Annotated in this window: 59 protein-coding genes, 1 other RNA gene and 1 pseudogene (2 of these 61 running past the window's edge); 23 read left to right on the top strand and 38 right to left on the bottom strand. The window is 37.1% G+C overall.

The genetic code is table 11. The features are described 5' to 3' along the window. The 5 genes from HME9304_RS13355 to HME9304_RS13335 form a co-directional block, all read right to left on the bottom strand. Positions 1 to 234 carry the 5' portion of a nitrous oxide reductase accessory protein NosL gene (locus HME9304_RS13355; RefSeq protein ID WP_164674843.1) on the bottom strand. The gene continues 192 nt to the left of window position 1, outside the view, so 234 of the gene's 426 nt are visible here — the first part of the coding sequence; it begins with the start codon at positions 232 to 234; the stop codon falls past the left edge of the window. 11 nt (positions 235 to 245) lie between these two features. After that, entirely contained in the window at positions 246 to 875 is a 630-nt protein-coding gene (locus HME9304_RS13350) for a hypothetical protein (protein WP_112379056.1), read from the bottom strand. A 110-nt stretch (positions 876 to 985) separates the two neighbouring features. Continuing rightward, positions 986 to 2950: a Sec-dependent nitrous-oxide reductase gene (gene nosZ / locus HME9304_RS13345; RefSeq protein WP_112379055.1), complete on the bottom strand. Its 1965-nt coding sequence runs from the start codon at positions 2948 to 2950 to the stop codon at positions 986 to 988. A 27-nt stretch (positions 2951 to 2977) separates the two neighbouring features. Continuing rightward, on the bottom strand, positions 2978 to 3565 hold the full coding sequence (locus HME9304_RS13340; RefSeq protein WP_112379054.1) for a fasciclin domain-containing protein: 588 nt from the start codon (positions 3563 to 3565) through the stop codon (positions 2978 to 2980). Positions 3566 to 3580: 15 nt separating this feature from the next. Then, positions 3581 to 4087, bottom strand: coding sequence for a c-type cytochrome (locus HME9304_RS13335; protein ID WP_112379053.1), 507 nt, complete (start codon positions 4085 to 4087; stop codon positions 3581 to 3583). 119 nt (positions 4088 to 4206) lie between these two features. Here HME9304_RS13335 and HME9304_RS13330 point away from each other — a divergent pair, with 119 nt between their 5' ends. After that, a complete protein-coding gene (locus HME9304_RS13330) occupies positions 4207 to 4638 on the top strand; it encodes an RrF2 family transcriptional regulator (protein ID WP_112379052.1) in 432 nt (143 codons plus the stop codon). A 58-nt stretch (positions 4639 to 4696) separates the two neighbouring features. Here the strand turns inward: HME9304_RS13330 and HME9304_RS13325 are convergent, their stop codons facing one another. From HME9304_RS13325 to HME9304_RS13315, 3 genes are read right to left on the bottom strand one after another with little or no spacing between them, the layout of a single operon-like run. Continuing rightward, entirely contained in the window at positions 4697 to 5572 is an 876-nt protein-coding gene (locus HME9304_RS13325) for an MORN repeat-containing protein (RefSeq protein WP_112379051.1), read from the bottom strand. 21 nt (positions 5573 to 5593) lie between these two features. Next, entirely contained in the window at positions 5594 to 6421 is an 828-nt protein-coding gene (locus HME9304_RS13320) for a DUF2490 domain-containing protein (RefSeq protein ID WP_112379050.1), read from the bottom strand. Then, positions 6418 to 8364 (bottom strand): hypothetical protein, encoded by a 1947-nt coding sequence (locus HME9304_RS13315; protein ID WP_112379049.1) that lies wholly within the window; start codon positions 8362 to 8364, stop codon positions 6418 to 6420. Before HME9304_RS13315 ends, HME9304_RS13320 begins: the two co-directional genes overlap by 4 nt. A gap of 235 nt (positions 8365 to 8599) precedes the next feature. Between HME9304_RS13315 and HME9304_RS13310 the strand changes: the two genes are divergently transcribed. Further along, positions 8600 to 9094 (top strand): hypothetical protein, encoded by a 495-nt coding sequence (locus tag HME9304_RS13310; protein WP_112379048.1) that lies wholly within the window; start codon positions 8600 to 8602, stop codon positions 9092 to 9094. Here HME9304_RS13310 and HME9304_RS13305 read toward each other — a convergent pair. Genes HME9304_RS13305 through HME9304_RS13280 form a run of 6 tightly spaced genes read right to left on the bottom strand, consistent with a single transcriptional unit; the run spans position 9091 to position 14253 of the window. Then, on the bottom strand, positions 9091 to 9630 hold the full coding sequence (locus tag HME9304_RS13305) for a 1-acyl-sn-glycerol-3-phosphate acyltransferase (protein WP_112379047.1): 540 nt from the start codon (positions 9628 to 9630) through the stop codon (positions 9091 to 9093). The genes HME9304_RS13310 and HME9304_RS13305 overlap by 4 nt on opposite strands. Positions 9631 to 9670: 40 nt before the next feature. Next, positions 9671 to 10798 (bottom strand): iron-containing alcohol dehydrogenase family protein, encoded by a 1128-nt coding sequence (locus HME9304_RS13300; protein ID WP_112379046.1) that lies wholly within the window; start codon positions 10796 to 10798, stop codon positions 9671 to 9673. Beyond that, positions 10788 to 11501 (bottom strand): HAD family hydrolase, encoded by a 714-nt coding sequence (locus HME9304_RS13295; protein WP_112379045.1) that lies wholly within the window; start codon positions 11499 to 11501, stop codon positions 10788 to 10790. The genes HME9304_RS13300 and HME9304_RS13295 overlap by 11 nt, the downstream gene beginning before the upstream one ends. Continuing rightward, a complete protein-coding gene (gene kdsB / locus HME9304_RS13290; RefSeq protein WP_206170516.1) occupies positions 11492 to 12205 on the bottom strand; it encodes a 3-deoxy-manno-octulosonate cytidylyltransferase in 714 nt (237 codons plus the stop codon). Before kdsB ends, HME9304_RS13295 begins: the two co-directional genes overlap by 10 nt. A gap of 11 nt (positions 12206 to 12216) precedes the next feature. After that, complete coding sequence (locus HME9304_RS13285; protein WP_112379043.1) at positions 12217 to 12789, bottom strand: DUF4126 domain-containing protein; 573 nt, start codon at positions 12787 to 12789, stop codon at positions 12217 to 12219. Between the two features lie 30 nt (positions 12790 to 12819). After that, the gene (locus HME9304_RS13280; RefSeq protein ID WP_112379042.1) at positions 12820 to 14253 is read right to left on the bottom strand and encodes an ATP-dependent DNA helicase; all 1434 of its coding nucleotides are present in this window, start codon (positions 14251 to 14253) and stop codon (positions 12820 to 12822) included. Between the two features lie 107 nt (positions 14254 to 14360). Between HME9304_RS13280 and HME9304_RS13275 the strand changes: the two genes are divergently transcribed. From HME9304_RS13275 to rsmD, 3 genes are read left to right on the top strand one after another with little or no spacing between them, the layout of a single operon-like run. Then, entirely contained in the window at positions 14361 to 15095 is a 735-nt protein-coding gene (locus tag HME9304_RS13275; protein ID WP_239023279.1) for a hypothetical protein, read from the top strand. Further along, entirely contained in the window at positions 15076 to 15909 is an 834-nt protein-coding gene (locus HME9304_RS13270; protein ID WP_112379041.1) for a DUF3822 family protein, read from the top strand. The genes HME9304_RS13275 and HME9304_RS13270 overlap by 20 nt, the downstream gene beginning before the upstream one ends. Next, complete coding sequence (gene rsmD / locus HME9304_RS13265) at positions 15909 to 16448, top strand: 16S rRNA (guanine(966)-N(2))-methyltransferase RsmD (RefSeq protein WP_112379040.1); 540 nt, start codon at positions 15909 to 15911, stop codon at positions 16446 to 16448. The genes HME9304_RS13270 and rsmD overlap by 1 nt, the downstream gene beginning before the upstream one ends. A gap of 68 nt (positions 16449 to 16516) precedes the next feature. Here rsmD and rnpB read toward each other — a convergent pair. Next, positions 16517 to 16853, bottom strand: an RNA gene (gene rnpB / locus HME9304_RS13260) — RNase P RNA component class A. Positions 16854 to 16961: 108 nt separating this feature from the next. On the opposite strand from rnpB, the gene HME9304_RS13255 reads away from it, so the two are divergent. Both HME9304_RS13255 and HME9304_RS13250 read left to right on the top strand, forming a co-directional pair. After that, positions 16962 to 18689, top strand: coding sequence for a DNA polymerase III subunit gamma/tau (locus tag HME9304_RS13255; RefSeq protein WP_112379039.1), 1728 nt, complete (start codon positions 16962 to 16964; stop codon positions 18687 to 18689). Between the two features lie 93 nt (positions 18690 to 18782). Then, complete coding sequence (locus HME9304_RS13250) at positions 18783 to 19364, top strand: MiaE family protein (protein WP_112379038.1); 582 nt, start codon at positions 18783 to 18785, stop codon at positions 19362 to 19364. 2 nt (positions 19365 to 19366) lie between these two features. Here HME9304_RS13250 and HME9304_RS13245 read toward each other — a convergent pair whose 3' ends face one another. The 9 genes from HME9304_RS13245 to rpsA all read right to left on the bottom strand — a co-directional run bounded on the left by HME9304_RS13245 (position 19367) and on the right by rpsA (position 28445). Continuing rightward, complete coding sequence (locus HME9304_RS13245; protein ID WP_112379037.1) at positions 19367 to 20248, bottom strand: Ppx/GppA phosphatase family protein; 882 nt, start codon at positions 20246 to 20248, stop codon at positions 19367 to 19369. 11 nt (positions 20249 to 20259) lie between these two features. Beyond that, positions 20260 to 22341: a polyphosphate kinase 1 gene (gene ppk1, locus HME9304_RS13240; protein ID WP_112379036.1), complete on the bottom strand. Its 2082-nt coding sequence runs from the start codon at positions 22339 to 22341 to the stop codon at positions 20260 to 20262. 3 nt (positions 22342 to 22344) lie between these two features. Continuing rightward, positions 22345 to 22830: a SixA phosphatase family protein gene (locus tag HME9304_RS13235; protein ID WP_112379035.1), complete on the bottom strand. Its 486-nt coding sequence runs from the start codon at positions 22828 to 22830 to the stop codon at positions 22345 to 22347. A 12-nt stretch (positions 22831 to 22842) separates the two neighbouring features. Further along, positions 22843 to 23490, bottom strand: coding sequence for a pyridoxamine 5'-phosphate oxidase (gene pdxH, locus HME9304_RS13230; protein ID WP_112379034.1), 648 nt, complete (start codon positions 23488 to 23490; stop codon positions 22843 to 22845). 81 nt (positions 23491 to 23571) lie between these two features. Then, entirely contained in the window at positions 23572 to 24477 is a 906-nt protein-coding gene (locus HME9304_RS13225; RefSeq protein ID WP_112379033.1) for a ribonuclease Z, read from the bottom strand. 206 nt (positions 24478 to 24683) lie between these two features. Continuing rightward, complete coding sequence (locus tag HME9304_RS13220) at positions 24684 to 25016, bottom strand: ribonuclease Z (RefSeq protein WP_112379032.1); 333 nt, start codon at positions 25014 to 25016, stop codon at positions 24684 to 24686. Between the two features lie 5 nt (positions 25017 to 25021). Then, positions 25022 to 25945: an aspartate carbamoyltransferase catalytic subunit gene (locus HME9304_RS13215; protein WP_112379031.1), complete on the bottom strand. Its 924-nt coding sequence runs from the start codon at positions 25943 to 25945 to the stop codon at positions 25022 to 25024. 6 nt (positions 25946 to 25951) lie between these two features. After that, positions 25952 to 26491: a bifunctional pyr operon transcriptional regulator/uracil phosphoribosyltransferase PyrR gene (pyrR, locus tag HME9304_RS13210; RefSeq protein ID WP_112379030.1), complete on the bottom strand. Its 540-nt coding sequence runs from the start codon at positions 26489 to 26491 to the stop codon at positions 25952 to 25954. Positions 26492 to 26606: 115 nt separating this feature from the next. After that, positions 26607 to 28445, bottom strand: coding sequence for a 30S ribosomal protein S1 (gene rpsA / locus HME9304_RS13205; RefSeq protein WP_112379029.1), 1839 nt, complete (start codon positions 28443 to 28445; stop codon positions 26607 to 26609). A gap of 257 nt (positions 28446 to 28702) precedes the next feature. Here rpsA and HME9304_RS13200 point away from each other — a divergent pair, with 257 nt between their 5' ends. Further along, entirely contained in the window at positions 28703 to 29083 is a 381-nt protein-coding gene (locus HME9304_RS13200; RefSeq protein ID WP_112379028.1) for a LysM peptidoglycan-binding domain-containing protein, read from the top strand. Between the two features lie 234 nt (positions 29084 to 29317). Then, positions 29318 to 30235: a phosphate/phosphite/phosphonate ABC transporter substrate-binding protein gene (locus HME9304_RS13195; RefSeq protein ID WP_112379027.1), complete on the top strand. Its 918-nt coding sequence runs from the start codon at positions 29318 to 29320 to the stop codon at positions 30233 to 30235. A 91-nt stretch (positions 30236 to 30326) separates the two neighbouring features. Here the strand turns inward: HME9304_RS13195 and cmk are convergent, their stop codons facing one another. Together cmk and lon are read right to left on the bottom strand one after the other, a co-directional pair. Beyond that, positions 30327 to 31019, bottom strand: coding sequence for a (d)CMP kinase (cmk, locus tag HME9304_RS13190; RefSeq protein ID WP_112379026.1), 693 nt, complete (start codon positions 31017 to 31019; stop codon positions 30327 to 30329). 44 nt (positions 31020 to 31063) lie between these two features. After that, positions 31064 to 33514, bottom strand: coding sequence for an endopeptidase La (gene lon / locus HME9304_RS13185; protein WP_112379829.1), 2451 nt, complete (start codon positions 33512 to 33514; stop codon positions 31064 to 31066). 217 nt (positions 33515 to 33731) lie between these two features. Here lon and HME9304_RS13180 point away from each other — a divergent pair, with 217 nt between their 5' ends. From HME9304_RS13180 to HME9304_RS13165, 4 genes are read left to right on the top strand one after another with little or no spacing between them, the layout of a single operon-like run. Further along, complete coding sequence (locus HME9304_RS13180; protein ID WP_112379025.1) at positions 33732 to 34295, top strand: RNA polymerase sigma factor; 564 nt, start codon at positions 33732 to 33734, stop codon at positions 34293 to 34295. Further along, a complete protein-coding gene (locus HME9304_RS13175) occupies positions 34292 to 34852 on the top strand; it encodes a hypothetical protein (RefSeq protein WP_112379024.1) in 561 nt (186 codons plus the stop codon). The genes HME9304_RS13180 and HME9304_RS13175 overlap by 4 nt, the downstream gene beginning before the upstream one ends. Then, entirely contained in the window at positions 34833 to 35924 is a 1092-nt protein-coding gene (locus tag HME9304_RS13170; protein WP_112379023.1) for a hypothetical protein, read from the top strand. Before HME9304_RS13175 ends, HME9304_RS13170 begins: the two co-directional genes overlap by 20 nt. Before the next feature lie 32 nt (positions 35925 to 35956). Further along, complete coding sequence (locus HME9304_RS13165; protein ID WP_112379022.1) at positions 35957 to 36682, top strand: head GIN domain-containing protein; 726 nt, start codon at positions 35957 to 35959, stop codon at positions 36680 to 36682. Between the two features lie 137 nt (positions 36683 to 36819). Here the strand turns inward: HME9304_RS13165 and HME9304_RS13160 are convergent. The 4 genes and pseudogenes from HME9304_RS13160 to glgB form a co-directional block, all read right to left on the bottom strand. Next, positions 36820 to 38151, bottom strand: a pseudogene (locus HME9304_RS13160) (MFS transporter). Positions 38152 to 38232: 81 nt separating this feature from the next. Next, positions 38233 to 39042, bottom strand: a complete 810-nt coding sequence (locus tag HME9304_RS13155) for a M48 family metallopeptidase (protein ID WP_112379021.1) — start codon at positions 39040 to 39042, stop codon at positions 38233 to 38235. A gap of 40 nt (positions 39043 to 39082) precedes the next feature. Beyond that, positions 39083 to 41482 carry a glycoside hydrolase family 31 protein gene (locus HME9304_RS13150; RefSeq protein WP_112379020.1) on the bottom strand — a complete coding sequence of 800 codons (2400 nt, stop codon included), beginning with the start codon at positions 41480 to 41482 and terminating at the stop codon, positions 39083 to 39085. 94 nt (positions 41483 to 41576) lie between these two features. Beyond that, a complete protein-coding gene (gene glgB, locus HME9304_RS13145) occupies positions 41577 to 43472 on the bottom strand; it encodes a 1,4-alpha-glucan branching protein GlgB (protein ID WP_112379828.1) in 1896 nt (631 codons plus the stop codon). 159 nt (positions 43473 to 43631) lie between these two features. Between glgB and HME9304_RS13140 the strand changes: the two genes are divergently transcribed. From HME9304_RS13140 to HME9304_RS13115, 6 genes are all read left to right on the top strand, one after another. Continuing rightward, entirely contained in the window at positions 43632 to 44210 is a 579-nt protein-coding gene (locus HME9304_RS13140) for a collagen-like triple helix repeat-containing protein (protein WP_112379827.1), read from the top strand. Positions 44211 to 44335: 125 nt separating this feature from the next. After that, positions 44336 to 44824 carry a peptide-methionine (R)-S-oxide reductase MsrB gene (msrB, locus tag HME9304_RS13135; protein ID WP_112379019.1) on the top strand — a complete coding sequence of 163 codons (489 nt, stop codon included), beginning with the start codon at positions 44336 to 44338 and terminating at the stop codon, positions 44822 to 44824. Between the two features lie 70 nt (positions 44825 to 44894). Continuing rightward, positions 44895 to 45305, top strand: coding sequence for a peptide-methionine (R)-S-oxide reductase MsrB (gene msrB / locus HME9304_RS13130; protein ID WP_112379018.1), 411 nt, complete (start codon positions 44895 to 44897; stop codon positions 45303 to 45305). Further along, positions 45302 to 45826 (top strand): DUF1572 family protein, encoded by a 525-nt coding sequence (locus HME9304_RS13125; protein WP_112379017.1) that lies wholly within the window; start codon positions 45302 to 45304, stop codon positions 45824 to 45826. The genes msrB (HME9304_RS13130) and HME9304_RS13125 overlap by 4 nt, the downstream gene beginning before the upstream one ends. A 112-nt stretch (positions 45827 to 45938) precedes the next feature. Continuing rightward, positions 45939 to 47330 carry a dihydrolipoyl dehydrogenase gene (gene lpdA, locus HME9304_RS13120; RefSeq protein WP_112379016.1) on the top strand — a complete coding sequence of 464 codons (1392 nt, stop codon included), beginning with the start codon at positions 45939 to 45941 and terminating at the stop codon, positions 47328 to 47330. A 3-nt stretch (positions 47331 to 47333) separates the two neighbouring features. Then, positions 47334 to 47615: a DUF3817 domain-containing protein gene (locus HME9304_RS13115; protein WP_112379015.1), complete on the top strand. Its 282-nt coding sequence runs from the start codon at positions 47334 to 47336 to the stop codon at positions 47613 to 47615. Here HME9304_RS13115 and HME9304_RS13110 read toward each other — a convergent pair. Beyond that, complete coding sequence (locus tag HME9304_RS13110; RefSeq protein WP_112379014.1) at positions 47607 to 48023, bottom strand: type II 3-dehydroquinate dehydratase; 417 nt, start codon at positions 48021 to 48023, stop codon at positions 47607 to 47609. The two genes, HME9304_RS13115 and HME9304_RS13110, sit on opposite strands and share 9 nt — an antisense overlap. Before the next feature lie 49 nt (positions 48024 to 48072). Beyond that, on the bottom strand, positions 48073 to 48951 hold the full coding sequence (locus HME9304_RS13105; protein ID WP_112379013.1) for a hypothetical protein: 879 nt from the start codon (positions 48949 to 48951) through the stop codon (positions 48073 to 48075). Between the two features lie 38 nt (positions 48952 to 48989). Here HME9304_RS13105 and HME9304_RS17105 point away from each other — a divergent pair, with 38 nt between their 5' ends. Beyond that, positions 48990 to 49328, top strand: a complete 339-nt coding sequence (locus HME9304_RS17105; protein ID WP_206170476.1) for a TM2 domain-containing protein — start codon at positions 48990 to 48992, stop codon at positions 49326 to 49328. Positions 49329 to 49406: 78 nt separating this feature from the next. Here the strand turns inward: HME9304_RS17105 and HME9304_RS13095 are convergent, their stop codons facing one another. The 4 genes from HME9304_RS13095 to HME9304_RS13080 form a co-directional block, all read right to left on the bottom strand. Beyond that, on the bottom strand, positions 49407 to 49880 hold the full coding sequence (locus HME9304_RS13095; RefSeq protein ID WP_112379012.1) for a hypothetical protein: 474 nt from the start codon (positions 49878 to 49880) through the stop codon (positions 49407 to 49409). A gap of 335 nt (positions 49881 to 50215) precedes the next feature. Continuing rightward, a complete protein-coding gene (locus HME9304_RS13090; protein WP_112379011.1) occupies positions 50216 to 50677 on the bottom strand; it encodes a hypothetical protein in 462 nt (153 codons plus the stop codon). 188 nt (positions 50678 to 50865) lie between these two features. After that, positions 50866 to 51378, bottom strand: coding sequence for a hypothetical protein (locus HME9304_RS13085; RefSeq protein WP_112379010.1), 513 nt, complete (start codon positions 51376 to 51378; stop codon positions 50866 to 50868). Positions 51379 to 51545: 167 nt separating this feature from the next. Continuing rightward, a complete protein-coding gene (locus tag HME9304_RS13080) occupies positions 51546 to 52061 on the bottom strand; it encodes a porin family protein (RefSeq protein ID WP_112379009.1) in 516 nt (171 codons plus the stop codon). Positions 52062 to 52205: 144 nt separating this feature from the next. Between HME9304_RS13080 and xerD the strand changes: the two genes are divergently transcribed. Then, positions 52206 to 53102 carry a site-specific tyrosine recombinase XerD gene (xerD, locus tag HME9304_RS13075; protein ID WP_112379008.1) on the top strand — a complete coding sequence of 299 codons (897 nt, stop codon included), beginning with the start codon at positions 52206 to 52208 and terminating at the stop codon, positions 53100 to 53102. Positions 53103 to 53107: 5 nt separating this feature from the next. Here xerD and HME9304_RS13070 read toward each other — a convergent pair whose 3' ends face one another. Continuing rightward, positions 53108 to 53623 (bottom strand): hypothetical protein, encoded by a 516-nt coding sequence (locus tag HME9304_RS13070; protein WP_112379007.1) that lies wholly within the window; start codon positions 53621 to 53623, stop codon positions 53108 to 53110. A gap of 174 nt (positions 53624 to 53797) precedes the next feature. Between HME9304_RS13070 and HME9304_RS13065 the strand changes: the two genes are divergently transcribed. Then, entirely contained in the window at positions 53798 to 55486 is a 1689-nt protein-coding gene (locus HME9304_RS13065; RefSeq protein WP_112379006.1) for a glycoside hydrolase family 13 protein, read from the top strand. A 784-nt stretch (positions 55487 to 56270) separates the two neighbouring features. Here the strand turns inward: HME9304_RS13065 and HME9304_RS13060 are convergent. Next, positions 56271 to 57551 carry an NAD(P)/FAD-dependent oxidoreductase gene (locus tag HME9304_RS13060; RefSeq protein WP_112379825.1) on the bottom strand — a complete coding sequence of 427 codons (1281 nt, stop codon included), beginning with the start codon at positions 57549 to 57551 and terminating at the stop codon, positions 56271 to 56273. A 101-nt stretch (positions 57552 to 57652) separates the two neighbouring features. On the opposite strand from HME9304_RS13060, the gene HME9304_RS13055 reads away from it, so the two are divergent. Then, positions 57653 to 57671, top strand: partial view of an amidohydrolase gene (locus HME9304_RS13055; RefSeq protein WP_112379005.1) — the start only. It continues 1409 nt past the right edge of the window; the window shows 19 of its 1428 coding nt (coding positions 1-19); the start codon lies at positions 57653 to 57655; its stop codon lies beyond the right edge, outside the window.

The raw sequence follows: 57671 nt of genomic DNA, 5'->3' as shown, positions 1-57671 counted from the left end.
AGTGAGCATTAACTTAACGATTTCTTGATCGATCTCCTTAAGATGGTTGAGCATGCATTCCGTAGCATCAAAATTGAATACCTTTCCTTTTTTGGTTACCATTTGTGCTGCGTGCTGTTTGTCCACAATTGTCATCTTGCAATAATGACACCCTGCATCACCGTAGGCTATTGGTTTTGGACCAACAGAACAGGCTGCTACTAACATCAGTGATAAAGACATGATTTTTTTCATATAAACCGTAATCAGTTTTGTTGTTTTGTACCGTTTATTTTTTTATACCTCCACCCTAAATAACCAGCTATCAGTGTTAGGCACATTCCAACAAACATGAGATAGGCTCCTAGCCTTGGATAGGAATACGCATCAAAATTCAACATTTTTTGATGTCCCAACAATGGTGGTTTATAGCTCATGGGCGTTCCATCCGGATTGGCTAATTTCAGAATTGCCTTTGGGTCGAGGTTTGTTCCATAATCTACCAACCATGCGTTGAAATCATACATCCCCAAAACACCAAGAGCGGACATTAAAATAAACCACCCGAAAAACCATTTATAGGATATTTTATTGGTGTATCCCAAAACCCCAAGGAGTACGCCCAAAAATACCATTACCCCAATAACCAAGGGAAACACGGTGAATTCCCACATATCCTCTGGTTTGGGCAACGTCTTCATTCCTATATAATGGTTGAGTCCATCAATATTTTGGATATCGAATTCATTTTGTCCTTGTAGGCCGTTAATGTAAATATCGATTCCCAAAGGTTCTGGATATTGCGGTGCCCCTAACTCGATGTTCCATAATGGAAAAACAAAGAGTCCCAATAACAAAACAGAGCCTAAAATCATTAATAAACTAGCCTTCTTCATTATATAAGGTTTCAGGTAGAATAAATTTTATGTATGCATGAATCTAGATTTAAAAAAGCGGGCAGGTCATCTGACACTGCCCGTTTTTTCAATATTAGTTAAGGATAGTGTCAATCTTCACCCAATGACCAAGAAAGTTCAAGATTCGAATTGGCTGGAGAAACTCTTACATATCCCTGCATTTCTTGGTGCAATGCCGAACAGAAATCAGTACAGTAAAAGGGCCATACTCCCACTTTTTTAGGCTTCCATATAGACGTTTTTGTCTGTCCTGGCATGACAAGTAGTTCCGATGTATTCTGACCGATTATGGAGAACCCGTGCGGTACATCAAAATCTTGCTCATGATTGGTAATGTGAAAATAGACCTCGTCACCAACTTTTATACCTTCTATATTGTCCGGTGTAAAGTGGCTACGAATGGTACTCATATAAATATGAACCTCTTTGCCGTTCCGTTCCACCCTTGCCTCTGAAGGATTTGCAACTGCATACGGGTGTTTGTTGTCATCCAATCTATATATTTTCTTGGAATTTGGTGCCAATAGTTCTGCTGGACATCCTGCTGCATAATGCGGTTCACCATGTGTTGGAAAATCATAGATGAGTTCCATTTTTTCACCGGATATATCATAAATCTGTGCAGAATGCTCCATTTCCGGTCCCGTTGGCAAATAACGATCTTTAGTAATCTTGTTCATCGCTACCACGTACTTACCGAAAGGTTTACGGGAATTGCCTCCAGGAATCATCAAGTGACCCACCGAGTAGAACGTTGGTTTACGATCTACAACTTCCCAAGTTCCCAGTTTCCATTTTACGACTTCGGATGAGATAAAAAATGTTGTATAAGCATTTCCTTGGCCATCAAATTCTGTATGCAACGGTCCTAGTCCACCACTTTTTACTGTTCCGGCCAGAACATCCTCAAATTTTAAAATAGGGATTCCATACGCTTCCCCATCAAACTTTTTGCCATCTATTGCAGCAATCATTTTATCAAATGAATGTACGGTCAAGTCAGCAGAAAGCTTGCCGTTACCGATGATGTATTGTCCGCTCGGATCAACATCACAACCGTGGGGAGACTTTGGAGTGGGCAAGAAAAATACCGCTCCAGGCACTTTTGTGGGATCAACGGTCAAAACCTCTTTCTTCATTGTGGTAGTCCCTGTGTGAGTACCCTCATCATAAACGTTATGTGCATAGTCAGCAGCCATTTTGGTGCCACCACCGCTATTTACGTATTCTTCAATCTTTTTCCAATTTACGGCCGCTATAAAATCCTTATCATTTTGAGATGAATTGACCTCCATTAGAGAATTTGCTTCTTCGGTGTTATAAGTAGTAAAGAAAAACCAACCATGACTGTCGCCACGTCCAGGATGTGATAGGTCATAATTGAAGCCTGGCATCAATAATTGAAATTTGATATCCAATTGACCGTGTTCAGGTTCTACGCTTATAAAGGTCAATGCTCCTTTAAAATTACTTTTATATTCATTAATGGGCATATCCCTTTGCGGTACGGGTACTGAAAAACGTGTGCCCGCAACTACGTATTCGGTATTCTCGGTAATGAAGGATGAGCTATGGTTACCGGCACTGTTGGGAATTTCAATGATTTCCTCTGTTTCAAAAGTGCTTAGACTTATCCTTGCGATACGCGGAGTGTTATTTCCATTGATAAAAATCCATCTTCCGTCCAATTCACCATTTGTTTGCGAGATGTCTGGGTGATGTGCATCATCCCAAGGAACAAAACCAAAAGATGTATTCAACATGGGTTTGGTCTCTTCTGAATACCCATAACCCGATGTTGGAAATTGGGAAAAAACAGGAATTTCCTTGAACATTCTACCAGAAGGAAGGCCATACACAGTAAGATTTCCACTATATCCTCCAGAAAGGAAAGCATAAAACTCATCTTGTTGGCCAGGTGCTACATAAACTTTCTCTGCAGCACTGGATCCCAAAGCTCCGTTAGAGGAACCTTTAGTGCCACCATTACCGCAACCAGAGAAAACTAAAGCAACTCCGATAATCGCCATTAAATAATACTTATACTTTTTCATTCTTATAATTTGTTAGTTGTTTATATTTTATTCTTTTGAAGGTGGGAGTATGACTTTGTCCACAACATGTACAATACCATTGCCAGCTGACACGCTCGCCAGTATTTTTGCACCACCAACGTAAACATCATCACCTTTTACTTCTACATTAGTGTTCTGATCGTTTGCTTGTCCCAACTTTTTAAACTTTTTCAAAAACTCCTTGTCATATTTACCTGGAGTGACATGATGCTTCAAAATATTGGCAAGTGCATCTTTATTTTCAGGTTTCAATAAATTTTCGACGGTGCCTTCCGGTAGGACATCAAAAGCTTCGTTCGTTGGGGCAAATACCATCAAAGGTCCAGCATTGACCAATGCATTCTCCAAGTCTGCTGCCTGTACCGCTGCAACCAAAGTGGTATGGTCAGGTGAGTTTATTGCAATGCTCAAAACCGTTGGAGTGGATTCATCATTCTCTATAAAAGCCTGACCTTGCTCTTTACTGGTTTCAATACCATCTGTTACTGCATTGGAATTGGTAGAATCGTTTTCTTTTTTAGTATTGCAAGCCATCAATAAGAACAAGATTAAAAAGGGCAATAATAGCTTTCTTGTGGGTACGCTTGATTTCATATTAGTAAAGTTTAGTTAGAGGGTTCTAAAATATTCCAGCAATGCACGCGACTCTTCTACGGTCAGATTCTGGTTTGCCATCGCAGCGCCATTAAACTCTACCAAAAGATCTTTGGCACAACGGTCTTCTTCGGTCATTAATTTTGGATCTAGGATCATGTTCATCACCCACTCTGGGCTTCTTCTATCAAGTATCCCCTGCATTTTTGGACCTATAAAACGCTTATCGGTTTTATGACAGGCCGTACAATTGGTCTTGAACAATTCAGACCCGGCTATTGCCATATCTTCATCAATTTCTGCACCTAAAGTAATTTCCTTTATTTGACCTACTCCTTTATTATCCAAAGTGATGCGTTGCGAGGCAGGCACCTCATTTGTCTCAGGAGCTATTTTTTCAACTTTTTCATTGGATTTGGTTCTATCCACGCTAAATCCATCTTTCTTCTTTTCTTCTTTTCCACCACAACCAACAAGAAATAAAATGCTTAACATAGCGTAAATTGTGATATTGATTTTCATGTAGAGTAGTTTTTAATAATTCCTCAAAAATACTAGCACATGATTATTAAAAACATGATATTTATCATATAAAAGATAAAAAACTCTTTTAATCTTTATATTTATCTAAAAAAAAGTTCATGCTCTCCACTTCTACCAAATATGCCTTGAGGGCAGTACTTTATCTTGCAGTCAATTCTTCTGAAAACAAGAAGGTTTTGGCAAAGGATATCAGTGGTCCCACCAATATTCCAAAAGCCTATCTGTCCAAATTGTTGCAAGAATTATCAAAGCACCGAATCGTATCTTCAATAAGGGGGCCTGGCGGAGGATTCTATCTAACGCCGGAGAATAAAAAAGTTCCTTTAATACATATTGTACAGGTTATAGATGGCGATAGCCGATTGAACTCGTGTATGCTCAGCGTAAGGGATTGTGATGAAGATCATCCTTGTCCCATTCATCATTTGGTAGGTGATGCCAAAACAAATTTCATCAAGAATCTCAAGGAAAATTCTTTGGAAGATTTAGTTAAAAGTATACAGAATGGAGATTCTGTTTTACCACTTTAGCAGCGACAATCGTATTTTTTGATTCGATACTTATTTCAGACTGATACTATATAAATACTTACTTTTTATCTTCTTCAACCAATTTGTCATCTTTCCAAACCCCTTGGGTAACTACCTCATCATCCTTTCCATAAAAAACACCTACCCCGTTTCGCTTGTCGTCTTTCCACTGACCAATATATTTTTCACCGTTTGGCCAAAAATAAGTGCCCTTTCCATTGCGTTGATCGTTTAAGTAGCTCCCTGAATAATGTTCGCCATCAATCCAATAAAAATTGCCTTGGCCATGACGCTGGTTATCCCTCCACTCCCCTTCGTAACGACTACCAGTATTTAACAGGGCTATTCCATAGCCGTTGGCTTTGTTTTTCTTTACTTCCCCCACATAGTGAAACTGACTTCCCTTTTTATTGGTGAAGGTAATATACTCCCCAAAGGATTTCCGCTGTAATTGTCGTTTGGTACTGGCCAACTGTACCTTAACCTTTTCCAGAACAAAGTTCAATGAATCATATTGTTTGATTTCTTTGGGAATTCTGGAGAGCCGTGCATTTTGAATGGAATCCAAGGAATCTTGTTCCATTAAGGAAACTTCAGAAAGTTGCTCACCGTTTCTTAATTTTGATAACTTTTTGGCAATGTCGATACGCAACTGCACTCCTGAAGCTTCTTTTATATCATTATCTGACCACCGAGAATTATAAGCATTTATCGCAGCATCGTATTCTCCTTTCACCAATAATGAATCTATTTGGAGCAATTCATCATACTCGGCCACTTTTTTGGACATATCGGAAGTAATACGCTTCTCATCTTCTATTTGTTTTTTTAGGATATTGACCTTAAAAAGACCGTAAACCGCTATTAATATTAATGTGATGATAACGGTTACAGTTATAATTTTTCTCCTTTTCGTATTTGTGTCCTTGTTCATAATCCATAAAATTATACAAGCTTAATCGTCCAAATGGATGGCTGGAAGTTTATTTTTAACTTTTCTGATATCCGGAGAGAAATAAACATGAAAACGCATGGTCCAACCTTGCTTAAAGATGCCTGCATTCTCTAAACTCTGTCCCTGTGAATACATTAATCCCGCTGCCACTGTTAGCCTGGGAGTTAGGATATAGCCTAAAGTAGTTGTCAAACGCAAATCTTCCATTACACTCCCAACAACCTCTTTACCGCTTTGCATAATTAATTCGGCTTCGGGTGAAACATAGAGTGTTTCTGGGACCAATTTGTTGTTGTTCAAAGGTATTTTGGCCCTGAACATGTATCGCCACCTATTTCTAAAGATATATTCACTGTTTTCTTCAAACCCCTGGGTCCATCTATGTTCTATTCTAATTCTGTGATATATCATGGCACTGTACAATGGCTGTGCAAATTGATATTGATGCCAAATACGCCACTCGGGAACAACGTTGCGATCTATTGAATCTTCATCGGTATTGAAATTTATCCGCACTACCCCACCCAGGCTAAAATTGATTTTTTTTGAATAGATATATCCGATAGCATGCCGATTGTAAATCTGTCCTATTTGACCAATAAAAGGCGTGTCCTCCGTCTCTTGAAATCGAAAATGGGTTTGTGCATCCCAGAACAATCGTTTGGATATACGGATATTGCCGTATGTATTGAACCAAACTCTGGTGTTAGGATCTTTAAATTCTGATTTCTCAGGGAGCATCTCTCCTTCTTGTGCCGACAAAGAAGATAGGAAACACGATAAAATCAAGACCGATAAATAGACCGGGATATGGTAAAGTTGCTTCATTGCTCTGTTTGGCCAAGGGGTTCTAAATTGAACAATTGTATTATTACCAATGGATCTTGTTCCCTTTTAAGTTTCCGTTCCAATCTTGAGGTATCTTCATCACGCATTTCCAACATACGTAGATGGGCATTATTGAGCAGTAAAACCATTTTATCAACGTTGTCGCAACCAAGATCTTTTTTTATGCTGTTCAATATATGTGGGACAAGAATTTTCTGGTATGCTGTGGTTATACGTTTTTTGATTTCTTCGTTCATTATGGTCGCCATGAAAGGATTCCAAATTGCGTCTTGGTATTTGTCTTCAATGTCTTTTGCCCTACTGGGTTGTTGTGCCAAGGCCTTGGTGAGAGCATCCATCGACTTAAAACAGTTGACAAGCTGTGTTCCAAGTTCCCTCTTCGCAGGGGTTTCATTCATTTTAGAGTATTCTGAAAGATTTTCGTTGGCAATGGATTTTATCTTGTCAAAAACTTGTAAGTAACGCTGGGGCAGCCCTTCCACCAATGAATCCAAATCTTTGTTGAGCTGGTTTACTTGAGCTATAATTTGTTCCTCCAAAGCAATAAACTCCTGTTGCCTTTTATCTTTTGTCAGTCTCTCATTTAAAATTCCATGAATGGAATCTATATTGGTAAAAGCATAGCTTGCCATTTCGTGTATAGCTGTTGCACTATTTTCATTGATGTTGAAATTCGTCGCACGGAATCCTCTAAAAGTCCTACTTCCTTTCTCTTTTACATTTATAATTATTTGATCGGAAGGTTTGCCATCTGGCCAAACATGTGAAACCAATTCATCGAGCGAAACATATTGAAGAATATTTGATTCATGATACTCAAGAATTTCCGCTAACGGGTCCAAAAACCTTTTGGATATCTCATCTACAACTGAATGAAAAAAAAGTGCATTATCATCAGCCATCTTAAGAATATTCAATTGCGTATTGCCGAGTAAAGATTCACTTACCTGCCTGGATTTTTTATAAAGTACTTTGGCCGAATCCAACAGAACGGATTGCATAGAATCCAATGGATAGTAAGGTACTTTAACCTTAAACTTTGGATAAAAAGCTGATTTTCCCAGTTTGGATAAGATTTCATCTATCTTTCTGTAATAAGCAGAATTTTCTTTTAATGTTGTGTTTATCGGACTTTGTGATAAATTAAAAGTATCCTTGGTTTTTTTTATGATGTTGAGGATTTTTAGATAGTTTTCATCTAAAATGATGGTTTTTGGGTCAAGTATTTCCTTGGTATAAAAATCAACCGTGTTTAATTCTCCCTCTACATTTGTTTCAACCTTTCGAAGACGACCATTTGTAAAGAACCAACTCTCAACTAAGCCAATATCGTTTTCGGAATATAGCGTCCACTCGTCATGAGCCAATCCATTCCTTAAAAATCTACCTACGAGCGTGCTACCGTCATTTTCGATACGAAAGCTTTTTTGTGGCACTCCATCCTTAAAATCGATAGTGCTCTTAAAAAGAGTCCTGTTGATTTTAGAGTCTTCTATTTCATTCTTTTCTATGGACCATATTCCATTGGGTCTACCATTGATTAATTCTCCCCTGGCGCTTTCTTGTGTTCCCGTAATATTGAGCAGGTATTGGTAATCCAGGACTTTGGTGATACTATCTGATTGGAATTTGCCAAATTCAAAATCCCAATATCCACTTGGGTAATTGTCCTTAAAATTTCCTTTGAACAGAAAAGAATAGTCTCCGTTTTTCAATAAGGCGCCAAGGCTTGAACGCCGCATTAAAAAAGGGCCATCCAACAAAGTATCACTTTCTATTATTTTATATTCAAATTTAGCTACTCCCTTGTATTTTCCTATTTGGAGGCTATCATTAAAAGTGATGTTTTGTTGGCAATGCGCCAAAAAAGAAAAGGAAGTGAGAAGTACTACCGCTATATTTCTAAAATCGAGGTTATTCAATGTTCGGTATTATATTGGTTCAATGTAAACTAAATTGAAGGTATTGGCAAAAACCGTAGCAAAATATCTTTTCATTTATACGAAGAATATGAGAAAAAAGATTATGCTTAACCGTCTTTATAGTATTTTCAACAATTTAAACTTCATTAATGGTTTTTTTTAATTTCAAAGAAATATAATCCTCCCCATTGTAATATGTGTAATGGATCACCGACCAAAAACAAAATAACTTTCCATGCGCAATTTGTTTCTCTTACTTGCCATATTACTGGTTTTCGATGTTGTTCATTCACAGGAAATGACTTCCAAGATTCTTTATGATATTATTGAAAAAGAGGCTGACACGGTTAAAATAAAGGGGAACTCATATCAGTTTTTGATAAATGATGTTGGTTTCATTTGTGTTTTTGATGAAAATGCAAACCGCATGCGAATCATCTCACCTATTGTAAAACGAGAAGAAATTGGAGAAGAGGAGTTATTGAACGCCATGGTGGCAAATTTTCACTCTGTCTTGGACGTAAAGTATGCACTGAGCGATGAAGTTATCTGGTCTGTTTTTATACATCCTTTAAGGGAACTGTCCGAACATCAAATTCAAGATGCAATAAAACAAGTGTATGCCGCAGCGCTTACTTTTGGGAGTTCCTATTCAAGCACTGGCATGGTTTTTCCAGGAAATACCAGGAAAAAAGAAAAACAAAAACCAAAGATTTTGAAAAAAATCTAAAAGCTATATTCAGGAACTTTCCCAATAGCACCTTTGTAGAAATCATGGAATACTTTAAAGTCCTCTCTTATATTGCCTGTTGGATGTATAGCATCTGAAAATTTTACCTGTTTTTTTCCAAAATCGAACGCAACGGCAACTATTGGAACTTTTGCTTTTTGCGCTATATGATAGAATCCTGTTTTTAGTTCGGTAACTTTTTTTCGGGTACCTTCAGGAGCCAATGCAAATCTAAAAATCTTTCTTTTCTTAAAAATTTCAACAACGCTCTCAACGGTATTGGAACTTTTGGAACGGTCTATAGGTGCCCCTCCCGTCCATCTAAAGAACCATCCAAAAGGCGGTTTAAAAAGACTTCTCTTGCCTATATAATTGATTTCTTTATCGATTACCTTTCTGACCAAGAGTCCCAGAAAAAAATCAACCCAATGGGTATGGGGAACTACGGCGACCACACATTTATCCACATCTGGAAATGTGCCGACAAGCTTCCACCCTAGAACCTTAAAATATAAAAATTTGGATAGTCTATGCATGTAAGTCCTTTCGAAAATCAATGAAATAATACAATGACATTTAGATTTTCTGATAGATAGCTTGCAAGCGTTCTGGTGTCATTTGACTGCTCCAGTCCTTACCTAAGGCATTTTCCCATAATGCCTCCATACTTAAAGAGACATGGATCATCGTATCAAAATCATTTTGGGTCAGATTGGAACAAATGCCTTGGGGCAATACTATATTATGCTTTTGTAACATTTGTTCAAAGAGTTTGACCCCTTCTGGGTAAAATTCTTCTAGATGTTGAAAAACCAGACAATTACCAATACCGTGTTTTATTCCCAGTAAATAGGAAAGACCATAACTCATAGCGTGTGCAATACCCACTTGAGAATAGGCTATGCTCATACCCCCATGCCAAGAAGCCATCATTAATTTATCCCTTGATTCATGATCGGGAATATCATCCAAAAATACTTCTTTGCAAAGGTCAAGCGCTTTTTCACCATAGCTTTGACTAAATGCGTTTAAATAGGTTCCATTTAAAGATTCGACACAATGGATAAAACAATCCATACCCGTGTAGAACCACTGATCTTTAGGTACCGTTTTAGTTAATTCTGGATCTAAGACTACTTGGTCGTATGTAGTATGGTCTGAGTTAATTCCCAATTTTTTTTCAGGTCCCAAAAGTACTGTGGTTCTGGATACCTCTGCTCCAGTACCGCTTACGGTTGGTATTCCCACATGGTATATAGATGGTTTGTTCACTAGGTCCCAGCCCTGGTAATCTTTTGCTTGTCCTTTGTTATTTAGGAGTATGGCCACGGCCTTTGCCAAATCGAGCAGTGTTCCTCCCCCAATGCCTACGATTCCAGAAGGGAGTTCGTCAAAAGATTCCCTAATTTCTGAAACCAATGCATCTACTTGCCCTGTTTTAGGCTCTTCCTCTGCTGATATAAATATCACCACATCGTTAAACAGTAAAGGGATAGGAAGAATATTTTCACTTTTTTCGAAATAATCGTCAACTAGAAAGATAAATGGTGCATCGGAGTTTCGTCTCTTGGACATTAAAATATCCCCTAGTTGATTGAAACAGCCTTGTCCAAAAACCACTCTTGGTACCATCGGAAAATTACGATAGGTTGTCTTGGACCCTAGATTTATTTCGTTTTTCTTCAAATTGTTTTCAGTCTTCATCAATTTCCAAATATTTCAAAATATCTTTAAGGCTGTTCAGTTTCAAGTGGTTGTTTACTTGTTGGGGATCATTCACCATCTCATGTGCCCAAGTCGTGTGAAAAGGTACATGAACGGCTCTTGCCCCAATATTCAATATAGGCAATACATCTGACTTTAAAGAATTTCCTATCATCAAAAACTCGTCTACATCAATCTCTAAATGTTCCAAAAGATTACTATAATTATTTTCTTTTTTATCGCTGAGAACTTCTACGTGATGAAAATATTTGGAAATGCCCGACTTTTCCAGTTTTCTCTCTTGGTCCAACAAATCTCCTTTAGTGAGTACTATCAATCGATACTTGTTCTCCAATTTACCCAGTACTTCCTCTACTCCGTCCAGTAACTCAACAGGATGGGAAATCATTTTTTTTCCCAATTCCAAAATTTTTGAAATGGTTTCTTGTGGTACTTTATAGTTGGATAAATCCAATGCGGATTCTATCATGGAAAGCATAAAGCCTTTTATGCCGTAACCATAAAGTTCCAGGTTTGCCATTTCCATCTTAAAAAGTTCTTGGTCAATTTTGTTCTTGGTCTCATAACCTTCCAACAACTCTGCAAAACGCTCTTCGGTTTCCCTAAAATAGGTTTCGTTGACCCATAATGTATCGTCCGCATCAAAACCTATGACCTTTATATTTTTAAAATCTATTTCCATGCTTTCTTTGCTCTTTCCAAATCTTCCGGTGTATCAATTTCTATACCCGAAACATCTGTTTCCACCATTTTTATTTTCTTTCCATACTCAAGAAACCGTATTGCCTCTATTTTTTCCTTGGCTTCCAAAGGTAACATTGGTAGATGTTTAAAATCGAGCAAAGCTCTTTTTCTAAAAGCATAGATTCCTTTATGTTTATAATATTTGGCATCAACATTATTATCTCTTGGGTACGGTATGGGGGAACGCGAAAAGTACAATGCAAAATCTTGGTTGTCGACGATAACCTTTACTGTATTTGGATTGGAGATTTCCTCCCAATCGGTAATTGGAGTCATCAAAGAGGCCAAATCTATTTCCTTGGTATGGTCTTTATTGAATACTTGAATGACTTTTTGTAAACTTTTTCCATCTATGAAAGGCTCATCTCCTTGAACATTGATTACAATATCCACGTCCATTTCCATGACCGCTTCCGCAATCCTATCACTTCCGCTTTCATGTTCTTTTTTGCTCATGATTACCTGTCCGCCAATAGCCGATACTGTATCGAAAATAATTTTACTATCCGTTACTACGTAAACCTCATCAAACAACTTGGTTTGTAAAGCAGCTTCATAAGTTCTAACAATAACTGGTTTTCCTCCCAAATCCTGCATAAGTTTTGCAGGAAATCTTGAAGCTTGATATCTGGCCGGTATCATTGCTATTGTCCTCACTTAATTTTTTTTTTGGGTCGCAATTTACGGTATATTCTAAAGGTTATGAATAAAATTATGATTACTAAAATGGCGGCAATTGGCGGTATTAATATCGATGCCGTAGAAACCACAGCTGCTGTTCCCGTTTCTATTGTTGTAACAATGGGATTTGCCAATCCACCTGTAGTTGCCGTGGAGGCCAATCTTCCTGCAGCATTTGCGCCTTTGATAGCAGTAGCTGTTCCCCCACCCGCAATAATTGCCAATGACCATGTAATTACAGGATCTAGGTTGGCGACGGTAGAAACCATTACAGCTGTTCCTGCGATAGCAGCCAATGGAACAGCTAAACTGTCAAGTAGATTATCCACCCAAGGTATGAAGTAAGCGAAAATTTCTACAAGGGTAGCTACTCCCAAAGTAATCAATGCAACCAAACTACCAATCCATTGCCAATTTTCGTTCAACTCCCAAACGCCTAAATATGCCGCAAAGCTTAAGGCAAAAAGTGGTAAAAATACCCTGAAACCTACAGATGCGGCCAGGCCTACTCCTAAAAAAATACTAATAATGGTATCTGGTGACATACCTATGGTTTTGACTAAAATAGGGTATTCCTAGTCAAGAAAAAAATCATCCTTAAACCCTATTAGAAATAGTTTTTCTTTAGCTCTTGTTACTGCCGTATACAGCCATCTTAAATAATCTTTGTCCACACCGTTGGGCAAGTAGGGCTGTTCTACAAAAACAGTGTTCCATTGCCCCCCTTGAGACTTATGACAAGTAATGGCATAAGAGAATTTTACTTGTAGTGCATTAAAGAATTTATTGTTCTTTACTCCTAAAAACTTTTTATACTTGGACTTTTCATGTGCATAATCTTTTAAGACTTCTTGATAAAGGCGATTACCTTCTTCATAAGACAGAGATGGGGTCTCTGCACTTATCGTATCCAATAACAGTACCGTTTCAAAGGGTCTCTGGTTTGGGTAATCCACCATTTTTACTTTCACTTCGGCAAACGAAAATCCGTACAGATTTTTTATGGAAAACAATTCCAATATTTCAATAATGTCCCCGTTTGCAATAAAACCAGCTTCTGAGTTGGGCCTTAACCAAAAGTAGTTATTCTTGACTACCATCATATAATCGCCAACAGCCAATTGATTCTCCAAAAAAAGAATTCGCTCCCTTATATTTAGATTGTAGAGGTTCGCTCTTTTGTTGGACCGAACAATAATCGTAGTTTCTTCCTTTCCGTTTTGATTGTAGGATGTATCTATAGCTTCTTGGATTTCAGTACCATCGATCAATCTTACAATATCTTTAAATGGATTTATTTCAAATTTGAATTCATCAAAAAATTGTGACTGCAATTGTTCACGAAGATTAGTTGCGTTGAAAAGAATACCTGAGTCACTGGTCTGCCTCATCACTTCATCCAGTTCCAAAAATTCAACATCCTTATTATAGTTCAAAGAAAGTCTATGTTCCTCCAAAGCGGGGCTCAAGTCCAGTTTCACAGGTGGTAATTGTGCCGTATCTCCAATCAACAGTAGTTTACAATTATGGCCGGAGTACACGTAGAACATAAGGTCGTCGAGCAAAGACCCATTCTCGAAAAGCTTTGAATCCGCTGGAGTATCAGGAATCATTGAGGCTTCATCAACGATAAAAATAGTGTTCCTGTGTTTGTTTGGGGCCAAAACAAATTGAATACCGCCACTAGACTGCTTTTTGGGAAAATATATTTTTTTGTGGATGGTAAATGCCTTATTACCGGAATATACCGACATAACTTTTGCCGCCCTGCCAGTTGGAGCCATCAAAACAGCGCTCATCTTAACTTTCCAAAGGCTATTGACAATGGTCCCAACAATTGTAGTCTTACCCGTTCCTGCAAATCCAGTTAGCAAAAAAACTTCTTCCTGTTTGGCATTTAATGTAAAAGTAGAAAGTTTTTGTAAGGCAAGAGCCTGTTTTAAAGTAGGTTGATGAGGAAATTTTTCATTTAAAATTTTTAAAAATCCAGATGGTGTAAGATCATTCATAAGCTTCTAAAGATAGCGTGGATTTTTAAAGCAAAAAGTTTCGTGATTAAAAAAAAATTGTAGATTTGTCTGTAACCGCTAAATTAACTCAGAAAGACAATATTAGTATGTTAAACTTAATCATTATCGTTTTAGTTATATGCCTTGTGACCGTAGGCCTCGTATTTTTGATTGATAGATTTTTACCTCAGAAAATAAAGCCTGTTCTTATTATAGTTTTTGGACTTTTAAGTATTTTCCTTGGGTATTTGATTTATCAATCCATCAATGCTCCGATTGAATTCAATAAGGTTAGGGAGGAAAGATTCTCCCAAGTTATTGCAAAGCTCAAGGATATTAGGGATTCCCAAGAAGCTTACAAAACAGTGAACGGTAAATATGCCAAGGATTTCAACAGCCTTATAAAATTTATCGATACTGGAAGCTATACCATTACACAGCAAAGAGATTCGTCCTTTATGCGATTTGACAAAACCTATCAAATTGAGTTACAAAAAGACACCATTATAATCGACACTCTGGGATTCATCAAAGTTAGAGATTCATTGTTCAAAGATGACCTCAGTTACAAAACCATGATGGATGTTCCGTACGCGCAAGAAGACCAGAAATTTGAGATGAAAGCTGATATTATCGACAAACAAGGTTACAAGGCGCCTGTTTTTGAAGCAAAAGTGAAGAAAGACATTATCCTTTACGATCAGCCAAAGGATCTCTTAGCAAGAGAGAATGCACACCAAAGCGTTGAAGAAGTAAATGGTACCGAAATTAAAGTAGGTTCCCTTACCGATGTTAGCTCAAACGGTAATTGGCCACCGATCTATGATAGAAAAATCAATTAAAATAACGCAGACAAAACCAAATAACGCCTTTAAAAAATTGTCCATTCAGGTTGGCCTGAATGGACTTTCTTTTTGCTCCCTAGATACCATTTCAAATAAGATACTGGCTTCAGAAAGAATACATTTTAAAACTTCTTCCACCCCGTACCTGATATTAAAGGAATTAAAATCTATATTAAATCAAGGAAAGAACATCGGTCATGATTTTTCCGAAGTTGTGGTAATCCATAAGAATAGCTTGTTCAGTTTAGTTCCCAAAGCCCTGTTCAACAAAGAAGAACTTCCAAATTATCTAAAATTCAACGCCAAAATAATGGCAAATGATCAAATAGCTTATGACGAGATAGCCAATCATGATATAATAAATGTGTACATCCCATTTACCAATGTGAACAATTATATTTTTGACTTGTTCGGCGAGTTTGAATTTAAACATAGCGGTACTGTTTTAATAGCGACATTATTAAAACAAAGTAGAACGATTAAAGCATCAATTTGCTATGTCCAAGTTTCTGAAAAAGAAATGGAAGTGGTAATCATTTCAGAAAAAAAGTTACTTTTTTACAATCATTTTGAGTACAAGACCAATGAAGATTTTCTTTATTATTTATTGTTCAGCTTAGAGCAATTACAATTGAATTTAGAAAATATACATTTAAAACTATTTGGTCTCGTGGAAGAAGATGATGCCATTTATGGGTTATGCCATAGATATATAAAAAATGTATCTGTTTTTATTCCGACCAATCCATTGTTTCCAATCGAACACTTGGAAAGTCAAGCAATTGATTTTACGGTCCTTAATGCGCTTTAATGAGAATCATTTCAGGTAAATACAAGGGCAAAAGAATTACAGCACCGAAGAAACTTCCCGTTAGACCTACTACGGATATGGCAAAAGAGGCGCTCTTCAATATCCTCAACAATCGTTTCCATTTAAATGATAGTAAGGTAATCGACCTATTTGCAGGGACGGGCAATATAAGTTTTGAATTTGCTTCAAGGGGAAATGTTGAAATTGTTGCTGTAGATAGTGATGCCGGCTGTATTCAATTCATTTCAAAAACCGCAAAGGAGTTGGATTTTCAAATTACTACCGTAAAATCTGACGTTTTTAAGTATCTGCACAGGGTTAAACAAAAATCAGATATTATTTTTGCCGATCCTCCCTATAATTTGGGAGCCGATGATTTTAATACTATTGTTAAATCAGTTTTTGAAAAAGAGCTTTTAGCAGAAGATGGCCTTTTAATTATAGAACATTCCACGCAAACTGATTTATCTCTTTCTCAATACTTTACCGAAAAAAGAAAATACGGAGGAAACGTTTTTAGTTTTTTTGAAAATATATAGACATGATGTATTGGTAATACTTAGCGTTAATCCAGTTATCAAAATTCAATTCAAAATTTTAGATTTCATAAAAAAGCAGGCCATAAGCCGGATTCTGTCTATTCAGACTTAATCTAGAATCTCTTCCAGGAAAAAGTAGAACATCCTTATCATTTATCTAGACTTTTAGTTACCCAAAAGTTCCAACCGCCTACCCTCCAATTTGGGCGTGCAGCCCTTAAACATTGGTTTACATGACGTTTCACCGCATAGAGTTTACCTGATTTCACTACAGCCTAACTGTACTTGCTTTCTGTTGCACTGGTCCTCGCCTACTGGCGGACGGGCGTTACCCGCTATGCTGCACTTTGGTGTCCGGACTTTCCTCCCCCGATAATAATCAGGGGCGATAAGGTAGCCTGCCGGTAACAAAGGTAAAGTAATTGTTAATAAATAATAGGCTACTTTGTTATGCATGGGCAACTATGCTGATCGCTATTTTTATATTTGTAGTAATACAAAATTTTTCCTGATTTGGAGCCCTTTGTAGTATCAGCCCGAAAATATCGTCCCCAGACCTTTAAAGATGTCGTGGGCCAGGAGTCTATTACCAATACCTTGCTCAATGCCATAGATAACAATCATTTGGCCCAAGCCCTATTGTTCTGCGGTCCAAGAGGAGTGGGTAAGACTACTTGTGCGCGTATATTGGCAAAACAGATAAATCAAGATGGTACTGAAAGAGAAGATGAAGATTTTGCATTTAATATTTTTGAGCTGGATGCTGCATCCAATAATTCTGTTGATGATATACGAAACCTTATAGATCAAGTTCGCATACCTCCACAAGTCGGTAAATACAAAGTATATATTATTGATGAGGTACATATGCTTTCGCAATCGGCCTTCAATGCTTTTTTAAAAACGCTCGAAGAGCCTCCAAAGCATGCCATATTTATTCTGGCAACCACGGAAAAGCATAAAATTATCCCCACCATACTCTCACGCTGTCAAATTTTTGATTTTAAACGGATAACAGTAAAGGATGCTGCAGAATATTTGAAGTATATAGCACAACAACAAGGAGTAGAAGCAGAAGAAAGTGCGCTCCATATTATTGCACAAAAAGCGGACGGTGCCATGAGGGACGCCTTGTCCATCTTTGATAGAGTAGTCAGTTTTTCAGGAAAGCAATTGACGAGAAAGGCAGTAACCGAAAATTTGAACGTACTTGATTATGACACATATTTTAAAAGTACTGACCTGATTTTGGAAAACAATATTCCAGATGTACTGCTTTTGTTCAACAAAACACAGTCACTTGGGTTTGATGGCCATCACTTCATTACAGGCCTTGCGTCTCATTTTAGGGATTTAATGGTTTGTCAACATGAGCAGACACTCGCTTTATTGGAAGTTGGCGATGATGTTAAAGATCAATATCGTGGACAGGCAAAAAAAGCCACTAAAGAGTTTTTGCTAAAAGCTTTGGACATGGCAAACGATTGTGATTTAAATTACAAGACAAGTAAAAACCAACGCTTACTTGTAGAACTTACCCTTATGAAACTTGCTTCCATCACTTTTGATGGAGAAAAAAAAAAGTTTGATTTTATAGTCCCTGCTTCTTTTTTCACTACAAAAACAACCCGTAATACTTCTCAATCAGCTGAAAATGTTGAAGAAACACAAGAATCTGTACAGAAAAACCTAAATAAACCACCAGATATACAAATCGATAGAACACCCCAACCCCTAGAGACTGCCCAACCTCCAAAAAAAATAAAACTGAAAGCTCAGAACAATCGAGTGTCCGGGTTATCGCTATCAAGTATAAAGGCCAAAAAGGAGCATGAAAATATAAAGGCGCCGGTCATTGGGCATGAAGAACTTCCAAAGGAACCATTTACAGAAATGGATATGCAAAAACATTGGAACGATTTTGTGGAACTACTCGAAAAAAAAGGACGGAAAATATTGGCCAGTAATCTCCAAACAGATACCCCCAAATTAAAAAATGATCATATTGTCTGGATAGAACTGCCGAACGATACCATGAAAAAAGAAGTGGAAATAGAGCAAAGTCTAATGCTCGACCATCTAAAGCAGAAATTGAACAATCACTCTATTTCACTTCAGATTACCGTGAATGAAATCATTGCCAAAAAATTTGCTTTTACTCCAGAGGAAAAATATCAAAAACTTCGAGAAAAAAATCCTGCGCTGGATGTCTTACGTAAAGAGTTTGATTTGGATTTTTAATACCTATTTTATATTGCTGCGTTTACAAATAACCAAACTTTAAGTGCAATCCTTTTATCTTTGCCGCATTAGATTTATTCAATAAATACAAAAATGCTCGGACTAAAATTACCTACGGACCCAAGATGGGTCAATATCGTTGAAAAAAATATTGAGGAAATCCTTACAGATCATGCTTACTGTGAACAGAAAGCTGCGAGTATGGCCATTTCGCTCATCATCGGTTTTCCGGAAAAATCAGATTTAGTCAAAGAAATGACTGCTTTAGCCAGGGAAGAAATGGGGCATTTTAATATGGTCCATGACAAAATATTAAACCGTGGTTGGGTTTTGGGACGAGAACGTAAAGATGAATATGTTTTGCAATTGATGAAATTTTTCCCAAAAGGTGGAAGTCGAGAAACACATCTTGTTCATAAGCTTTTGTACGCTGCTTTAATCGAGGCTAGAAGTTGTGAAAGGTTTAGATTGCTTTCCGAAGAGATAGCAGATAAGGACCTAGCGGATTTTTATGGTAAATTAATGGTAAGTGAAGCCAATCACTATACTATGTTTTTAAAATTTGCCCGTAAATACGGAGAAAGAAAAGAAGTGGACAGAAAATGGCAACAGCTTTTAGACCATGAGGCTACATTGATGCAGCATTTAGGTAAAAAAGAAACTATGCATGGCTGATTTTATTGATAATAAAGTGTTTTAATCATACCATCTGTCAATCCTATTTTTGGAACATGGATTTTTTTAGCTCCGCTCCATTTAGCAGCAGATAGAAAAATCTTGGCGGCAGGAATAATTACATCAGCTCTATCTTGATTAAGTCCCAATTCTGAGATTCTGTCGTCATAGTCCATACTGTTCAAAAAATGGTATTGGGCATTTAACCAAATAAAGGACAGTGGTTGACCCATTTTTCTCCCGGACATTTTATGCAGTTTATTGATATTTCCACCAGAGCCTATAATTTCTACCTTATCATCTTTATTAAGACTAGACCCGATCCACACTTTTATTTCATCCCAAACAGCATCTTTGACCAAATCGTTCAACATCCTTACTGTGCCAATTTTAAAGGATTTGGAAGTTAAAAGTTTACCTTCTTCAAAAATGGTAAATTCTGTACTGCCTCCACCAACATCCACATATAAATAGGTTTTCTCTTCCTTAATCAAATCTTTCAAATCAGTGGACGCTATAATTGATGCTTCCTTTTTTCCATCGATTATGTCAATTTTGATTCCAGAATCCTTGAAGATATCTTCAATTACTTCTTGACCGTTATTCGCCTCACGCAATGCAGATGTAGCACAGGCCATATATTTTTCAACTCCGTAGACTTGCATCAACAAATCAAAGGATTGCATGGCTTTTTTTAATCTCTCTATATTTCTTTGTGATATTTCCCCAACTATAAAGGAGTCTTCGCCCAAGCGGATTGGCACACGAACCAATTCGCTCTTTTTAAAAATGGTTGGTTTGTTTGGTTGCTCAATTACATTGTTTATGAGCAATCTAATTGCATTGGAGCCAATGTCGATGGCAGCAAATTTCCGTATGACCAATTGAACAATATTTAAGATTCGAGCTTTTGTTTATAATAATCATAAAGTGCAAACTGAGATCTCAATTTGGGATTATCCACATCTTTTTTTCTATAAGCATTATCCTGATTTTTCGAAAAAATTCGTGCCTTCATGTTGTCCTGCCAAGATATATGGAAAGTATCCAGTAGCTCTTGTTTAACATCAGGGTCATAAATGGGGCAACCTACTTCCACCCTAAAATCTAGATTTCTTGTCATCCAATCTGCAGATGAAATATAAACTTTTGGATTTCCCTGATTCCCAAAAATGAAAAGTCTGGGATGTTCCAAGAATTTATCCACAATGCTGATTGCCTCAATATTCTCACTCATATCTTCAACACCGGGAATTAGACAGCATACTCCTCTTATAATCAATTGTATTTTCACTCCTGCCCTACTCGCCTCATACAGTTTATCAACCATTTTATATGATGTTAAACTGTTCATCTTTATACCTATATATGCTTCTCTACCTGCTTCCGCATTCTCAATTTCATCGTTTATTAGCTTTAAGAAAGAAGATTTTGTGTAATGGGGCGACACAATTAGATGCTTGTATTTATGAATTTTATAATTGGTCTCAAAAAACTCAAATACCCTGCTCATTTCTTTCAAAATACCTTCATGCGCGGTAAACAATGTGTAATCTGTATAAATTTTTGCAGTCGATTCGTTGAAATTGCCCGTACTTATAAAACCATATCTTTTGAGGCCCTCTGTTTCTTCTCGCTCTATTAAGCAAATCTTACTGTGAACCTTGAGTCCCGGTACTCCAAATATCAAATTAATTCCTTCGGCCTGTAATTGATTGGCATACATAATATTGGCTTGCTCATCAAATCTGGCCTGTAACTCTATTTGTACAGTTACCTGTTTCCCGTTTTTGACCGCATTTATCAATGCAGAAGCTATTTGACTATCATTGGCCAAGCGATATACTGTAATCTTTATTGCGCGAACCTTTGGATCCAATGCAGCTTCCCTTAAAAATTTTGTCACATAGGTAAAAGTGTGGTATGGAGTATAAATCAAATGGTCTTTCTGGCCTATCATCTCCAAGAGACTCCCTGTCATACTCAAACCCTTTACTTGGAGTGGTTCAATTTTGGTATACATCAAATCATCCCTGCCCAGACTTGGAAAGCCCATATAATCTCTTCTATTATGGTATTTTCCACCTGGAATAACACTATCCGTATCTATAATGTTCATTTTTTCCTTTAGGAACTGGAGGGTATCCTTATCTATATTTTTATCGTAAACAAAACGAACAGGATCACTTACTTTTCTATCTTCTACGCTCGATGAAATCTTTTCTATAAAACTTTTGGTCAAATCATTGTCGATATCCAATTCGGCATCACGTGTAATTTTGATCATATGCGCCGTAATCGACTTGAATTCAAACATGGTGAAAACGCTATCAAGGCAAAATCGAATCAAATCATCTAAAAGAATAATATAGTTTTTTTCTCCCTGTTTTGGAAGAACGATAAAACGGTCTATCCCTTTCGGAATTTCTATCAATGCATATCTGTTATTTCCATAATTACTTGATGCATTATTATCTACCATCACCATTTTAACGGCCAAATAGGCAGCTGTGTCTTTAAGTAAAGGAAATTCAGTAAGGTCGTTGAGGATAATGGTCATCAACTCTTGATTCACTTTCTTGAAGAAATACTCCCTTATGAATTCAGCTTGGTCTTCATCCACTTCATTTTCATCAATAATGAAAATATTTTCTTCCTTCAGCTCTTCTTCAATACTATTTAGGATTTCTAGACTTCTTGCTTGTTGGGCAATTACGATTTTGGTAATCTCTTCCAAAAGGTCTTTTGCCTTTTCACCCCCAAGCACACTTTTACCGGTCTTACCAGCATCAACGATACGTTTAACCGTTGCATACCTGACCTTAAAAAACTCGTCAAGATTATTGCTGAAAATACCTAAGAACCTTAATCTATCAATTAACGGTACATTACTGTCCGCACTTTCTTGAAGCACCCTGGCATTAAAATGTAACCAACTTATTTCTCTATTGACGTATTCGTTCTTTAGCTTGATCATTTATTATTTTAAGTATTTTGGGAAGATAGTCTGTTCTGTCGTTCCTTTTGTAAGTTCATCCCATTTTGAAACATCAAATTTAATTTGTACCAATCCAGTTGTGGGAACATTATCAATATACTGATCTCCCCATGTATTTGCAAGTGATGTAAAGGCATGGTTATGACCAAAAATAATAACAGTGTCCATTGTATTGTCCAAATTTTTGACAAACTCCTGCACGCTACCTCCAGAAAAATCGTAAAGTGCTTCCTGAACTTGATATTTATTAAAATCAAAAGTAATGTTCCGTAAAAAAATCATTGAAGTGTGAAAAGCTCTATTTGCAGGGCTGGAAAAAGCAAAATCAATTTTAATATCATTATTTTTAAATGCTGTGGAAACCAAATGACCGTCATTGATTCCCCTTTCTTTTAAGGGTCTGTCCTTGTCCGAAACTTCATAGTCCCAAGAAGATTTTCCGTGTCTGACCAAAATTAAAGTTTTCATGCTGTTACATATTTAAGGTTGTAAACGTTCTATTTTCCAATTAAAGTCCTTTTGAAGGGTATATCTTATGCGATCGTGCAAGCGGTTGGGACGACCTTGCCAGAATTCCAAAGAAATTGGTCTTACCAAGTAACCGCCCCAATATGATGGCCTTTCAATCTCCCTATCCTGATATTTTGTCTCCAACTCATTCAGTTTTTCTTCTAATACTTTTCTTGATGCTATAATGCTACTTTGATTGGATACAATGGCGCCAAGTTGGCTTCCCACGGGTCTTGATTCAAAGTAACCGTCAGACAAATTTTCCGCTATTTTTTCGGCCTTACCTTTTATGATTACTTGACGTTCTAAATTGGGCCAGAAAAAGGAAAGGCAAACGGAAGGGTCGCTTTCTATTGCTTTGCCTTTCTCGCTTTGATAATTGGTATAAAAAATAAAGCCCTCGTGTGTAAACTTTTTCATCAACACCACTCTATTTTTTGGGAAACCGTCCAATCCTATCGTAGAAACTGTCATTGCATTGGGCTCATCCAAACCATCCATGGACTCAACCTCATAAAACCATTTTTGAAATTGTTCCAATGGATTTTCCTTGATTGAATTTTCCATTAATTCGCTCTTTTCATACGATTTTCGGTAATTGCTAAGGTCTTTTTGCATGATTTATTGTAGAAATACACAAATTTCAGCAAAAGAATGGAGAATAGAAAGATTGATGCGCTTTAGTTTGAAGGTTTGATATTAAAGCTCAAAAGATTTACCGTCGTCGGCAAGTTCTACATTTGGAAATACCTTTAGGGCTTCTTCCCTAAAAAGCTCAATGGACTTGTACCTCGTTGAATAATGTCCTAAAATAAGGTTTCCTGCATTAGCCATCTTCGCTATCTGCGCTGCTTGTTTTGCTGTGGAATGTTTTGTTTTTTCACAAAGATGCAATTCAGTTTCCAAGAACGTAGATTCGTGGTAGAGCATATCCACATTTTTAATTATGGGAATTATCGATTCACTGTATACGGTATCACTACAAAAGGCATAACTTTTTGGCAATGGCGGCTCTAAGGTAAGCTTGCTGTTCATAATTCTTTCACCGCTATCCAAAACTACGTCTGCTCCAGCTTTAATATTATTGAATTGGCTTTTATCGACTTTATATTCAGCTACAGCCTCAACATCCAATTTTCTGGGAGCTACTTTCTCCTTAAACAAAAAACCATTGGTGTAGACCCTGTGTTTTAAAGGTATGGTATGCACACCCACTTTATCATCTTCAAAGATAAACTCAGATTCTTTTGAATCGAGTTCATGGAAAACAAGGGGATAGTTGGTCCATGAATTTCCCAGTTTAAGTAAAAGCGTTATTGCTTCTTTAATGCCCTTTGGGCCATAGATATGAAGCTCCGACTCTCTTCCCAACAATCTAAATGTGGATACTAGACCTGGTAGGCCAAAAAAATGATCTCCATGCAAATGCGAAATGAAAATATGCTTGATTTGGGAAAACTTTATTTTATTTTTTCGCAATTGTACTTGGGTTCCTTCTCCACAATCAATCAAAAAAAGATGGTTCCTTATTTCCAAAACCTGTGATGTGGGATTTGTAAATGTGCGAGGAGTTGCGGAATAACATCCCAGAATGGTCAACTTCATCGTGATGGAAAATTGAAAGTGGAAAATTGAGGACACTTGGGAAGAATGATTGTAAATAATACAATTCTAAGGGACGTTTCTAAAAAGCTCATTTATACATTTATCATACTTAAAAATTAGAACTAACTGATGAATGCTGACCACCGAATACTGACTACTGACTACTGACCACCGAATACTGACTACTGACTACTGACTACTGTTAATCAAATCCCCAAATCCCGTTCTATTTCTTCCATTTCAATGATATCCTTTGCTTCTTGTATTGATGGGACTAGGCTAATTTCCTCTGGAATATCGTCATAAGAAACCTTATCGGTTACTAAAACAAAAGATTTGCCCAAAACTTTATGTTCATTCGAGACTGTCAAAAATTCTAAAATATCGTTCTTGGTAAGCTTATCAAATGAAAAAAGATTGATAATAATATTATCATTTTTAATTTTGGAGTATCCATTTTTAAAGTTCTCCAAAAATGTGGAAATTGATATGTTCTCTTGAAAAACTGTTGTCGTTATACCTTCCTTATCGAAAATCATATACTTTAAATTTTTGATGCCAGCAAGTAAATCACAGCCATACGAATGGCTACTCCATTTTCTACCTGTTCCAAGATTATGGACTGTTTGGAATCTGCAACATCGCTTGTAATCTCCACTCCCCTATTTATAGGTCCTGGGTGCATGATTATAATTTGTTTATCCAAACTGTTCAATAGTTTCTTGTTGATTCCAAATTGTTGGGTGTATTCCCGTGTTGATGGAAAATAGCTAATATCCATCCGTTCGTTCTGTACACGGAGCATGTTGGCAACATCGCACCAGTCCAAGGCTTTTCGCAGATCAGTTTCAACTTCTATACCCAGAGATTCTATATGTTTTGGAATCAATGTTCTTGGTCCACAGACCTTTACATTGGCCCCTTGTAATTTTAGGGCAAATATATTTGATAATGCTACTCTTGAATGTAAAATATCGCCAACAATAACAACATTTTTGCCCTTTACGCTTCCTAATTTTTCACGTATGGAGTACGAATCCAACAAAGCTTGTGTGGGATGTTCATGAGCCCCGTCGCCAGCATTTATAATAGATGCCTCTACATGTTTTGAAAGAAAAATTCCAGCACCGGGATTAGGATGACGCATGACAACCATGTCCACTTTCATTGATAGAATGTTGTTCACCGTGTCAATCAATGTCTCCCCTTTCTTGACAGAGGATTGCGATGCCGAAAAATTGATTACATCCGCGGATAAACGTTTTTCTGCTAACTCAAAAGAAAGTTTGGTACGCGTACTGTTCTCAAAAAAAATGTTGGCAATGGTAATGTCCCTAAGAGTGGGAACCTTTTTGATAGAGCGATTGATAACCTCCTTAAAGTGATCCGCAGTTTCAAATATGAGCTCGATATCCTTTTTGTTCAGATATTTTATTCCCAATAAGTGATTGACACTTAATTCGCTCATTTTTATTTATTTGCTTACTAAATACACAATATCCTTTCCGTCATTTTCCTTCCACATCACCTTTACTTTTTCTTCATTGATGGCATCTACCTGACGTCCTCTATAATTGGGCTGTATTGGTAAATGTCTACTGAATCTTCTATCTATCAAGGTCAACAATTCAATGTCCGAAGGTCTCCCAAAAGACTGAATGGCCGTTAATGCCGCTCTTATGCTTCTTCCTGTATAGAGTACATCGTCAATAAAAACCACATTTCTGTCCTCGACCAAAAAGTTGATTTTAGTTGTGTTTGCCTTCAATGTTTTGTCCGACCTTCCAAAATCATCACGATAAAATGTGATGTCCAAAAAGCCTAAATCAATAGCTTTGACCTTGTATTCTTCTTGAAGAATTTTTGTTAACCGTTCTGCTAGATATACGCCCCTAGGCTGAATTCCAATCAGAGCAGTATTATTAAAGTCCAAATGATTTTCTAAAAGCTGGCAAGCCAAACGGTGCAATATAATGTTGATTTCTTTTGAAGTGAGAAGTACTCTTTGACTCATATGCTTTGCTGCCAACGCTATTGCCCACAAAAGTAAACAATTCTTTAAAAGGTTTTAAAATAAAAAGCCCCGTCTTTAAATGGACGGGGCTTCTAAAATATGCAATAGGAACTGATTATTTTTTAGAATCAGCTTCCATTTTGTCCTTCAACGCTTGCAACTGCGAATTTGCATCGCCAAGAGTAGTCTTAGACTCATCTGCAGCTGCAGCAGCTTTTCTTTTAGCTGTGCTCACATTGCGTTCCTCTTGCTCTCTAAAGATAGCGGTATGACTGGCAACAACTCGTTTAAAGTCTTTATTGAATTCAATAATCTTGAAATCGACCTCTTCACCTTTCCCAAGCTTTTTACCATCTTCCTTCTCCATATGTCTTGAAGGTACGAAACCTACGATATCTTCATTGAAGACCACAGTAGCACCTTTATCTACGATTTCAGAAATTGCCGCTTTGTGCACAGTTCCTTCCGCAAATTCCTTAGCATATTTATCCCAAGGGTTTTCTGTAGTTTGTTTATGGCCAAGACTTAGTTTACGTCCATCTACATCCAATTCCAAGACTTCTACTTCCAAAGTATCTCCAACGGTTACAAATTCTGATGGGTGCTTGATTTTCTTTGTCCAAGAAAGGTCGGAGATGTAAATCAATCCATCGATTCCTTCTTCCATTTCTACGAAAACACCAAAGTTTGTAAAGTTTCTTACAATTCCTTTATGTTTGGAACCTACAGGGTATTTAGATGTAATATCTGTCCATGGATCTGGAGTCAACTGCTTAATGCCCAAGGACATTTTACGATCTTCTCTGTCCAAAGTCAAAACAACTGCTTCAACCTCATCACCTACGCTAACAAAATCCTGAGCAGATCGCAAGTGTGTAGACCATGACATTTCAGAAACGTGAATCAATCCTTCAACACCTTCGGCAACTTCTATAAAGGCACCGTAATCTGCAATAACAACTACTTTACCTTTAACCTTATCACCAATTTTTATTTCATCACCCAAGGCATCCCAAGGATGTTTTTCCAATTGCTTAAGACCCAATTGAATTCTTGATTTGTTATCATCAAAATCAAGAATAACAACATTCATTTTCTGGTCTAGTTCAACCACTTCATTTGGATGGTTGATTCTGCTCCAGGAAAGGTCTGTAATGTGTATTAATCCATCAACACCACCAAGATCAATAAAGACACCGTAAGAGGTAATGTTCTTAACAATACCTTCCAATACTTGGCCTTTTTCCAACTGACCGATGATTTCTTTTTTCTGCTCTTCAATATCAGCTTCAATCAACGCTTTGTGCGAAACAACCACATTTTTGAATTCATGGTTAATCTTAACCACTTTGAATTCCATGGTTTTGCCAACGTACTGATCGTAATCACGGATGGGTTTCACGTCTATTTGAGATCCTGGCAAGAATGCTTCGATTCCAAATACATCAACGATCATACCTCCCTTTGTTCTGCATTTTACAAAACCTTGAACAATTTCTTCTTTGTCATGGGCAGCATTAACTCTGTCCCAGGCCATAATTGTTCTAGCCTTTCTGTGAGACAATACCAGTTGTCCTGTTTTATCCTCACGGATATCTATAAGAACCTCAACTTTGTCCCCAACTTTAAGATCGGGGTTGTAACGGAACTCGTTCAATGAAATAACACCTTCTGACTTTGCATTGATATCAATGATAGCCTCGCGGTCTGTCATGTGAACTACTTGTCCTTCAACCACTTCTTCATCAGCGGTATCCACAAAATTTTCCTCTACAAGTGCTTCAAATTCCTTGAGTTTTGTATCGTCTACGCGCTCAATTCCTTCTTCGTACTTTTCCCAATCAAAATTTTCAAGATACTCTTTAGGGTCTTGTTGGGTTTGAACTTCTTCTTTTACTTCTTGTACTGCTGTTGTAGTTTCTTCTACTTCAACGTTTGTTTTTTCTTCAGCCATGTGCTGATTAAAATTTGTATTCCACGGATTTACAAGAGTTAAACAATTACCGCAGAAGATGTTATTTGTCTTTTATTCCCTTTTTCCTCTTGAATATTTGTTAAAAAGGAGTGCAAAAATACAATTAATTTATTGATTCACAAAGGTTATCATTAGCTGCTACTCTTAAAACAAAGTATTGAAAAAATTTAGTGCCGAAATCTCTGTTTTTACTTATCTTGAAATTTCTAATTATTAACTATTAACTAAGATATATTATGAGTGCAAAAGCAAAATACCAAGCAGTTTTGGATTTAGGCCAACAATTGGGCATAAGGGATGGCGATGTTAGTGAGGATAGCGGCGTTCTTAAAATTAAAGGTGAAGCCAATACCCAATATGAAAAAGATATTATATGGGATAAAATAAAGCAGATAGGCGGTGAAAGACCTTCTGATATCAAGGCCAATATTACGGTTGCCGACGAATCTGTCTATCACAGACACGTTGTAAAAAGTGGGGAGTCTTTGAGCAAGATTGCAAAACACTATTATGGCGATGCCATGAAATACAATAAAATTTTTGATGCAAACACCAATATCCTTAACAATCCTGATGTAATCCATCCTGAGCAGGTTTTGGTGATTCCTAAGATTTAATCTTGATGTTACATCAAGCGCGTTCGAGATAATTTGTATAGATTTTGACTACGCTCGAACTGACATAATTCAGTATAAAAAGACGTCTTTTTTGGCGTCTTTTTTGTTTATGGATATTTTAGGGATAATACATTATAACACCAAAAGGTGCACCCATCCATTCTACACAAATCTTTACTCATAAAATATGAACTTAACATATCTTTGAAATTAATTTATAAAAGAAATATAGCCATGAAGGAAAATCAGAATTTTATACTCTTGATTGTATTTTTTGGATGCTTGTTCTTCAGTTGTAAACAAGATAAAGAAGCAATAAGACTTGCTACCTATACCTATGCGACCAACGATAGAATAGATAATATAGAGCTATTATCAAAAGAATTTGAAAGCAGATTGCAACAGAAAGTTACCATGACTAGCTACCCAGATGTTGAGTCTTTTATTACAGCAATAAAGTCGAATGAAGTAGACATCGCTCTTATCAACACTTTGGGATATTTAATACTTGCATCAAATAACGAACACATGCTTCCTATAGCTAATATGCATATTGAAAAGGATGCTGTTGACAATTATAAAACTGTATTGCTTACCAATAACGATAGTATAAAAAATTATTCGAGAATTAAAGATAGCGCGGATACAATGACCATGATGTTCGTTAAAGAAGGATCTACTTCGGGTAACCTGGTTCCTAGACTTTTTTTGAGTTCAATTGGTGTTCCTTCTCCTGAATCTCAATTTAAAGCAGTGAAATATGGGGGGAACCATACTTCAACATTTGAAAAATTAATAAACGGGGGTGCGGATTTATGTGCCATAGGGAGCAATGAATACTATAAACAAATAAAAGTAGATTCAACACTTAAGGGTAAGGTCGAATTGTTGTGGGTTTCAGATGAAATACCGTTAGGACCTGTACTAGTAAATAAAGAATTTTCCCTAGAAAAACAAGAGATGATTTCCAATATTTTATCTAACCTACATACGGAAAATCCAGATGCTTTTGAAGCAATAAAATCTGGCTGGTCAGAAGCAAAACAAGCTGATAGATTTCAGCTAATTTCAGATGAATATTATAATTCTTTTAGAGAGGTCAATGGAAACAGGACCTATTTGAATGATATATTGAAAATGTTTGAAAATTGAAAAGCGTCCAAGTGCATTTATTTATGACAATGTATAAACAGCTTAAGTACCAATATCTTCAGCGGTATTAGCAAACCAAAGGCACAGCTTTTCAATTCTGCTGTGCTATAACCCTAAGTGTATAATCATGAATACGCCCAAACTGCTCATCCAGCCCCATATCGCTATTATCAAATTCAATGGCATCTTCTGCTTTTCGTAAAGGGGATTCTTCACGTGTAGAGTCTATAAAATCCCTTTTTTGAACATTTTCCAAGACTTCTTCAAAACTTACTTCTTCCCCCCTGTCCAACAATTCCTTATATCTTCTGGTTGCCCGGGTGTTTGGCGAAGCGGTCATAAAAATCTTCAGCTCTGCATCGGGAAAGACGACAGTTCCTATATCCCTGCCATCCATAACGATTCCTTTTTCTTTTCCCATTTGCTGTTGCATATTTACCAACAGCCACCTCACTTCTTTAATTGCTGCGATTTTGCTCACATGCTCGGAAACCATCATTGTTCTAATTTCCTTTTCTACATTTTCACCATTTAGGAACATTTCAGATTTTCCAAGAGTATTGTTCGGAACAAATTTTAAATCAATATTAGGTAATTCCGCGATTAGAGAAGCTATGTCTTCACTATTTCCAATGAACTTGTTGGTAAGGGCATATAATGTGACCGCCCGGTACATGGCACCTGTATCCACATAGACATAATCTAGTGCAGTGGCCAAACGTTTTGCCAAAGTACTCTTCCCTGTAGAGGAATATCCGTCTATAGCTATGGTAATTTTTTGCATTGAATAAAATTACCTAGAAATGACCAGTTATACCAATTGGAGAACTAAAGTTTTTTGGCATTTTTTACCTTTCTGTTTGTAATGGCAATGTCTATTACCTCACTCATATCCGAAACATAGTGGAAAGTAAGCCCCTTTAAATAATCTTCCTTGATTTCTTGAATGTCCCTTCTATTTTCTTCACAAAGGATAATCTCCTTGATTCGAGCACGTTTGGCTGCCAAAATCTTCTCTTTTATTCCCCCAACGGGCAAAACTTTTCCACGCAGTGTAATTTCTCCCGTCATTGCCAGGCTCTTTTTAACCTTTCTTTGAGTAAAAAGTGAAACCAATGACGTGAGCATGGTTATTCCAGCACTAGGACCATCTTTTGGCGTTGCGCCTTCGGGCACGTGAATATGAACATTATAATTATCGAAAACTTCCGGATCAATATTGAAGGTAACCGAATTGGATTTAATGTACTCCATGGCTATCGTAGCGGATTCTTTCATCACCTTGCCCAGGTTTCCTGTAATGTTCAGGTTTCCTTTCCCTTTGGATAAAATCGATTCTATGAATAAGATATCTCCACCAACACTGGTCCATGCTAAGCCCGTAACTACTCCTGCAACATCATTGTTCTCATATTTATCCCGTTCCAATCTTGCCGGACCTAGTATTTTTTCTACGTCTTCATTACTGATCTTAATGTTATAATCATCTTCGATCGCAATATTTTTAGCGGCGTAACGCACCATTTTTGCCAGTTGCTTTTCAAGACTTCGCACCCCGGACTCCCTTGTATATCCCTCTACAATTTTTTCCAGTTGTGGTTTTCCTATTCTCAAATCTTTACTGGAAAGACCATGTTCCTTCAATTGTTTGGGCAATAAATGCTTTTTGGCAATCTCTACCTTTTCTTCAATGGTATATCCCGTTACATTTATGATTTCCATGCGATCGCGCAATGCAGGCTGAATGCTTCCCAAATTATTTGCAGTGGCAATGAACATTACTTTGGAAAGGTCATAACCCATTTCCAAGAAATTGTCATGAAACTCACTATTCTGCTCAGGATCCAAAACTTCCAACATGGCAGAAGAAGGGTCGCCTTGATGGCTGTTGGAAAGCTTATCAATCTCGTCCAATATAAAAACTGGATTGGAAGTACCCGCTTTTTTTAAACTTTGGATGATTCTACCGGGCATGGCACCAATATATGTTTTACGATGTCCCCTTATTTCAGCTTCATCGCGCAAGCCCCCTAGGGACATACGGACATATTCCCTTCCCAATGCTTCGGCAACGGATTTACCCAAAGATGTTTTACCTACCCCTGGAGGTCCGTAAAGACATAGTATTGGTGATTTCATGTCATTCCGAAGTTTCAAAACCGCAAGGTACTCTATGATTCTTCGTTTAACATCTTCAAGACCGTAATGGTCTCGATCCAAAATTCTTTGGGCACGTTTTAAATCGAACTTGTCCTTTGAGTATTCGTTCCAAGGCAAATCTAAAATCAAGTCCAAATAATTACGTTGGATTGAATATTCGGCTACCTGAGGATTCATGCGCTGCATTTTAGCAAGCTCACGCCCAAAATGCTCCTTTACCTTTTTGTTCCATTTTTTCTTTTTCGCTTTAACGCGCATCTCATCCACTTCTTCCTCATAAGAAATACCGCCCAATTCTTCTTGGATAGTCTTCATTTGTTGATGCAAGAAATATTCTCTTTGCTGTTGGTCCATATCGCTGCGAACCTTGGACTGAATATCATTCTTCAATTCCAACTTCTGAAGTTCCATATTCATAAACTTCAAAGTGGTCAGCGCACGCTCTTGTAGGTTGGGAATCTCCAACAGCTTTTGTTTTTCGGCCACGCTCAAGTTAAGATTAGAGGAGACAAAATTGATAAGAAATGAATTGCTCTGTATATTCTTTATAGCAAAAGTTGCTTCACTGGGAATATTGGGATTGTCCTTTATAATTTTAAAGGCCAACTCTTTAATAGAATCGATTATTGCTCCAAATTCCTCGTTCTTTTCATCGGGCCGTTCTTCTGCAGCTTCTTTTACTGTTGCGGTAAAATAAGGCTTCTCCGTTACTATTTCAGCAATTTCAAATCGCTTTTTACCCTGTATTATTACGGTGGTATTGCCATCCGGCATTTGTAGTACTCTTAAGATTCTTGCTACAGTGCCCAATGTATTTATATCCTTTACACCCGGGTTTTCTGTTTCCTCATCTTTTTGGGATACCACACCAATGGTTTTGCTTCCATTATTGGCATCTTTAATCAGATTTATGGATTTATCCCTCCCAGCGGTGATAGGAATTACCACACCGGGAAAAAGCACCGTATTCCGTAAAGGCAGTACAGGCAATGTTTCAGGAAGATCTTCCCTGTTCATTTCTTCTTCGTCTTCCGGTGTCAATAATGGTATTAATTCAGCATCTTCATCCAGACCTTGGAGTGAAATATTGTCAAAAGTTGAAATTTTTATTTCTCCCATAGTATGTATTTCGGTCATTTTGTCACAAAAGACCTATATCTTCAGTTTATAATTAAACCCAATCACCTATAAAGCTCTTTAAATCAAGTACCATAAAGAGGTCTGGGTTCTATTTCACCTGTTTAAGGGCAATTCTTATGCCATTGAAAAATAAAATTTTAGAAAAAAGTGTAACAATTGATAATTTCATCAATCTATAAGACAAACCATTCATTTTTTGAGCCACCAAAATGAACATACTGATGCACTGCTTCAATCTTGTTTAAAAGGAAAACAAAGTGCGCAAATGGAAATTTACAATAGGTACTATAAAGCTATGTACAACATATCTTTTAGAATTGTAAAGAACTCTGCGGAGGCCGAAGATGTAATGCAAGAATCGTTTTTGAACGCGTTTACGAAACTGCATACGTTTAAAGGCGATGTTACCTTTGGAGCTTGGTTAAAGCGAATTGTGATAAACAACAGTATCTATCATTACAAAAAACAAAAGAAGGCCAAAGCCGTGGATTTGGATGAAGTACTGTACAAGGTCGAAGATAATGATGGAGTTTCTTTGAATCACAATGGTTACACTGAACTGAAGGCTCAAAAAGTGATGGAAACCATGAAAAATTTAAAAGATAATTACAGAATTTCTTTGACCTTACATCTAATTGAAGGTTATGATTACGAAGAAATCAGTGAAATAATGAATATAAGCTACGCAAATTGTAGAACTACAGTTTCCAGAGCCAAAGAGAGTCTAAGAAGGAAGTTGAACGCAAATGTTGGATTATGAGCAATGAAAATTTAGAAGAACTGTTTAAAAAGCTCCAAGATAAGTTTGATTTTGAAGAGCCAATAAATGGACACCGGGAGCGGTTTTTGGAAAAATTGAATCAAAGCAATGGAGTCGTTCCAATAAAGAGGAACAAATTCACTTGGTGGAGACCATTGTCAATTGCAGCATCGATTGTATTAATATGTATGATCGGAATACAATTGTTCAATACTGAGCAAAGTGTAAGAAGACAGGTCGTGGAGATTTCGCCAGAAGTTTCAAGAACGGAATCTTATTTTGCCAGTCTTATAGAAGTACAAGTACAACTTCTCAAGAATGAGAAATCTCCGGCCACAGCAAAATTGGTCGATGACACATTGTCGCAGTTGAAGAAACTTGAAAGTGATTACAAAGCTCTTGAAAAAGAGCTATTAAATGGTGGCAACAGCAAACTTATATTGAATGCAATGATTACCAATTTTCAAACTAGAATCGACCTTTTACAGGAAGTATTGACCAGTGTCGAGAATATTAAAAATTTAAAATCTTATAATGATGAAAACATTACTATATAAATATATCCTATTAATATTGGCCATTGTTCCGTTTGCCATAACCGCAGGCACTGGAAAAATGGGTGGAAAGTATTCAAAAGAAAAAACCATTAAAAAAGAGTTCAATGTTAATGCCGATGCTATTTTTAAAGTCAAGAACAGCTACGGAAACCTAAATGTGACCTCATGGAACGAAAATAGAATTGTGATAGAGGTTCACATTAAAACCAATGGCAACAATGAAGAAAAGGTGTTAGAACGTTTACAAGAAATTGATGTGGATTTTGAAGCCACAAACAGTCTAGTTTCTGCCATAACCCGTTTTGGGAACCGAAACAATAGTTGGGGCTGGAAATGGGGAAAGCGAAACAATGTGAACGTGCAGGTGAACTATACGATTAAAGTTCCCGTAAAAAACAACGTAACTCTCAGCAATGATTACGGAAATATTTATCTAGATAGAATTGACGGACATGCCAAAATAAACTGTGATTACGGTAAAATCGATATTGGAGAGCTACGAGGACGAAATAACGAGCTTCGCTTTGATTATACATCGCGTTCTACATTTGAATACATAAATAGTGCCGAAATTATAGCAGATTATTCAGGTTTTACAGTTGAAAAAGCAGGTAATCTTACCATAAGGGCAGATTATACCAATGCCGTAATCAAGGAAATGGAAAATTTGGATTATGCCAGTGATTATGGATCTATTGAAGTAGGCGAAGTCCAAAACGTAAATGGAAACGGAGACTATATCGGTGTAAAATTAGGAAAGGTACATGGGAATGTTTCTGTTACATCAGACTATGGATCGCTTAAAATAAGTGAGGTAGCATCTGATGCGGGAAATATCAATATTAAAACAGATTATACGGGAATAAAGATTGGGTACAGTCCAACATATTATTTCGATTTTGAGATATACGCAGAGTATGCAGGTGTGAGTGGGAAGGATGATTTTGAAATAAGTATAAGTAAAGAAAAGTCAAGCGAAAAATACTATAAGGGATATTACGGAAAGAAAAATTCCGGGAATACCGTGAACATCAACAGCGAATATGGTGGAATAACTTTTTATCAGAATTAATAACAATCAAAAACAACAATTAAAATACAACTATGAAAAAAATAATCACTTTGGGATTGGCGCTATCAATGGTAGCTATTACTAATGCTCAATGGGGCAAAAGAGTTAAAGGAAATGGCAATGTAACAACCATAGAACGTTCCGTAGGAAGTTATGACCAGGTCGCCCTGGCCGGTTGGTTCGATGTTGAGCTTGTGGATGGCAAGGAAGGCGAACTAACACTTAAAGGGGAATCAAACCTATTGGAATATATTAAGACAGAAGTAAAGGATGGCAAATTGGTCATAAAGGTGGAAAAGGGTGTAAACCTTAAACCAACCGATTGGAGAAATGGTATCTATATTACTGTGCCGATAGAAACGATAAATGCAGTAACTCTATCAGGTTCTGGAGATATTGTTGGAAAAACAACTTTAAGGTCGGATAGTTTCAAAACCAGAATTTCCGGTTCAGGTGATATTACACTTTCGATTGAAGCAAAGAGTGTTGAAGCTACCATGTCTGGATCGGGCGATATTAATCTAGATGGAAAAACTGTTGATTTAGAGGTTCAGGTTTCAGGTTCTGGTGATATTAAAGCGTATGGTCTTGAAGCTGATCACGTAAAAGCACAAGTATCAGGTTCAGCAGACATCAAAGTAACCGCCAATCAAAGTATAACTGCCAGGGTCTCTGGTTCGGGTGATATAAGTTATCGTGGAAATCCTGGGAAAATAGATACTAAATCTTCGGGTTCAGGAGATATATCCAAAGATTAATTGAATACGTATTATCAATCAAAAAACAAATCATCATCAATCAAAACTCAAAATCCCGGACTCTAGAGTCCGGGATTTTTATTATTGTACCAATATTTTTCAACAGACATTCTAAGTGGAAAAAAGTATTTATACAATTAGGTAATTTTATTTTGTTTTTCAACCCTTGACAATAAGAGTACCCCAATCAAAAAAAACAATCCCAAAAAAATTGTGCTATCCCGCATACTACCAGTAATTTGTGCAACAGCACCGTAAAGAAAAGTTCCTATTACGATACCTATTTTTTCGGCAACATCATAGAAACTAAAAAACGATGTCGTATCTGTGGTATCTGGTTAAAATTTGGAATAGGTTGAACGAGACAAGGCCTGTATTCCGCCCATGACTACACCCACCAAGCCAGCAGCAATGTAAAAATCCGTTGGCGTCTGAAGGAAATAGGCATATACGCAAAGTAATATCCAGAAAATATTAATAAAGATCAAAGTTTTTATGTTTCCCAAAATCTTAGAAGCATAGGCAGTGGCCGTAGCTCCAAAGATTGCAACTACCTGGATAAGCAAAATACTAATGATCAACCCTGTTGTACGTTCACTATCCGAGCCCCAATTGATTTCTTCTTCTCCAAAATATGTAGCAATCAACATTATAGTCTGCACGGCCATACTATAGATAAAGAAAGCTCCCAAATAACGCTTTAATCGAATTTCGGTTCCTAATTGCCTCCAAACACTTTTTAATTCCCTAAATCCATTTAAAACAATGTTAGTACGTTCTCCTTCTTTTTTGTACCCTTTAGGCAAAATGGTAAATGTATATTGGCTAAAAACTATCCACCAGATTCCTACAGTAATAAATGAATATTTCATCGCTTTTATTTCAGCAACTTCTCCTCCGCTGTCCGATATCCCAAAAATGGCAGGTTGCATGACCATTGCCAGATTGAACAACAAAAGAATCACACTTCCAACGTAACCCAAAGAAAATCCTTTTGCACTTACACGGTCTTGTTGTTCCGGAAATGCAATGTCCGGTAAATACGAGTTGTTGATTGCAAAACTTACCCAAAATCCGACCAGTCCAAAGAAATAACATACCAGCCCAAAATAGATATTTTCCAAGGAAAACCAATACAACCCAATACATGATAGCGCACCCAAATAGCAAAAGAATTTTAGAAAAATTTTCTTGTTTCCCAAATAATCCGCAATTCCCGAAACGAGAGGCGTTATGATTGCTATAAAGACAAAAGCAAGGGAAGTGACATAGCTTATTAAAGGAGCTCTGGCGATTTCACCTCCAAAAAGGGTAACTTTTTCAATTTCAGCAACCCTGAACAATGCTCCATAAAAAATGGGGAAAATAGCAGACGAAATAACCAAGCTGTACACGGAATTGGCCCAATCATAAAATGCCCAAGCATTCAACAACTTTTTATTTCCCTTCATTGCAAGTACTCGTGCCATATTTTTCAAAATAAAAAATGTCACTAACAAATCCTGTTCTAAGGACTTGAAGTGACATTTTGTTTATTTGTGCTCAACTATTTATTCAAAGGATGTTACACCGTACTTTGCTGCTTCTTGTTTTGCAGCAGGGGCCCAAGCTGTTAAATTTCTTATTCTAGTATCGTTGGAAGGGTGAGTGCTCATAAATTCCGGTGGAGCCTGTCCGCCGGATTTAGCTTTCATTCTTCTCCAAAGGTCTGCTGCCTCATCAGGATTATATCCTGCAATGGCCATAATCTGCAATCCAATTCTATCGGCTTCGGTCTCATGGCTTCTACTAAAGGGCAACATAACTCCCAGTGATGAACCAATGCCATAAGCCTGATTGAACATGTTTCGTTTTTGTGGATCTTTAATGGCCACGTTACCTGCAACAGCACCGATTTGCTGTAATGTGCCCGCACTCATTCTTTGAGCTCCATGATCTGCCAAAGCATGTGCAACTTCATGTCCCATTACCACGGCCACGCCTGTTTCTCCTTGACATATGGGTAGAATCCCTGTATAAAAGACAATTTTGCCACCTGGCATACACCATGCATTTACGGTTTCGTCTTTGACCAAATTATATTCCCATTTATAATCTTTTAGGTAGCCAGCATATCCATTGGAGTTCAACCAGCGTTCAGCCGCAGATGATATACGCTGCCCAACATTAGTGATCATTTGTGCTTCTGAAGTGCCTGTTACAACATTGTTCTCTGTTAAGAACTGGTCATATTGGGCAAAAGCCATGGGAAAAATTTGGCTGTTTGGGTAAAAATTAAGTGTGCTTTTTCCTGTAAATGGGTTTGTTTTACATGCAGTAACCATCAAAAAGACTACTGCTATCAGAATAAATTTCTTCATGTTTTGTTCAATATTTATGAAAAAGTAATGTACAAAAAAATTATTTTCCTATGATGTGCAATTCAGTAAAATCTTTGCTGATTTCAATAATATTGTTGCCGTTTAACTTTATATCAGTATTGTTAACAACTTCATTATCCAATTGTACCGTACTTATGGTAAACGGCAGGCCATGAAAAGTAAGCTTGAATTTTTCGTAGGGTGTAGTAAAGTTTCCATCCTTGAACTGTTGTATAATCAATTGATTTTCTTTCCCCCGTAATCTAAACCTCCTTAAACTATAACGACCTTTTTTATAATCGTAACCGTCTTGTTGGTCTTCATAAACACTTGAGTTTTCAACCCCATCTTTATAATAGACATCTATACCTAATTCTTTGATTTCTTTTTCGCCAACATACTGCTGAACAGGATATTTTGGTACCATAGCTCCTTCCCTAACAAACAAAGGGATGGTCTCTATTTCCGCAGCCACCCATTTTTCAACTCCGCCGGAAACCACTTCGTCAGTCCAGTAGTTATACCATTTTCCCTGGGGAAAATACATTCTTCTGCCCTGTGCATTGGGTTCCTGTACCGGACATACCAATAGTTGTTCTCCAAATAAAAACTCGTCTGTCCTAAAATGGGTCTGCGTATCTTTTTGATCGTAGAAAACCAATGATTGCAACATGGGCAGTCCATTTTTAATGTATTTATAGAACATGGTATACAAATATGGTAGCAATTGGTATCTGAGCTCAATATATTTTTTCACGATTTCAGTTATCTCTTCCCCAAAAGACCAAGGTTCTTGATCACCGTGATCACCGCTGGAATGCACCCTACAAAAGGGGTGGAAAATGGCAAGTTGCATCCAGCGTGCAAATAATTCACCATTGGGCTGTTCGGCAAAACCGCCTATATCAGAACCAACAAAAGAATATCCGCTCATGCACATACGTTGCATCTGAACATTGGCAATCCAAAGGTGTTCCCAAGTTGCGACATTGTCACCTGTCCAAGTGGATGCATAACGCTGTGTACCTGAATAAGCAGCACGTGTCAATACAAATGGGCGTTTGGGAAATGTATATTTTTTTATCCCATCGTAAGTTGCCCTTACCATTTGCATTCCATAAACATTATGTGCCTTTCTGTGGCTACACGGATGTCCATCATAATTATGTCTTACATCAAGATTTGCAGTTTTTGAAGGAACTTCCATCACTGCAGGTTCGTTCATATCGTTCCAAACTCCATGGACACCAACATCTGCGATCATTTCTTTATAAAGACCGGCCCACCATTCACGTACCTCAGGATCCGTGAAATCTGGAAATTTACATTCTCCTGGCCATACTTTTCCCTTAAAATGCGGTCCATCTGCACGGCGACAGAAAAACCCATTTTCCATTGCTTGTTGATAAACCCAATACTCCCTATCGATTTTTATTCCTGGGTCTATCATGGTTATGGTCTTAAAACCGTCTTCTTCCAGCTCTTCTATCATTTTCTTTGGATTTGGAAAACGCTGTTCATCCCATGTAAAGCATCGGAAACCATCCATATAATCAATATCCAAATAAATGGCATCACATGGAATCTGAAGCTTTCTGAAGGTCGATGCAATTTCCTTTACCTTGCTTTCAGGAAAATAACTCCATTTGGATTGATGAAAACCTAAGGCCCATAATGGCGGTAATTCTGGAACACCTGTCAAATCGGTATAAGATTCAACAACTTTGCTCATTTCCGGACCATAAAAGAAGTAATAGTTCATCTCTCCCCCATCGGCCCAAAAACTCGTTACGTTTCGTTTTTCATTGGCAAAATCAAAATAGGTACTAAAGGAATTATCAAAGAATACTCCGTAAGCAATATTTTCCTTGAGTCCTACGTAGAAGGGAATGGATTTGTACAAGGGTTCTTGATCTTTACCATAAGCATAAGAATCAGTGACCCAGTTATTTACACGCTTGCCTTTTAAATTTGTATGTGAAGCTTTGTCGCCCATACCATAATAGCTTTCGCCGGAATGACAAATCTTTCCCATTTTAACGATATTGCCACCATATGCATAATTCTCCTCCCAATGAAAACCCAATTCATCTTCCATGATAAGTGCATTTTCCATATCAAAAATATGCACCTTTAGGTTGGACTTATTAATGTATATTTTGATTTTTGAAGTAGTAATGATATACTCCGCAATTTCTTCTATTACTTCGAGTTCGTTATAGCCAAGATTTACATCGTCACTGATCGCATAGGAAAAATCAGGTTCAAAAACATGTTCCGTTGCATATCTAAAACGGATCATGCTATCCCGCAATATGGTCAACTCCAAAATAACCCCGTTGTGGGTCGTAAAATAAAATTTATCGCTTTCGTGCTTAAAATCGACTATATGGTCTGGGTATTGGTTCCCCCTTTTTTCAATTTCTGTGTTGGTGATCATCTTTGCGTGATTGAGTCTAACAAAAGAAAGACATTAACACGAGATATTAAAAAGATGTTTTGAACAACTCAACTATAACGTTTTAGTAAAACTTTTATCGGTAAATCACTACACTTAAAGGAGGTAGCGTCATTAAAACTGAGTGTTTATGGCCATTCCATTCCTTGGCTGAAGGTTTTATCGTCTTTTTACCTTTTCCACTACCATTATATTTACTATCATCACTATTAAAAAGTAATTTTAACTGAGTGGTCTTAGGCACACCTACTCTATAGTTTTCTCTGGGTACGGGCGTAAAATTACAGGCAACTATTAAATCATTTTTGGGGTCGTGGCCTTTTCTAATATAGGTCAACACTGTGTTTTCCTGATCATTGTATTCGATCCATTGAAATCCTTCCGGACTAAACTGCTTTTCATAAAGTGCAGGATTGTTTTTGTACACTTTGTTCAAATCCTTCACGACTTCTTGAATTCCCGAATGGAAATCGTATTGTGTTAAATGCCAATCCAAGCTTTCTTGAAAATTCCATTCTGAAGATTGTCCAAATTCTCCTCCCATAAAAAGTAAATTTCCGCCAGGATGGGTAAACATGTATCCAAAAAGTAATCTTAAGTTTGCAAAACGTTGCCATTCATCACCTGGCATTCTATACAAAAGGGATTGTTTGCCATAAACCACCTCATCATGGGAGAAAGGCAACATAAAGTTTTCAGTAAACGCGTAGGTCATTCCAAATGTTAGCATATTCAAGTCAAACGAACGATGGATAGGTTCCTTCTTGAAAAATTCCAGTGTATCGTGCATCCATCCCATCATCCATTTCATACCAAACCCCAGTCCTCCGTAATGTACTGGTTTTGAAACACCTGTAAAAGCCGTGGATTCTTCTGCTATAGTTTGTACACCATTGAAACTGGCATATACTTCTTGGTTCATTTCCCTTATAAATGACATGGCTTCCAAATTCTCATTGTTTCCATACATATTAGGTTCCCATTCTCCGTCTTCACGGGAATAATCCAGATATAGCATGGAAGCTACGGCATCAACACGAAGTCCATCTATATGGAATTGATCTAGCCAAAAAATGGCATTGCTTATTAAAAATGCCCTTACTTCATTTCTTCCGTAGTTGAAAATAAGACTTTTCCAATCAGGATGATACCCTCTTTTTCTATCTGGGTGTTCGTACAGGTGCGACCCATCAAAAAAACCGAGACCGTGGGCATCTTCAGGAAAATGGGATGGTACCCAATCCAAGATCACCCCTATTTTTTTTTCATGAAATTTATCGACTAGCATTTTAAAATCCTCTGGTTTACCAAACCGGGATGTTGGAGCAAAATAACCTGTCAATTGATATCCCCAAGATGGATCATAAGGATATTCCATTATCGGCATAAACTCTACATGGGTAAAACCCATATCATCAACATAAGCTACAAGCTCATCTGCCAATTCTATATAAGAAAGCGACTCCCAACCATTTTTCTTTTTCCAAGAACCTAAATGCACCTCATAGACCGAATAGGGCCTGTCCAAGGCGTTATGTGATTCTCTTGATTTCAACCATTCTTCGTCCTTCCAATCATATGGTCCATCCCACACCACAGATGCAGTATTGGGGGGAACTTCGCAATATCGGCCAAATGGATCTGCCTTTTCGGTCCAGATATCATTATTGTTCGATTGAATTTTATATTTATACTTAGTACCCTTATCTACGCCTGGAACAAAACCCTCCCATATTCCACTTTCATCCCAGCGAACATACAATTGATGTGCCTCGCCGTTCCAAAAATTAAAGTCCCCCATTACAGCTACAGATTTTGCCGAAGGTGCCCAAACGGCAAAATAAGTCCCTTTAACTCCATCAACCTCCATTAGGTGAGAACCCAATTTTTCATAAAGTCTAAAATGTTTTCCTCCCTTAAAAAGATTGATATCGAATTCAGTAAAAAGACTATGGGCTACTACTTTGGACATATAAGTTGGTTTAACGCCTACAATATAATACATCTTTGACCAAGAATCCGATTTTCGTAACTCGGTTTAAAAATAAAATCAACGTTACATAAAAATGGAATGCTTTTTGATTTTAACAAAAAAACAAATACAATGAAGACAAATCAAAAATCAAAAATTATGAATAAATACAATACTATAGTTGGAGCATTGCTCATTTTATTTACGGTATCGTGCGAAGGCCCGCAAGGACCCCCAGGCTTTGATGGTTTTGATGGTCCACAAGGTCCACAGGGAGAACCGGGGATACAAGGCCAAGTGGTAGAGGTTGATGGGGTCAACTTTGGCTTTGATGCAGAAAACAATAGATTTGGAGCTTTGATAAATTATGCGGACGAAACAAATTTTGAGGTTTTCGAAGCGGATGCAGTCCTGGTATATAGGTTTGATGGACTTGTAGATCTTGATGATGGTACTACCGCAGATGCCTGGAGTCAAATACCACAAAACTTTTTTTTACCGGAAGGTACTATACAATACGTATTTGCCCACACCTTTATAGATCTTGAATTGTTTATTGACGGGAATTTTGATTTATCAATTCTTAGTACCGATTTTACAGATAATCAATCATTTAGAATTGTATTTCTGCCCAGTGAGTTTGCTGATGCTTCACGAATGGATACCTCTAACATACAAAATGTGATGAGTGCCTTGGGAATCGAAGAAAACCAAGTGATGAAAATCCAGATGAATTGATTACTCGAAAAATAGTATATTAAAGTCCTGTCCTAGAAAAACAGGACTTTTTAATTTATGTATATGTAGTTGATATGTTTTTGAAAGGAATCACAGAAAATATCGTCTACTAATAAAAAAATACAATGGGAAAAAATTTGTTGTTGCTTGCACTTGTAGCTTTTATAGGTTGTAAGGGTATCTCACAAGAAGAGAAAAAAGAAACTGAAAAGAAGGATGTAGTCTACGCAGTCACCAAAACAGATGCAGAATGGAAAGCAGAATTAACTGAAATGGAATACTATGTGCTACGAAAAGCCGCAACCGAAAATGCGTTTACCAGTGATTTATTGGAAAATAAAAAAAAGGGAACCTATGTTTGTGCCGCATGCGAAACACCTTTGTTCAGGAGTGAAGATAAATTCAAATCAGGAACAGGTTGGCCAAGTTTTGATAAAGCGATAGAAGGGAATGTTGCCTATGATGTGGATTATAAAATTGGTTATGCACGTACCGAAGAACATTGCGCAACTTGCGGAGGACATTTAGGGCATGTATTTAATGATGGTCCGAGTGAAACTACAGGAAAGAGACATTGTATAAATGGAGTTGCACTAGATTTTATCCCTGATTGAGAGTAGGTCAAGGGTCAAGGGTCAAGGAAATAATAAATTTCACTAATCGTCAATCATCAACTAAAACAATATGGAAAAGAAATACGATACCCAAAAAACGGAAGAGGAATGGAAAGATGAACTCTCTCCAGAGGAATACTATGTTCTAAGACAGAAAGGTACCGAAAGACCATATACCGGTGAATTTAACTTGCATTTTGAGAATGGTGACTATCACTGTAAAGCATGCAACTCAAAGCTATTTGAAAGTGACCACAAGTTTGAAAGCGGTTGCGGTTGGCCTTCCTTTGACCAAGCTGTAGAAGGTGCTATAGAATATATTAGAGATACCACGCATGGAATGATCAGAACTGAAACGGTATGCGCAAACTGTGGCAGCCATTTGGGCCATGTGTTCAATGATGGTCCAAAAGAAACAACGGGACAACGCTATTGTATCAACTCTGTAAGCATTGGATTTGATCCAGAAAATGAAAAATGATATTCGAGGAAAATTATCTAAAGAGTGTTCTTTTCGAATTCCATCGCTATAAGGCCTTGGGGGATAAAACTTTTAAACAGCTTTCTACAGATGACATATATTGGAGAAATAATCCCAGTGATAACTCCATAGCTATACTAACAAAACATCTTGTTGGCAATATGTTAAGCCGTTGGACCAATTTCTTGGTCGAAGATGGCGAAAAGGAATGGAGAAACCGTGATACGGAATTTGAAGCGCCCTACAATTCAAAAAAAGAGATGATCGTTGCGTGGGAAAAAGGATGGAATTGCCTTTTCCAAGCAATAAATAGCATTAGCTCATCAAATTTCAATTCCAAGATCAAAATCAGAAATGAAGAACATACACTCGTAGAGGCCATTAATCGTCAGTTGGCCCACTATGCATCACATGTTGGTCAAATTGTATTTCTTGGAAAAATGATTAAAGGCAATCAATGGACTTCACTTTCAATTCCTAAAGATGGTTCGGCAGATTTCAACAAAAAAATGTTCAAATAATCCATTTCCAAATTTTGGGTTAAAGACGATTCAGTAATTCCAACCCTTTGGTTTTTGCTGTCTTAATTCCGTACTTTTGCACTTTATTTTTAACAACTAAAATCAAAAATCAATGAGCAACTTCGATGTAATTGTTTTGGGTAGTGGTCCAGGCGGGTATGTAACTGCGATAAGGGCTTCTCAGCTTGGATTCAAAACAGCCATTGTAGAAAAGGAAAGTTTAGGTGGTGTTTGTCTTAACTGGGGCTGTATTCCTACCAAAGCATTATTGAAATCCGCTCAGGTTTTTGAATATTTGAAGCATGCCAAGGATTATGGTCTAAATGCTGAAAACGTTGAACATGATTTTGATGCCGTTGTAAAAAGAAGCCGTAACGTAGCTGATGGAATGAGCAAAGGTGTTCAATTTTTGATGAAGAAAAATAAAATTGAGGTCCTAAATGGTTTCGGAAAAATACTTCCTGGAAAAAAGGTGTTGGTCAAGGGCGAACATGGTGACCCCGCTGAATATTCCGCAGACCACATTATTATTGCCACGGGAGCACGAAGCAGGGAATTGCCCAGTTTACCTCAAGATGGTAAAAAGGTAATCGGTTATCGTGAGGCCATGACCTTGGAAAAACAACCTAAAAGCATGATTGTTGTGGGCAGTGGTGCAATCGGAATCGAATTTGCCTATTTCTACAACACTATGGGTACTGAAGTTACCGTAGTGGAGTATCTTCCAAATATTGTTCCCGTTGAAGATGAGGATATTTCCAAGCAATTGGAACGCAGCTTTAAAAAAATGGGCATAAAAATAAAAACCTCAGCTGAGGTCACTAAAGTAGATACATCTGGAGAAGGTGTAAAGGCGACTGTAAAAACTTCTAAAGGAGAAGAAGTACTTGAAGCTGATATTGTGCTTTCTGCTGTCGGAATCAAAACCAATATTGAGAATATAGGACTGGAAGATGTGGGTATTGCCGTTGATAGGGATAAGATACTGGTCAATGATTACTACCAGACCAATATTCCGGGTTACTATGCCATTGGTGATGTCACCCAGGGACAGGCTCTAGCACACGTTGCATCTGCAGAAGGAATTTTATGTGTTGAAAAAATTGCGGGAATGCATGTAGAAGCATTGGATTATGGCAACATTCCCGGATGTACGTATTGTATGCCCGAGGTGGCTTCCGTGGGGCTCACTGAAGAACAGGCAAAAGAAGAAGGGTATGATATCAAAATAGGTAAATTTCCTTTTTCTGCTAGTGGAAAAGCAAAGGCCTCTGGAACTCCAGATGGTTTTGTCAAAGTTATTTTTGATGCAAAGTACGGTGAATGGTTAGGCTGTCATATGATTGGAGCAGGTGTTACCGATATGATTGCCGAAGCTGTAGTCGCCAGAAAATTGGAAACAACGGGTCATGAAGTATTGAAAGCGGTCCACCCGCACCCCACAATGAGCGAGGCAGTCATGGAAGCTGTTGCAGATGCATACGATGAAGTAATTCACCTGTAGTCTATGTTAAAAATTTTCAGAGCTACGGCCATTTTAGAAGGCATTTCTTATTTATTGCTTTTTGGTTTTTCCATGCCTTTAAAATATTGGGCGGACATTCCTGAGCCCAATAAAGTTGTGGGATATGCCCATGGTGTACTTTTTATATTATTTGTGGTAATGGCAGGCATATTCTGTTGGGAACAAAAATGGAGCATTAAAAGATTCAGTATTTTATTTATAGCATCCTTATTACCTTTTGGAACATTTTATGCCGATAAGAAATACCTTAAAAATTTAGGATAAAAAACTTTGAATTGCCAAATCATAACTTTGAAGCCCAAAGCCTAGAACCACGCCTTTGGCACCTGAAGAAATATAAGATACATGCCTAAAATCTTCTCTTTTGAAAGTGTTTGATATATGTACTTCCACGACCGGAGCACTGATAGCCTTGACAGCATCACCTATACCTACGGATGTATGGGTATATGATGCAGCGTTCAAAATAATGCCATCATAAGAAAAACCAATTTCTTGGAGCTTATCGATTATCTCGCCTTCTATATTGGATTGAAAATATTCTAGCTGTGTCGCTTTGAACTTGAATTGAAGTTTGGAGAAGTAGTCTTCAAAAGTAGTATCACCATAGATTTCGGGTTCGCGTTTCCCCAGTAGATTCAAATTTGGGCCATTGATTATAATCAACTTCATAGGTTTTCTGTTCAGAATAATTAAATGTGGTAACTTTTATCTATCAAAATCACAATTTAGCTAATATAACTTTTGTTTCTTCTGATTTTTTAAGATTACTTAAAAGGTCAATCACCCTGTCGCCGTCCTTAATCATGATTTTTGCAGTATTCGGACTTATCTCGCCTAGGTTTTCAGCCTTAACAGTGATAATATTATCCATATTTTCTTCTACAGACAGTTTCACGTTTCTTTTTTCTTTGTTGATACTGTAGCGTTTCAAAATTGAAGTATTATTATAATCAACTGAAATTATATCACCATCGACCTTTCCAGAATCCCAGACTATGAGTTCTACCTCATCATTTTTCACAAAAATCGTGGTGGTCTCATTGACCTTGAGCATATTTAAACGCTGCCCATCTATTATTTTGGTCAAATTGATGTTCTGTTTTATGCTATCAGGAATTTTACGAACCCTTTGAATCTTTTTATCTACCTTCTTGGTTTTGGCGTAGACCTTTTTAATGCTCCTTACCATAAGTTCTCCATTTATACAAGGGACACCATCTTCAAACTTACCTTCAAAATTGCCTTTTATAATGTTTTGACTTTCAATATTCCTAACATTGCCCATAAAATGTACAAAACAAAAATCGTAAGTATCCAAATCTGATTTGGTGTACTCGATGCCATATTCAAAAAAATAGACTTCATTGGTTTTATCATTATAAGTACCCTTTACGTATGATTTTGTTTCATGCGGACCACCAAGGTTGGTTACTGAATACCCTTCAACATTTTCACCAATGAGTTGTAATTTTAAATTGTATGAAACCAAGGCTGTATCGTTCAATTTTAGGAAACCTAAAAATTCGTGTTCTTTCTGGGAGTAACCCATAAAATTGATTAGGATAATAATTAATCCAAAAACATTATTTTTTAGCATAAATATTAATAAGTTTAAAAAACCAAAAATCTATAACCATGAAAACAAAAATCTATTTTCTAGTACTAACATTTTTCTTGGGCTTTTCATTTGCCCAAGCTTCTTTCCCTGTTAAAAGATCTGTAAAGGTAGACGAAAGTAAGGAAATCATGTTAGATGGCGTTGAAAGTGAAATGTCCACCCCAGTTGCCAGCAGTACCATGGCCTATGACAAAACAGTTGCAATTTTGTTGTGGGTTTTTCTTTGGCCATTTGCAGCACATAGGTGGTATGCAGGAAAACCAATAGGCTATAATATTTTATTTATTCTTACCCTAGGAGGATTTTTTGTCTGGGCGGTCATCGACCTTGTAAATATTATAAAGGGTGATTTTTAAAGAAATCACTAAAGAACAAAAAAAGCCAGGAATTTAATTCCTGGCTTTTTTTGTTAATCAATATTGATTCTATTTAGTTTAATCAAAAGCATATCTAAAACCCAAGGCGAATATTCCAGCTTCAAAACGGTCGCCATCAAAATTGTCGCTCAATCCAATTCCTGGTCTCCAACTAGCCGAAAAAGCCAGTGGCACATCAGGTATCTTAAAATCAAGACCCGTGTGGGGTCTTAACAAAAATCCAGTATCTGCATCATCGATCAACCATATGCTAGGTCCTATACCTGCAAACCACTGTAAGCCATCTACACCGCTGAATTGACCGTGATATGAATACAAAAAAGTAAGCGCTGTCACACGATCTTCAAATCCTAGATCAAACTGTCCTGCATGATTATCTGCAAAAAAGTATTTACCACTTGGTCCTACAAAAGTAAAACCGTCTCCGAGGTCAAGACCTAAGCCCACAGCAGCCGTATAACTTGTCTGGGCCTGTAAACTAAAGGCTGAAGCGACTAATGTAATTAATAATAGGAATCTGTTTTTCATCATATAATATTTTAGGGTTAATATGACTAAATGTATTAGATTTCATCCTAAAAAATTGAACCGCTGTGCAATAAAACTATTAACAATGTATTAAGACTGGAATATTAATGTAATTATTTAAAAGAAACCTCTTTAAATTGGAAAAAAGCTACAATTCAACCATAACATAATGAGCAATAAAAAAGAAGCTGTCCAAAAAGGTAGATCTTATATTTACTGTCAATTCGAGCGGAGTCGAGATGTATTCAAAATCAAAATGTTAAAGTTCTCGACTCCGCTCGAATTGACAGTGGAAAGACTTTTTTGGACAGGCCCTTTTTTATTGTATTTGAGCTTATTTAATTGAAAGCGTATTGTATACCAAAACCAAAAGCGCCTCCCTCGGTCTCGCCAGCATCGCTTAAAGCGATAGCAGGACGCCAATCAAAATTAAAAACGATTGGTACGCCATCAATTTTAAAATCAAGTCCAGCGTGGGGACGCAGGGAAAATATATTATCAAAATCATCAATAAGTATGATACTGGGACCTATACCCGCATACCATCTTAGACCGGGAGCCCCAACAAATTGTTTGTGATAAGAATAAAGAAAAGTCAGTATGGTAGCGTTATCTTCAAAACCCAAATCCGCTTGGCCAACATGTTTTTCTGAGAAAAAATATTTGGCACTTGGTCCTACAAATGTAGCATTGTCATATAAATCAATACCAAGACCTACAGCCCCTTTATAACTGGTCTGCGCATTAGTATTTAAAGTAAAAAGTAAGGTTAGGGCAATAATAAAAAATAATTTTTTCATGATTTGTGAATTTAAAGATTTTAGGTTTAATCTGTAAAAATACAAAACGAATACAGTTTTATGGATATAATCTTAATATTAAGATAGATCAAACAATATCAATTTCTTAAGAGCGTTGTAATCCAATGCGAAATTTATATGTGTTAATATGTCTTTTGAAAAAATATTTGTTACCTATTGGAACTATATCAAAATAGGAACAGAATCCCCAGTGTAGCAACTCCAAAAGTTCCATTATTATCAACAGCTGTGTAGGAGATATTGAGCTCTGTGTTTCCAGTGATATTGTATCCGACCAAAGGTCTATAATAAAAGCCTCCCTCATTGCCTTCGTTTATACCTATTGCGTAGCCAACATCGGCGCCAAGTTTAAAACTAAATGTAGGATAGACCCTAAAAGAAGCTGCTACTGGCAAAAATTGAAAATCTTCAAATCCTGTCTCAATTTCAAAAGCACCATCTGTAATAGTTTCGGTTTCACCAAAAGCATTTGTAAAACCTGTAGCAAGGCCAACATCCAGTAATTCTGATACGCCCCAGTGATAGACTACATCCAATCCAATACTAAAACTTGAAACATCAGAGGCATCCCCAACAGGAAGTCCAGCATTCAGACCAACTTTAAAGTTACTCCTGTCTTGAGCATTGGTGGAAAACACCATTGTAAAAATGACAATTAAAAATAGATACTTTGTTTTCATAATCGATAAGTTAAGGTTGGGATATAAAACGCTCACTTTACGAGTATAGTATCAGTACCTGCTGTAGTTCGGCAAATTGTCAAACAAATGGGTATGACCGAATAACGATTCAAGATGTTCTGTTCAGTCTATTTGGAATTGGCTATTATAACAAAAAAATATTTTTTTTACCAAAATTTATAACCAACCCCAATGGTCAAATAATTGTATTTTATTTTGACATCGTCACTTCCGGTGAAAGTGTTGTTCAATTGGTAAGAATAGCGTGCTTGTACAAAAAATAGTTCCGTTATGTCCAAACCTATTCCGCCCGCTATATCTATTTGAACACCTGTAAAACTATCAGGAATCTCCTCCAATATAAACGCCAACTGTGGACCAACTTGAATATTGAAAATATCGGTCATATAAAACTTGGCCGAAATAGGTACTACCAAAGATTGAAATTCCTCAACTGTGACATACAACAATTCTGGCTGAATTGAAAAACCACTATTCACTTCAAAATCTGCAAACGCTCCAACATATATGCCAGATTCAGAATTTGAAATAGTAGTATTCCCTTCTTTTATCCGTTCAGCGATATTTGCAAAACCGCCCGTCAGTCCAAAATCAACATTTTGCGCAAATCCCGTAAAAATTACTCCCATAAAAGCAAAGGTCAATAAGAATTTTTTCAACATTTTAATAGTTTTTTATTAGTAGCGCGAAAATAACGATGTGGAGAAATTGTCCTTTGGTTATTTGACCAATGGTATGTTTCAATTGACGGATTCCCTTCTTCATCTTAAAACTTGCAAGAAAAAAAATACGGTTATATTTAATCGATGAACTGGAAACAAGCTTTACAGGATTATAAATATTATCTGAGCATAGAGCGAGGGCTTTCAGAAAACACAATTTCCAGTTATATTTTGGATCTAAAAAAACTGATAAATTATTTGAATGATTATGAAATCGACCAGAAACCTTTACAAATAAATCAAGAAACTGTTCAAAAATTTATTTATGATATTGCCAAAATTGTAAATCCCCGTTCGCAAGCACGAATTATTTCCGGTCTAAAAGGTTTCTTTACCTATCTAATTTTTGAAGATCTAAGAACGGATAATCCCATGGATTTAATTGAAGCTCCAAAAATTGGGAGAAAACTCCCGGACACTTTGGCGGTGGAAGAAATAAACGACCTGATCAATGCAATAGACCTTTCGTTACCGCAAGGAGAACGCAACCGTGCCATCCTAGAAACTTTGTACGGCTGTGGGCTTAGGGTTTCTGAGCTTGTAAATCTCAAACTGTCCGACCTTTATTTTGATGAAGATTTTATAAAGGTTACAGGCAAGGGAGATAAGCAGCGATTTGTTCCCATAAGCAACATAAACAAAAAATACATCAATATCTATATAAAGGAAGTTAGGCACAAACTAAAAATACAGAAAGAGCATGAAGACTGCCTTTTTTTAAACAGAAGGGGAAAACAGCTTACGAGAGCTATGATATTTACGGTGATAAAACGCTTGGCAGAAAAAATTGGTCTTGAGAAAAATATTAGCCCGCACACCTTTAGACATTCCTTTGCAACACATCTTTTGGAAAATGGTGCTGATTTAAGGGCAATACAACAAATGCTGGGTCATGAAAGTATAACGACCACTGAAATTTATGTCCATGTAAATAGAACCCACTTGACAAATGTGCTTAACAAATTTCATCCTAGAAAATAGGGCAATTAAAACTTAAACTTTGTTCTCACCTTATAAACTGGGAATCCGTGACCCATACCAAGAGGACTAAAATCCGGACTGTTTATAGTATGTTGTAATAGACCTTCAACAGAAAGACCAGGTTTTACATCGTAGCCCATTCCATAAAATATACTTTGTAGAGGTTTACTGTTTGGTACGCCCTTGTTCTGGTTTCGCAAATCCCATTCTTGTTCGTAACCTCCAATTATATAAAAATCTTCGTTTAAATATTGCTTAATCTGAATGGGAATTTGAAACCGTTCTGCTACCATATTTTTATAATGATGTCCAAAAACACTGATTTCTGTAGAATTTGTCAATTGATACTGTATTGAAAATGATGCGTAACGAGACCCATCTCCAAAATCCGGATAGCTAAATCCCCCAATGATAAATTCTGAACCTTGTTTAGGAGTTGAAATTTGAGGCTGCTGTGCATGCATGAAAATAATTCCGCCAAAGAGCACCACGATAAAAATAAACTTTTGCCGACTATCCATGTCATTTAATTTTATGTATTAAGTTAGCTTAAAAATAATGTCGCCCTAAATAATTAAAAGACTTTTAACCTTTTTTGAGCTACAATCGCAAACGTGAAAACTACAACTAAGAGAAATCAGCATATAGTAATAAAGTAACTGCTCGATAAACAATTTTAAAACAACCTAACATAAATGAAGCAATCACGTACTTGGTGGAAAGAGGGAATCGTATACCAAATATACCCTAGAAGTTTTCAAGATACTACAGGTAATGGGGTCGGTGATATTAAAGGAATCATCAAACGATTGGATTATATAAAAAACCTAGGAATAGATATTATATGGTTATGCCCCGTTTACAAATCACCAAATGATGACAACGGCTATGACATCAGTGATTACCGGGATATAATGGAAGAATTTGGTACTATGGCCGATTTTGAAGAGCTATTGGAACAAATGCACCTTAGGGATCTAAAGTTGGTGATGGATTTGGTCGTGAACCATACCAGTGATGAACACCATTGGTTTCAAGAGTCTAGAAAATCAAGGAACAATCCCTATCGTGACTATTACCATTGGTGGCCCGCCGAAAAGGGAACTCCTCCTGAACGTTTCAGTTATTTTGATATTGATGGAAACGCATGGAAATATGATGAGCCAACAGATAGTTACTACCTACACTACTTTTCCGTTAAACAGCCCGATTTAAAGTGGGAGAATCCCAAAGTGCGACAAGAAATATATGACATGATGCATTTTTGGTTTAAAAAAGGGGTCGATGGTTTCCGTATGGATGTGATTCCATTTATTTCCAAAGACACAGATTATCCTGAACTACCTGAAAAATATGATGGAAACTTTATTCCTTTTTATGCCGATGGACCAAAATTACATGAGTATTTACATGAGATGAACAGGGAGGTTCTTAGCAAATACGATATCATGACGGTCGGTGAAACTCCAGGAGTGGCAAGAGACCAAGCTTTGCTTTTTGTGGATGAAGAAAGAGAAGAACTCAACATGTTCTTTCATTTTGAGTTGATGTCCCTTGATCGCGATGGTGATGAAGTATTTTGGATGCGCAAAGATTCCTGGAAGCTTACAGAATTTAAAAAAATACATTCCGACTGGGATAAAATATTTGCGGATAAAGGATGGGGCAGTATGTTTCTGGGCAATCATGATTTTCCCAGGGCCGTAAGCAGATGGGGCAATGATTCCCCAGAACACTGGTACAATTCCGCAACCATGCTTCACACTTTTCTCTTGACGATGAAAGGAACACCATATTTTTATTATGGCGATGAGATTGGAATGACCAATATTAGATTTGATTCTATAGAAGATTATCAGGATATCAACACATTAAATAGGTACGAATTATTAAAAGATAAGGGTGTAGACCTAGATGATTTTATAGCGAACGAAAAAGAAGCCAGTCGTGATAATGCGAGAACACCCATGCAGTGGGACAGTTCTAAAAATGCAGGTTTTTCCGAAGCAAGACCATGGTTGAAAGTCAATAAAAACCACAAAAAAGGTCTCAATGTGGCCGAGCAGGAGAAAAAAAAGGACTCGGTATTGAACTACTTCAAAAGAATGGTTCAAATACGTAAAAATCATTTAGGATTGGTTTACGGAAATTACGAATTGCTCTTGGAAGACAATGAACAGATCTATGCTTACACCAGAAGCATGGATAACGATAAATATCTGGTCCTTCTTAGTTTCTCAGAAGATATGGCAACTTTTCAATTAAAGAACTCAATAACCTCCAATTTGAATCTATTGATTTCAAATGATACCAATCAAGCCTTTAAAAATTCTGGAGATTTTGAATTAAATCCTTATCAAGCTTGTGTTTATAAGATTTCTTAATGGAATGGAGCGATTGGATAAAAGATGAAGTGGAGCGATTTGCCAGTATCTTTAATCTCAATTTGACCGACAGCACTGCCAATGGGGAAATAGAGTCTTCAGAAAAATAGTTTAAAAAATTGATGGGTCTTGGTGTTTCTGAATTTATTGGTTTGGACGATACACAATTCAATGATTTTGACCCGTAGTGCATCTTGCTATTTTACCTTTTAGCCTCAAAATTTGGAGGTATATATATATTAAGACAGCACATTTTTGCCGTCATCCTGAACTTGTTTCAGGCTCCCATCCTCGGAATCGGTTGCAAAATTGGTGAATGGGATGTTGAAACGAGTTCAACATGACAATGAACCAGGATTTCCAGTTTTCATAATGTACTATGGTTGATTTTATAAAAAAAAATATAGAGGTCAGTAGATAAATATATAATTTCAACTATCTATTAAATTGAAAATCAGGAACAGTATGATTTTATAAATTGTCAGTTCTAACGTAGTCAAGAACGCTTGACTCCAAAAATTGGACCTCGACTGTGCTCGGCCTTACATTATTGATGTAAGCTTAATTTAAACTAAGTGACTATCTACTGAACTTTAAAAAAATAAATCCGAACATTACAAATCTTGAAATTATATCGGATTATTTTGTCAAACCCTGTGAACTAAAAAAGAGTGGGGAGTCATCCAACTATTTTCTCCAGGCCAAAACACTGCTCATAAAATTTGATGAAATATGCAAGACATTCTAAATGTCCAAAGCAAAAAAACAGCTCATCTCCATGGGATTATTGGTGAATCTTTTTAAAAGGCCTTATAATCAAACGTGCTTCACGGTCAAATCTAATATAATTGTATACCCAATTGATAAAGACCACTACTCTATTTCTGAATCCTATTAAAAAATATAAGTGAACGAACATCCATACGAACCAAGCAAAAACTCCTTGGAACTTAAACTTGGGCAAATCCACTACGGCCTTATTCCTGCCAACTGTGGCCATACTGCCCTTATCCCTATATTTAAAAGGTTTTAATGCTTTGTTTTCAACAATGCGCACCAAATTTTCACCAAGGTGTTCGCCTTGTTGCATTGCAGGCTGGGCCATCATGGGATGTCCATTTGGGAAAGCCTCGGTTTCCATTTGGGCAACATCGCCTACGGCAAAGATTTCATTGAATCCTTCAACTTGGTTGAATCGGTTCACTTTCAAGCGATTTCCCCTACTGAGCAATTCTTTGGCATCCAATCCCTCAATGTTGACAGCTTTTACGCCCGCAGCCCAGACCAAAGTTTCAGAATTAAAGGAAATATCATTGTTGGTAGTTACCAATTTTCCGTCATAATCGGTTACGCGCACATTTTTCCATACGTGTACACCCAGACCTTCCAAAAATTGCTCAGCTTTTTTGGATGCAACTTCGCTCATGGCAGGAAGAATTCTATCGCTACCCTGTATAAGATTTATTTGTGCCCTACGTGTATCCAAATCAGGATAATCCTTTGGTAATATTCCTTTTTTTATTTCGGCCAGAGCACCTGCAAGTTCAACACCGGTTGGTCCACCACCCACGATAACAAAATTCATGAGGGAATCCCGTTCGTGTAGATCATCGGTCAAAAGTGCCTGTTCAAAATTTTCCAGAATAAGGCTTCGAAGGTTCAATGACTGCGGAATGGTTTTCATTGCCATTCCAAGTGTTTTAATATTCTTGTTTCCGAAAAAATTTGTTTCAGAACCTGTGGCAACCACTAAATAATTATATTGTATTTCGCCAATGTTCGTTTTAATTTTACGCTTTCCCGTATCGATTTGTAGCACTTCTGCAAGCCTAAAATAAAAATTTGGATATCCCTGAAGCACTTTCCGAATTGGATACGCAATGGAATCAGGTTCTAATCCACCTGTTGAAACCTGGTATAACAAGGGTTGAAAAGTATGATAATTGTGCTTGTCGATCAAAACTACCTGTACTTCTTTTTTGCTCAATTTCTTGGCTAAAGCTATACCGCCAAAACCACCACCTATAATAATGATTCTTGGAAAACTGGATTGTGGAATATTCATCGCTGACATGAGGGCAAATTTAAGCATTCCCCAAGGTGCAAAACTATTTAGGGATATGTTTTTTAGTATCTTTAAATCATTACTAACAAAATAACCATTCAATGAAAAAATTACTACTCC

The organism is Flagellimonas maritima, assembly GCF_003269425.1.
GTDB lineage: Bacteria > Bacteroidota > Bacteroidia > Flavobacteriales > Flavobacteriaceae > Flagellimonas > Flagellimonas maritima.
The sequence above is the reverse complement of the archived record's forward strand: the minus strand, read 5'-3'. Positions and strand labels throughout refer to the sequence as shown.

Bases quoted from the DNA above. Each gene is read 5' to 3' on its own strand.
- HME9304_RS13350 (WP_112379056.1), bottom strand. From the start codon at position 875: ATGAAGAAGGCTAGTTTATTAATGATTTTAGGCTCTGTTTTGTTATTG.
- nosZ (WP_112379055.1), bottom strand. From the start codon at position 2,950: ATGAAAAAGTATAAGTATTATTTAATGGCGATTATCGGAGTTGCTTTA.
- HME9304_RS13340 (WP_112379054.1), bottom strand. From the start codon at position 3,565: ATGAAATCAAGCGTACCCACAAGAAAGCTATTATTGCCCTTTTTAATC.
- HME9304_RS13335 (WP_112379053.1), bottom strand. From the start codon at position 4,087: ATGAAAATCAATATCACAATTTACGCTATGTTAAGCATTTTATTTCTT.
- HME9304_RS13330 (WP_112379052.1), top strand. From the start codon at position 4,207: ATGCTCTCCACTTCTACCAAATATGCCTTGAGGGCAGTACTTTATCTT.
- HME9304_RS13325 (WP_112379051.1), bottom strand. From the start codon at position 5,572: ATGAACAAGGACACAAATACGAAAAGGAGAAAAATTATAACTGTAACC.
- HME9304_RS13320 (WP_112379050.1), bottom strand. From the start codon at position 6,421: ATGAAGCAACTTTACCATATCCCGGTCTATTTATCGGTCTTGATTTTA.
- HME9304_RS13310 (WP_112379048.1), top strand. From the start codon at position 8,600: ATGCGCAATTTGTTTCTCTTACTTGCCATATTACTGGTTTTCGATGTT.
- HME9304_RS13305 (WP_112379047.1), bottom strand. From the start codon at position 9,630: ATGCATAGACTATCCAAATTTTTATATTTTAAGGTTCTAGGGTGGAAG.
- HME9304_RS13300 (WP_112379046.1), bottom strand. From the start codon at position 10,798: ATGAAGACTGAAAACAATTTGAAGAAAAACGAAATAAATCTAGGGTCC.
- HME9304_RS13295 (WP_112379045.1), bottom strand. From the start codon at position 11,501: ATGGAAATAGATTTTAAAAATATAAAGGTCATAGGTTTTGATGCGGAC.
- kdsB (WP_206170516.1), bottom strand. From the start codon at position 12,205: ATGATACCGGCCAGATATCAAGCTTCAAGATTTCCTGCAAAACTTATG.
- HME9304_RS13285 (WP_112379043.1), bottom strand. From the start codon at position 12,789: ATGTCACCAGATACCATTATTAGTATTTTTTTAGGAGTAGGCCTGGCC.
- HME9304_RS13280 (WP_112379042.1), bottom strand. From the start codon at position 14,253: ATGAATGATCTTACACCATCTGGATTTTTAAAAATTTTAAATGAAAAA.
- HME9304_RS13275 (WP_239023279.1), top strand. From the start codon at position 14,361: ATGTTAAACTTAATCATTATCGTTTTAGTTATATGCCTTGTGACCGTA.
- HME9304_RS13270 (WP_112379041.1), top strand. From the start codon at position 15,076: ATGATAGAAAAATCAATTAAAATAACGCAGACAAAACCAAATAACGCC.
- rsmD (WP_112379040.1), top strand. From the start codon at position 15,909: ATGAGAATCATTTCAGGTAAATACAAGGGCAAAAGAATTACAGCACCG.
- HME9304_RS13250 (WP_112379038.1), top strand. From the start codon at position 18,783: ATGCTCGGACTAAAATTACCTACGGACCCAAGATGGGTCAATATCGTT.
- ppk1 (WP_112379036.1), bottom strand. From the start codon at position 22,341: ATGATCAAGCTAAAGAACGAATACGTCAATAGAGAAATAAGTTGGTTA.
- HME9304_RS13235 (WP_112379035.1), bottom strand. From the start codon at position 22,830: ATGAAAACTTTAATTTTGGTCAGACACGGAAAATCTTCTTGGGACTAT.
- pdxH (WP_112379034.1), bottom strand. From the start codon at position 23,490: ATGCAAAAAGACCTTAGCAATTACCGAAAATCGTATGAAAAGAGCGAA.
- HME9304_RS13225 (WP_112379033.1), bottom strand. From the start codon at position 24,477: ATGAAGTTGACCATTCTGGGATGTTATTCCGCAACTCCTCGCACATTT.
- HME9304_RS13220 (WP_112379032.1), bottom strand. From the start codon at position 25,016: ATGATTTTCGATAAGGAAGGTATAACGACAACAGTTTTTCAAGAGAAC.
- HME9304_RS13215 (WP_112379031.1), bottom strand. From the start codon at position 25,945: ATGAGCGAATTAAGTGTCAATCACTTATTGGGAATAAAATATCTGAAC.
- pyrR (WP_112379030.1), bottom strand. From the start codon at position 26,491: ATGAGTCAAAGAGTACTTCTCACTTCAAAAGAAATCAACATTATATTG.
- rpsA (WP_112379029.1), bottom strand. From the start codon at position 28,445: ATGGCTGAAGAAAAAACAAACGTTGAAGTAGAAGAAACTACAACAGCA.
- HME9304_RS13200 (WP_112379028.1), top strand. From the start codon at position 28,703: ATGAGTGCAAAAGCAAAATACCAAGCAGTTTTGGATTTAGGCCAACAA.
- HME9304_RS13195 (WP_112379027.1), top strand. From the start codon at position 29,318: ATGAAGGAAAATCAGAATTTTATACTCTTGATTGTATTTTTTGGATGC.
- cmk (WP_112379026.1), bottom strand. From the start codon at position 31,019: ATGCAAAAAATTACCATAGCTATAGACGGATATTCCTCTACAGGGAAG.
- lon (WP_112379829.1), bottom strand. From the start codon at position 33,514: ATGGGAGAAATAAAAATTTCAACTTTTGACAATATTTCACTCCAAGGT.
- HME9304_RS13175 (WP_112379024.1), top strand. From the start codon at position 34,292: ATGAGCAATGAAAATTTAGAAGAACTGTTTAAAAAGCTCCAAGATAAG.
- HME9304_RS13170 (WP_112379023.1), top strand. From the start codon at position 34,833: ATGAAAACATTACTATATAAATATATCCTATTAATATTGGCCATTGTT.
- HME9304_RS13165 (WP_112379022.1), top strand. From the start codon at position 35,957: ATGAAAAAAATAATCACTTTGGGATTGGCGCTATCAATGGTAGCTATT.
- HME9304_RS13155 (WP_112379021.1), bottom strand. From the start codon at position 39,042: ATGAAGAAATTTATTCTGATAGCAGTAGTCTTTTTGATGGTTACTGCA.
- HME9304_RS13150 (WP_112379020.1), bottom strand. From the start codon at position 41,482: ATGATCACCAACACAGAAATTGAAAAAAGGGGGAACCAATACCCAGAC.
- glgB (WP_112379828.1), bottom strand. From the start codon at position 43,472: ATGTCCAAAGTAGTAGCCCATAGTCTTTTTACTGAATTCGATATCAAT.
- HME9304_RS13140 (WP_112379827.1), top strand. From the start codon at position 43,632: ATGAATAAATACAATACTATAGTTGGAGCATTGCTCATTTTATTTACG.
- msrB (WP_112379019.1), top strand. From the start codon at position 44,336: ATGGGAAAAAATTTGTTGTTGCTTGCACTTGTAGCTTTTATAGGTTGT.
- msrB (WP_112379018.1), top strand. From the start codon at position 44,895: ATGGAAAAGAAATACGATACCCAAAAAACGGAAGAGGAATGGAAAGAT.
- HME9304_RS13125 (WP_112379017.1), top strand. From the start codon at position 45,302: ATGATATTCGAGGAAAATTATCTAAAGAGTGTTCTTTTCGAATTCCAT.
- lpdA (WP_112379016.1), top strand. From the start codon at position 45,939: ATGAGCAACTTCGATGTAATTGTTTTGGGTAGTGGTCCAGGCGGGTAT.
- HME9304_RS13115 (WP_112379015.1), top strand. From the start codon at position 47,334: ATGTTAAAAATTTTCAGAGCTACGGCCATTTTAGAAGGCATTTCTTAT.
- HME9304_RS13110 (WP_112379014.1), bottom strand. From the start codon at position 48,023: ATGAAGTTGATTATAATCAATGGCCCAAATTTGAATCTACTGGGGAAA.
- HME9304_RS13105 (WP_112379013.1), bottom strand. From the start codon at position 48,951: ATGCTAAAAAATAATGTTTTTGGATTAATTATTATCCTAATCAATTTT.
- HME9304_RS17105 (WP_206170476.1), top strand. From the start codon at position 48,990: ATGAAAACAAAAATCTATTTTCTAGTACTAACATTTTTCTTGGGCTTT.
- HME9304_RS13095 (WP_112379012.1), bottom strand. From the start codon at position 49,880: ATGATGAAAAACAGATTCCTATTATTAATTACATTAGTCGCTTCAGCC.
- HME9304_RS13090 (WP_112379011.1), bottom strand. From the start codon at position 50,677: ATGAAAAAATTATTTTTTATTATTGCCCTAACCTTACTTTTTACTTTA.
- HME9304_RS13085 (WP_112379010.1), bottom strand. From the start codon at position 51,378: ATGAAAACAAAGTATCTATTTTTAATTGTCATTTTTACAATGGTGTTT.
- HME9304_RS13080 (WP_112379009.1), bottom strand. From the start codon at position 52,061: ATGTTGAAAAAATTCTTATTGACCTTTGCTTTTATGGGAGTAATTTTT.
- xerD (WP_112379008.1), top strand. From the start codon at position 52,206: ATGAACTGGAAACAAGCTTTACAGGATTATAAATATTATCTGAGCATA.
- HME9304_RS13070 (WP_112379007.1), bottom strand. From the start codon at position 53,623: ATGGATAGTCGGCAAAAGTTTATTTTTATCGTGGTGCTCTTTGGCGGA.
- HME9304_RS13065 (WP_112379006.1), top strand. From the start codon at position 53,798: ATGAAGCAATCACGTACTTGGTGGAAAGAGGGAATCGTATACCAAATA.
- HME9304_RS13060 (WP_112379825.1), bottom strand. From the start codon at position 57,551: ATGAATATTCCACAATCCAGTTTTCCAAGAATCATTATTATAGGTGGT.